48 protein-coding genes, 1 other RNA gene and 2 pseudogenes (1 of these 51 running past the window's edge) are annotated in these 57671 nt (G+C 67.5%); 30 read left to right on the top strand and 21 right to left on the bottom strand.

The annotated features are described in order from the left end of the window. On the top strand, positions 1 to 1135 hold the 3' portion of the coding sequence (gene radA, locus SAOR_RS04550; RefSeq protein WP_123630403.1) for a DNA repair protein RadA. The gene continues 233 nt to the left of window position 1, outside the view; 1135 of the gene's 1368 nt are visible here — the last part of the coding sequence; its start codon lies off the left edge, out of view; its stop codon occupies positions 1133 to 1135. A gap of 159 nt (positions 1136 to 1294) precedes the next feature. Here the strand turns inward: radA and SAOR_RS04545 are convergent, their stop codons facing one another. Next, positions 1295 to 2611, bottom strand: a complete 1317-nt coding sequence (locus SAOR_RS04545; RefSeq protein ID WP_123630402.1) for an HlyC/CorC family transporter — start codon at positions 2609 to 2611, stop codon at positions 1295 to 1297. Between the two features lie 64 nt (positions 2612 to 2675). Then, on the bottom strand, positions 2676 to 3479 hold the full coding sequence (locus tag SAOR_RS04540; RefSeq protein WP_123630401.1) for a cytochrome C assembly family protein: 804 nt from the start codon (positions 3477 to 3479) through the stop codon (positions 2676 to 2678). A 143-nt stretch (positions 3480 to 3622) separates the two neighbouring features. Between SAOR_RS04540 and ffh the strand changes: the two genes are divergently transcribed. The 5 genes and pseudogenes from ffh to rplS all read left to right on the top strand — a co-directional run bounded on the left by ffh (position 3623) and on the right by rplS (position 7611). Further along, the gene (gene ffh, locus SAOR_RS04535; RefSeq protein ID WP_123589601.1) at positions 3623 to 5038 is read left to right on the top strand and encodes a signal recognition particle protein; all 1416 of its coding nucleotides are present in this window, start codon (positions 3623 to 3625) and stop codon (positions 5036 to 5038) included. Between the two features lie 144 nt (positions 5039 to 5182). After that, positions 5183 to 5410 (top strand): annotated as a pseudogene (gene rpsP / locus SAOR_RS17060) (30S ribosomal protein S16); the annotation flags it as partial. Positions 5411 to 5637: 227 nt separating this feature from the next. Next, complete coding sequence (gene rimM / locus SAOR_RS04525) at positions 5638 to 6159, top strand: ribosome maturation factor RimM (RefSeq protein ID WP_123630399.1); 522 nt, start codon at positions 5638 to 5640, stop codon at positions 6157 to 6159. Positions 6160 to 6372: 213 nt separating this feature from the next. Beyond that, on the top strand, positions 6373 to 7116 hold the full coding sequence (gene trmD / locus SAOR_RS04520) for a tRNA (guanosine(37)-N1)-methyltransferase TrmD (RefSeq protein WP_123630398.1): 744 nt from the start codon (positions 6373 to 6375) through the stop codon (positions 7114 to 7116). Positions 7117 to 7260: 144 nt separating this feature from the next. Next, positions 7261 to 7611: a 50S ribosomal protein L19 gene (rplS, locus tag SAOR_RS04515; RefSeq protein WP_123589696.1), complete on the top strand. Its 351-nt coding sequence runs from the start codon at positions 7261 to 7263 to the stop codon at positions 7609 to 7611. A gap of 392 nt (positions 7612 to 8003) precedes the next feature. Here the strand turns inward: rplS and SAOR_RS04510 are convergent, their stop codons facing one another. Together SAOR_RS04510 and trxB are read right to left on the bottom strand one after the other, a co-directional pair. Beyond that, positions 8004 to 8522 (bottom strand): C40 family peptidase, encoded by a 519-nt coding sequence (locus tag SAOR_RS04510; protein ID WP_185015548.1) that lies wholly within the window; start codon positions 8520 to 8522, stop codon positions 8004 to 8006. A gap of 49 nt (positions 8523 to 8571) precedes the next feature. After that, a complete protein-coding gene (trxB, locus tag SAOR_RS04505) occupies positions 8572 to 9588 on the bottom strand; it encodes a thioredoxin-disulfide reductase (RefSeq protein WP_123630396.1) in 1017 nt (338 codons plus the stop codon). A 188-nt stretch (positions 9589 to 9776) separates the two neighbouring features. On the opposite strand from trxB, the gene sppA reads away from it, so the two are divergent. Both sppA and SAOR_RS04495 read left to right on the top strand, forming a co-directional pair. Further along, positions 9777 to 11648, top strand: a complete 1872-nt coding sequence (gene sppA, locus SAOR_RS04500; protein WP_185015547.1) for a signal peptide peptidase SppA — start codon at positions 9777 to 9779, stop codon at positions 11646 to 11648. Between the two features lie 4 nt (positions 11649 to 11652). Then, positions 11653 to 12627 carry a glutathione S-transferase family protein gene (locus tag SAOR_RS04495; RefSeq protein WP_123630394.1) on the top strand — a complete coding sequence of 325 codons (975 nt, stop codon included), beginning with the start codon at positions 11653 to 11655 and terminating at the stop codon, positions 12625 to 12627. Positions 12628 to 12892: 265 nt separating this feature from the next. Here SAOR_RS04495 and SAOR_RS04490 read toward each other — a convergent pair whose 3' ends face one another. Further along, complete coding sequence (locus tag SAOR_RS04490) at positions 12893 to 13669, bottom strand: glycerophosphodiester phosphodiesterase (protein ID WP_185015546.1); 777 nt, start codon at positions 13667 to 13669, stop codon at positions 12893 to 12895. A gap of 110 nt (positions 13670 to 13779) precedes the next feature. Here SAOR_RS04490 and metC point away from each other — a divergent pair, with 110 nt between their 5' ends. Then, the gene (gene metC, locus SAOR_RS04485; protein ID WP_245965394.1) at positions 13780 to 14982 is read left to right on the top strand and encodes a cystathionine beta-lyase; all 1203 of its coding nucleotides are present in this window, start codon (positions 13780 to 13782) and stop codon (positions 14980 to 14982) included. A 491-nt stretch (positions 14983 to 15473) separates the two neighbouring features. On the opposite strand, the gene nadC is transcribed toward metC, so the two are convergent. Next, complete coding sequence (gene nadC, locus SAOR_RS04480; RefSeq protein ID WP_123630392.1) at positions 15474 to 16385, bottom strand: carboxylating nicotinate-nucleotide diphosphorylase; 912 nt, start codon at positions 16383 to 16385, stop codon at positions 15474 to 15476. Positions 16386 to 16890: 505 nt separating this feature from the next. Here nadC and SAOR_RS04475 point away from each other — a divergent pair. After that, a pseudogene (locus SAOR_RS04475) lies at positions 16891 to 17874 on the top strand (IS110 family RNA-guided transposase). 31 nt (positions 17875 to 17905) lie between these two features. Here SAOR_RS04475 and SAOR_RS04470 read toward each other — a convergent pair. Continuing rightward, on the bottom strand, positions 17906 to 19039 hold the full coding sequence (locus SAOR_RS04470) for an SUMF1/EgtB/PvdO family nonheme iron enzyme (protein ID WP_185015545.1): 1134 nt from the start codon (positions 19037 to 19039) through the stop codon (positions 17906 to 17908). Beyond that, entirely contained in the window at positions 19036 to 19803 is a 768-nt protein-coding gene (gene egtC / locus SAOR_RS04465) for an ergothioneine biosynthesis protein EgtC (RefSeq protein WP_123630390.1), read from the bottom strand. The genes SAOR_RS04470 and egtC overlap by 4 nt, the downstream gene beginning before the upstream one ends. Before the next feature lie 72 nt (positions 19804 to 19875). On the opposite strand from egtC, the gene egtD reads away from it, so the two are divergent. After that, positions 19876 to 20880, top strand: coding sequence for an L-histidine N(alpha)-methyltransferase (egtD, locus tag SAOR_RS04460; protein ID WP_123630389.1), 1005 nt, complete (start codon positions 19876 to 19878; stop codon positions 20878 to 20880). 12 nt (positions 20881 to 20892) lie between these two features. Here the strand turns inward: egtD and argF are convergent, their stop codons facing one another. The 3 genes from argF to SAOR_RS04445 all read right to left on the bottom strand — a co-directional run bounded on the left by argF (position 20893) and on the right by SAOR_RS04445 (position 23663). Beyond that, a complete protein-coding gene (argF, locus tag SAOR_RS04455; protein WP_123630388.1) occupies positions 20893 to 21789 on the bottom strand; it encodes an ornithine carbamoyltransferase in 897 nt (298 codons plus the stop codon). Beyond that, positions 21786 to 22979: an acetylornithine transaminase gene (locus SAOR_RS04450; RefSeq protein ID WP_123630387.1), complete on the bottom strand. Its 1194-nt coding sequence runs from the start codon at positions 22977 to 22979 to the stop codon at positions 21786 to 21788. The genes argF and SAOR_RS04450 overlap by 4 nt, the downstream gene beginning before the upstream one ends. 75 nt (positions 22980 to 23054) lie before the next feature. After that, the gene (locus tag SAOR_RS04445) at positions 23055 to 23663 is read right to left on the bottom strand and encodes a superoxide dismutase (RefSeq protein ID WP_123590417.1); all 609 of its coding nucleotides are present in this window, start codon (positions 23661 to 23663) and stop codon (positions 23055 to 23057) included. A 161-nt stretch (positions 23664 to 23824) separates the two neighbouring features. Here SAOR_RS04445 and SAOR_RS04440 point away from each other — a divergent pair, with 161 nt between their 5' ends. From SAOR_RS04440 to SAOR_RS04420, 5 genes are all read left to right on the top strand, one after another. Beyond that, positions 23825 to 25393, top strand: coding sequence for a hydantoinase B/oxoprolinase family protein (locus SAOR_RS04440; protein WP_123630386.1), 1569 nt, complete (start codon positions 23825 to 23827; stop codon positions 25391 to 25393). 66 nt (positions 25394 to 25459) lie between these two features. Beyond that, positions 25460 to 25801, top strand: a complete 342-nt coding sequence (gene grxD, locus SAOR_RS04435) for a Grx4 family monothiol glutaredoxin (RefSeq protein ID WP_123590415.1) — start codon at positions 25460 to 25462, stop codon at positions 25799 to 25801. A gap of 73 nt (positions 25802 to 25874) precedes the next feature. After that, on the top strand, positions 25875 to 27644 hold the full coding sequence (icd, locus tag SAOR_RS04430; protein WP_123630385.1) for an isocitrate dehydrogenase (NADP(+)): 1770 nt from the start codon (positions 25875 to 25877) through the stop codon (positions 27642 to 27644). Between the two features lie 64 nt (positions 27645 to 27708). Further along, entirely contained in the window at positions 27709 to 28470 is a 762-nt protein-coding gene (locus SAOR_RS04425; RefSeq protein ID WP_123630384.1) for a competence/damage-inducible protein A, read from the top strand. 132 nt (positions 28471 to 28602) lie between these two features. Further along, positions 28603 to 30255, top strand: coding sequence for a putative bifunctional diguanylate cyclase/phosphodiesterase (locus tag SAOR_RS04420; RefSeq protein ID WP_185015544.1), 1653 nt, complete (start codon positions 28603 to 28605; stop codon positions 30253 to 30255). Positions 30256 to 30265: 10 nt separating this feature from the next. Here the strand turns inward: SAOR_RS04420 and SAOR_RS04415 are convergent, their stop codons facing one another. From SAOR_RS04415 to ppsA, 4 genes are read right to left on the bottom strand one after another with little or no spacing between them, the layout of a single operon-like run. Further along, positions 30266 to 31261 (bottom strand): MBL fold metallo-hydrolase, encoded by a 996-nt coding sequence (locus SAOR_RS04415; protein ID WP_123630382.1) that lies wholly within the window; start codon positions 31259 to 31261, stop codon positions 30266 to 30268. After that, the gene (locus SAOR_RS04410) at positions 31261 to 32133 is read right to left on the bottom strand and encodes a DMT family transporter (RefSeq protein ID WP_123590410.1); all 873 of its coding nucleotides are present in this window, start codon (positions 32131 to 32133) and stop codon (positions 31261 to 31263) included. Before SAOR_RS04410 ends, SAOR_RS04415 begins: the two co-directional genes overlap by 1 nt. Beyond that, complete coding sequence (locus SAOR_RS04405; protein WP_123630381.1) at positions 32133 to 32957, bottom strand: sulfurtransferase; 825 nt, start codon at positions 32955 to 32957, stop codon at positions 32133 to 32135. The genes SAOR_RS04410 and SAOR_RS04405 overlap by 1 nt, the downstream gene beginning before the upstream one ends. A 31-nt stretch (positions 32958 to 32988) precedes the next feature. Further along, on the bottom strand, positions 32989 to 35361 hold the full coding sequence (gene ppsA, locus SAOR_RS04400) for a phosphoenolpyruvate synthase (protein WP_123630380.1): 2373 nt from the start codon (positions 35359 to 35361) through the stop codon (positions 32989 to 32991). Between the two features lie 145 nt (positions 35362 to 35506). Between ppsA and ppsR the strand changes: the two genes are divergently transcribed. Then, positions 35507 to 36343 carry a posphoenolpyruvate synthetase regulatory kinase/phosphorylase PpsR gene (gene ppsR, locus SAOR_RS04395; protein ID WP_123630379.1) on the top strand — a complete coding sequence of 279 codons (837 nt, stop codon included), beginning with the start codon at positions 35507 to 35509 and terminating at the stop codon, positions 36341 to 36343. 50 nt (positions 36344 to 36393) lie between these two features. Next, positions 36394 to 36873, top strand: a complete 480-nt coding sequence (locus SAOR_RS04390; RefSeq protein ID WP_123590407.1) for a DUF1249 domain-containing protein — start codon at positions 36394 to 36396, stop codon at positions 36871 to 36873. Between the two features lie 12 nt (positions 36874 to 36885). Here the strand turns inward: SAOR_RS04390 and SAOR_RS04385 are convergent, their stop codons facing one another. The 3 genes from SAOR_RS04385 to smpB form a co-directional block, all read right to left on the bottom strand. Beyond that, positions 36886 to 38649, bottom strand: coding sequence for a potassium/proton antiporter (locus SAOR_RS04385; protein WP_123630378.1), 1764 nt, complete (start codon positions 38647 to 38649; stop codon positions 36886 to 36888). 187 nt (positions 38650 to 38836) lie between these two features. Beyond that, positions 38837 to 39195: a transfer-messenger RNA gene (ssrA, locus tag SAOR_RS04380) on the bottom strand. A gap of 76 nt (positions 39196 to 39271) precedes the next feature. Next, the gene (gene smpB / locus SAOR_RS04375; RefSeq protein ID WP_123590439.1) at positions 39272 to 39751 is read right to left on the bottom strand and encodes an SsrA-binding protein SmpB; all 480 of its coding nucleotides are present in this window, start codon (positions 39749 to 39751) and stop codon (positions 39272 to 39274) included. 37 nt (positions 39752 to 39788) lie between these two features. Between smpB and SAOR_RS04370 the strand changes: the two genes are divergently transcribed. Both SAOR_RS04370 and SAOR_RS04365 read left to right on the top strand, forming a co-directional pair. Next, complete coding sequence (locus SAOR_RS04370; RefSeq protein ID WP_123630377.1) at positions 39789 to 41168, top strand: sodium-dependent transporter; 1380 nt, start codon at positions 39789 to 39791, stop codon at positions 41166 to 41168. Then, positions 41168 to 41488 (top strand): RnfH family protein, encoded by a 321-nt coding sequence (locus tag SAOR_RS04365; protein ID WP_123630376.1) that lies wholly within the window; start codon positions 41168 to 41170, stop codon positions 41486 to 41488. The genes SAOR_RS04370 and SAOR_RS04365 overlap by 1 nt, the downstream gene beginning before the upstream one ends. Here the strand turns inward: SAOR_RS04365 and SAOR_RS04360 are convergent. The 3 genes from SAOR_RS04360 to SAOR_RS04350 form a co-directional block, all read right to left on the bottom strand. Further along, positions 41474 to 41974 (bottom strand): outer membrane protein assembly factor BamE, encoded by a 501-nt coding sequence (locus SAOR_RS04360; protein ID WP_185015543.1) that lies wholly within the window; start codon positions 41972 to 41974, stop codon positions 41474 to 41476. The genes SAOR_RS04365 and SAOR_RS04360 overlap by 15 nt on opposite strands. 73 nt (positions 41975 to 42047) lie before the next feature. After that, positions 42048 to 43724, bottom strand: coding sequence for a DNA repair protein RecN (gene recN / locus SAOR_RS04355; protein ID WP_123630374.1), 1677 nt, complete (start codon positions 43722 to 43724; stop codon positions 42048 to 42050). A 10-nt stretch (positions 43725 to 43734) separates the two neighbouring features. Next, on the bottom strand, positions 43735 to 44628 hold the full coding sequence (locus SAOR_RS04350) for an NAD(+) kinase (RefSeq protein WP_123630373.1): 894 nt from the start codon (positions 44626 to 44628) through the stop codon (positions 43735 to 43737). A gap of 175 nt (positions 44629 to 44803) precedes the next feature. Between SAOR_RS04350 and grpE the strand changes: the two genes are divergently transcribed. From grpE to SAOR_RS04300, 10 genes are all read left to right on the top strand, one after another. Then, positions 44804 to 45448, top strand: a complete 645-nt coding sequence (gene grpE / locus SAOR_RS04345; protein ID WP_123630372.1) for a nucleotide exchange factor GrpE — start codon at positions 44804 to 44806, stop codon at positions 45446 to 45448. 111 nt (positions 45449 to 45559) lie between these two features. After that, positions 45560 to 47512: a molecular chaperone DnaK gene (gene dnaK / locus SAOR_RS04340; protein WP_123630371.1), complete on the top strand. Its 1953-nt coding sequence runs from the start codon at positions 45560 to 45562 to the stop codon at positions 47510 to 47512. 82 nt (positions 47513 to 47594) lie between these two features. Beyond that, the gene (gene dnaJ / locus SAOR_RS04335; protein WP_123590399.1) at positions 47595 to 48731 is read left to right on the top strand and encodes a molecular chaperone DnaJ; all 1137 of its coding nucleotides are present in this window, start codon (positions 47595 to 47597) and stop codon (positions 48729 to 48731) included. A 15-nt stretch (positions 48732 to 48746) separates the two neighbouring features. Next, entirely contained in the window at positions 48747 to 49571 is an 825-nt protein-coding gene (gene dapB / locus SAOR_RS04330; protein ID WP_123630370.1) for a 4-hydroxy-tetrahydrodipicolinate reductase, read from the top strand. Between the two features lie 109 nt (positions 49572 to 49680). Then, the gene (gene carA / locus SAOR_RS04325) at positions 49681 to 50817 is read left to right on the top strand and encodes a glutamine-hydrolyzing carbamoyl-phosphate synthase small subunit (RefSeq protein ID WP_123630369.1); all 1137 of its coding nucleotides are present in this window, start codon (positions 49681 to 49683) and stop codon (positions 50815 to 50817) included. Positions 50818 to 50923: 106 nt separating this feature from the next. Then, positions 50924 to 54148 carry a carbamoyl-phosphate synthase large subunit gene (gene carB / locus SAOR_RS04320; protein WP_123630368.1) on the top strand — a complete coding sequence of 1075 codons (3225 nt, stop codon included), beginning with the start codon at positions 50924 to 50926 and terminating at the stop codon, positions 54146 to 54148. Positions 54149 to 54208: 60 nt separating this feature from the next. Next, on the top strand, positions 54209 to 54772 hold the full coding sequence (gene ectA, locus SAOR_RS04315; protein ID WP_221177852.1) for a diaminobutyrate acetyltransferase: 564 nt from the start codon (positions 54209 to 54211) through the stop codon (positions 54770 to 54772). A 34-nt stretch (positions 54773 to 54806) separates the two neighbouring features. Next, positions 54807 to 56084: a diaminobutyrate--2-oxoglutarate transaminase gene (ectB, locus tag SAOR_RS04310; RefSeq protein ID WP_123630367.1), complete on the top strand. Its 1278-nt coding sequence runs from the start codon at positions 54807 to 54809 to the stop codon at positions 56082 to 56084. 80 nt (positions 56085 to 56164) lie between these two features. After that, positions 56165 to 56557, top strand: a complete 393-nt coding sequence (locus SAOR_RS04305) for an ectoine synthase (protein WP_123590393.1) — start codon at positions 56165 to 56167, stop codon at positions 56555 to 56557. Positions 56558 to 56672: 115 nt separating this feature from the next. Continuing rightward, positions 56673 to 57671, top strand: a 999-nt coding sequence (locus SAOR_RS04300; RefSeq protein ID WP_148077369.1) for an AI-2E family transporter, incomplete at its 3' end; no start/stop codon positions are given.

Raw genomic sequence — 57671 nt, 5'->3', positions numbered from 1 at the left:
CGAGCTCGATCGCGTGCTCGGCGGCGGCCTGGTGCCCGGGTCGGTGATCCTGATCGGCGGCGATCCGGGCATCGGCAAGTCAACGCTGCTGCTCCAGGTGCTCACGCAGCTTTCGTCGGCGATTCCGGCGCTCTATGTTACCGGCGAGGAATCGCTCGAACAGGTGCATCTGCGCGCCCAGCGCCTGGGGGTGGATCGGGCCGAGCTCGCGGTGCTGGCCGAGACCTGCGTGGAGCGGGTGCTGGCACTGGCCAAGCCGCAGGCACCTCGGCTGGTGGTCATCGACTCGGTCCAGACCGTGTTCTCGCAGGCGCTCAGCTCGGCGCCCGGCACCGTCTCGCAGGTGCGCGAGTCGGCCGGCATGCTGGTGCGCTTCGCCAAGGCCACCGGCACCGCGCTGATTCTGGTGGGGCACGTCACCAAGGAGGGCACCATCGCCGGGCCGCGCGTGCTGGAGCACATGGTCGACACGGTGCTCTACTTCGAGGCCGAGGCCTCCAGCCGTTTCCGCGTGATCCGTGCGGTGAAGAACCGCTTCGGCGCGGTCAACGAGCTCGGCGTTTTCGCGATGTCGAACAGCGGCCTCAAGCAGGTGACCAATCCCTCGGCCATCTTCCTGTCGCGCCATGACCAGGCCGTGCCCGGCAGCGCGGTGATGGTGACCCGTGAAGGTTCGCGGCCGATGCTCGTGGAGGTGCAAGCGCTTGTGGACGGCTCGCAGTTGCACAATCCGCGCCGAGTCGCGCTCGGGCCGGATTCGCAGCGCCTGGCGATGCTGCTGGCGGTGCTGCACCGACACGGCGGGATCGGGCTCGGCGATCAGGACGTGTTCGTGAACGTGGTCGGCGGCATGCGCGTCAGCGAGACCGCCGCCGATCTGCCCGTGGTGCTGGCTGCGCTGTCGAGCTTTCGCGACCGGCCGCTGGGCGAACGGCTGGTCGTGTTCGGCGAGCTCGGCCTGGCCGGCGAAATCCGGCCCGTGCCGGGCGGCGAGGATCGCCTGGCCGAGGCCGCCAAGCATGGCTTCACCCGGGCGATCGTGCCCAGGGCGAACGCGCCGAAATCGGGGCGCGTCGGCGAGCTCGAGGTCGTCGGCGTGTCGCGTCTGGCCGATGCGATCGATGCCATGGGCTAGCGCGCGCCTCGATGCGGTCGGCCGAGGCGCGCGGCCGTATAGGCTTTTAGGAGCGACAGCGCCGGCCATCGCCGCGCATTAGTCCCGGCGCCCGGCAGTGACGCCGGCCGTGGTTGGCCCGCCATCAGCGCGGCACACTCGCGGCGGCTGATCGCCGGCCTAGTCGCGCGGGTCGGCCGGCTCGTTGTCGCTGTGCCCGGCACCGGCGCGTCGGAGTCGGCCTCGTGGCGGGCGCACGCGCACGGTCTCGACCAAATTCGCACGGGTGCGCGCGATCTCCAGCACGTAGGAACCCACGTCGAGCTTCGTGCCGGGCTGCGGGATCGTCTCCAGGTGTTCGGTGATGAGCCCGTTCATCGTGCGCGGGCCGTCCACGGGCAGCTGCCAGCCCATCGCCCGGTTGAGCGAGCGCAGCGAGGCGGTGCCGTCGACCAGGTAGCTGTCGTCGGCGTCCATGTAGACGTTCTTCACCCGGGTGGCCGGGTCAGTGGTGAACTCGCCGACGATCTCCTCGAGGATGTCCTCGAGCGTGACCAGGCCCTGGATGTCGCCGTATTCGTCGACCACGAAGCCGATCCGCCGCTTCTGGTTCTGGAAGTTGAGCAGCTGCTGATTCAGCGGCGTGTTCTCGGGCACGAAATAGGGCTCGCGCGCGAGGCGGAGCAGGGCGTCCCGATCGAGCTCGTCGTTGGAGATCAGTGCGAGCACACGGCGCATGTGGACGATGCCGTGCAGCTCGTCGATGGAGCCGTCGAACAGCGGCAGCCGCGTGTGCTGGTTGTCGACCAGCTGCTGCAGGACCTCGGGCCAGGGCTTGTCGATATCGATGCCCACGATCTCGTTGCGCGGGACCATGATGTCCTCGACCGTGGCTTTCTCCATGTCGAGGATCGACAGCAGCATCTGCTGGTGTCGGCGCGGAATCATGGCGCCGGCCTCGGCGACCACCGTTCGCAGTTCCTCGCTGGACAGCGAATGCGCCGCGGCGTCCTCCGGCGAGACCCCGAACAGCCGCAGGATGCCGTTGCCGGCCATGTTCACGATCATCACCACCGGCCAGAGCACGCGCAGCAGCGGCGTGTAGACATAGGCCGCGGGATAGGCGATGCGCTCGGGGTGCAGCGCGGCCAGCGTCTTGGGCGTGACCTCGGAAAAGATCAGCACCACGATCGTGAGCGCCACGGTGGCCACCAGCACGCCGACATCGCCGAACAGGCGGATGCCGATCATGGTGGCGACCGCCGAGGCGGCGATGTTGACCAGATTGTTGCCGAGCAGGATCAGTCCGATCAGGCGATCGGGGCGATCGAGCAGCTTGGCCGCGCGGCTCGCGCCGCCGTGCCCGGCCTGGGACAGATGCTTCATGCGATAACGATTGAGCGTCATCAGCCCGGTCTCGGAACCCGAGAAGGCCGCGGACAGCACGAGCATGAGCAGCAGGATGCCGAACAGCACCGGCAGGGATATGGCGTCCAAGAGCTAGTCCGTGATCAAGTGGGCGCGCGCCGGGCAGGGTGATGGTGCGCCTCGCGGCGCGCGTTCACCAATGTTCTCCCAGAATGAGCTCCAGCACCAATTTGCTGCCGAAGTACGCCAGCATGAGCAGTCCGTAGCCGGCCAGCGCGCCGCGGACCGCCAGCCGGCCGCGCCAGCCATAGCGCCAGCGCCCGAACAGCAGCACCGCGAAGCACAGCCAGGCGACCAGCGACAGGATGGTCTTGTGCGCCAGGTGCTGGGCGAACAGATTGTCGATGAACAGCGCGCCCGTGGCGATCGCCATGCTCAGGAGGAAAAAGCCCGCGCCGATCAGCCGGAACAACAGTGTTTCCATCGTCTCCAGCGGCGGCAGCGACGTGAACATGCCCGCCGGGGGTCTACGGCGCAGCTGGCGGTGCTGGAGCGCGAGCACCACCGCCTGAACCGCGCCGAGCGTGAGCAGGCCGTAGGCCAGCACCGACAGGAGAATGTGGAGCTGCAGCGGCCAGGCCAGGGACTCGGTGGCGCTGTGGGCGTCGGGCACCAGCAGGCCGGCGATCGCGCACAGGCCGGCCACCGGGTAGATCACCAGCCCGAGCGCGCCGACGGATTCGCGCAGCGAGAACAGCCACAGCAGCAGCGCGGCCTGCCAGGCGAACATCGACAGGGCCGTGCCCAGGCCGATCACCACCATGCCGGAGTGCAGGCTCAGGTGGATCAGTGCGACGATCTGCGCGAGCAGGCCGACCGCCGCAAAGGCGGTCACCCGCCAGTAGTCGCGTCCGTCGGCCAGATGCCGCCACACCGCGTGCGTGGCGCCCGCGTAGGCGAGCGCCGCGATCAGCACTTCCAGCACGACTAGCGCCATGGACTCGACATAAGGGCGTCAGGCATAGGCCTCCATTGTGCCGCATTTGTCATCCGTGGCGGGACGGGCGTGGGTGCGCGTGCCCGCACCGGCGGGCGCAGCCGTTATACTGGGCATCGGCACTCAGCGAACGCCTCCACACGATGTTCGACAGTCTCAGCGATCGGCTCAACCGCAGCTTCCAGACCATCCGCGGTCGCGGGCGGCTGACCGAGGACAACATCAAGGCCACCCTGCGCGAAGTGCGCATGGCGCTGCTCGAGGCGGACGTCGCGCTGCCGGTGGTCAAGCAGTTCGTCGACGATATCCGCGAGCGAGCGGTCGGTTCGGAGGTGATGACGAGCCTCACGCCGGGCCAGGCGCTGATCAAGATCGTGCGCGATGAGCTCACCGCGCTCCTCGGCGAATCCAACGAAAGCCTTGATCTGCGCGCCAAGCCGCCGGCCGTGGTGCTCATGGCGGGCCTGCAGGGCTCCGGCAAGACCACCTCGACCGGCAAGCTCGCGCGCTATCTCAAGCAGCGCGAGAAGAAGAACGTGCTGGTGGTGTCCACTGACGTCTATCGGCCCGCGGCCATCGATCAGCTCGAGCGCGTGGCCAGCGACGTGGGCGCGGATTTCCATCCGAGCGCGTCCACCGACAAGCCGCAGGCGATCGCCAAATCCGCGCTCGAGGCCGCCCGGCGCGGCTTCTACGACGTGCTCATCGTCGACACCGCGGGCCGACTCGGCATCGACGAGGCCATGATGGCCGAGATCAGCGGCCTCAACGAGACGCTCAAGCCGGCCGAGACGCTGTTCGTGGTCGACGCCATGACCGGCCAGGACGCGGCCAACACCGCCAAGGCCTTCGGCGACGCGCTGCCGCTGACCGGCGTCGTGTTGACCAAGGTCGACGGCGACGCCCGCGGCGGCGCGGCGCTGTCCGTGCGCCAGATCACCGGCCGGCCGATCAAGTTCCTGGGTACCGGCGAGAAGCTGGAGGCCCTGGAGCCGTTCCATCCCGATCGCGTGGCCTCGCGCATTCTCGGCATGGGCGACGTGCTGTCGCTGGTCGAGGAGGCCGAACAGAAGGTCGATCAGGACAAGGCCGAGAAGCTCGCCAAGAAGCTCAAGAAGGGCAAGGGCTTCGACCTCAACGATCTGGCCGATCAGCTGCGGCAGATGCAGGAGATGGGCGGCCTCGGCGCGCTGATGGAGAAGATGCCCGGCGGCGGCCAGATGCCCAAGGGCATGGCCGGGGCCGCGGACGAGACCCAGGTCAAGCGCATGCTGGCGATCGTGGATTCCATGACGCCGCAGGAGCGCGCCTTCCCGGACGTCATCAAGTCGTCGCGCAAGCGGCGTATCGCCGGTGGCTCGGGCACCCAGGTCCAAGACGTCAACCGCCTGCTCAAGCAGCACGTCCAGATGCGCAAGATGATGAAAAAGCTCAAGGGGGGCGGCATGAAGAAGATGATGCGCGCCATGCAGGGCATGGGCGGTCAGGGCGGCCAGGGTGGCCTGCCGCCCGGCATGGGCGGTGGCGGCGGCAGTCTGCCGCCGGGCATGGGCCGCTGATCGGGCGCAATGCCAATACAAAATATCGTCCCGACCGCGGTGCTTCCAATTTGCGTGCATCCGCGTACAATGTGCGATCTTCCACGGCGGCGTGCACGGCGCGCGGCCTGTCGCGAACCCAATTCCAAACGGCACACAACGGCTATGGTCAAAATCCGGCTGCAGCGCGGCGGCGCGAAGAAGCGTCCCTTCTATCACATCGTCGTAACCGACATGCGCAACGGGCGTGACGGGCGCTATATCGAACGTCTCGGATTCTTCAATCCGGTGGCGATCGGCGGCGAGGTGCCGCTGCGTCTGGACGTCGAGCGCATCGAATACTGGAAGGGCCACGGTGCGCAGCTCTCCGAGCGCGTCAACAACCTGGTCAAGCACTTCAACCGTCACGGCGAAGGTGAGGCTCCGGCCCGCGCGGCGCCGCCGGTCTCGAAGGCCAAGGAAGCCGGCGGCCAGACCGTGCCGGCCGGTGCCACGGGCGACGCCGCGGCGGAGTCGGGCAAGCCCGACGACACCGTCGAGACGAGCGCACCGGAAGCCCAGGACGCGGCCGGTGAGGACGCGCCTAAGGCGTAGGCACCGGTCTGGCGGGAGTTGATGCCGTGGCTGAGCGCGCACCGGTGGTGCTTGGTCGGATCAATGGACTGTTCGGCGTCAGTGGCTGGGTCAAGGTCTATTCCTACACCCGGCCGGCCCGCAACCTGATCGAGCACGACCAGTGGCTGATAGGCCGCCAGGGCGACTGGCGGCCTTTTCGCGTTCTGGCGGCCCGCAATCAGGCCAAGACGCTGATCGCGCAGCTGGCGGATCCATCGGATCGGCCGGTGGCCGACCGCGACGGCGCCGCCGCGTTGCTGGAGTGCGATATCGCCGTGCCGCGGGCGGTGTTGCCCGAACCCGAGCCCGGGCGCTACTACTGGTTCGATCTCATGGGCCTCGACGTGGTCACCCGCGAAGGCACTTCGCTCGGCCGCGTGGCCTCGATGATGGAGACCGGCGCCAACGACGTCCTGGTCGTGGACGGCGAACGCGAGCGCCTGATTCCCTTCGTGATGGACGAGTTCGTCGATGCGGTCGACCTCGAGGCCGGTCGGATCGTGGTCGACTGGGATCCGGATTTCTAGCGCGTGCCCTGTGTCACGTCGTTAGTGAAGCGCGAAGCGCTCCGCGGCGTGTCGGTGCGTCGTGCCGATCGCCGCCCGCCGGCCGCGAGCTCGGCCGAGGCGCCGGGTCGTTGCTTCAGGCGAGACCGTCGACGCTGGGCCGCGCCTCGCACTGATGACGCCGCGGTGGGGCTTGAGTGATGAGAACCGGACGACACAGGGACTAGCCGCCGCATGCGTATTGACGTCGTTTCGCTGTTCCCGGAATGGATCGCCGGACTTCGGGAATACGGCGTCGTGGGGCGAGGTCTGCGCGAATTCCGCCCGGCGCTGCATATCTGGAACCCGCGTGACCGGGCCGACAACGCCAGCGGCCGGGTCGACGATCGGCCCTACGGCGGCGGCCCAGGCATGGTCATGGACGCGCCGACGCTTGCGCGCACGCTGGATGCCGTGGCGGCCGCGCGCGGCGACGACCGGGCGCCGGTCATCCTGTTGTCGCCCCAGGGGCATCGCTTCGATCAGGCCTGGGCCGAGCGGCTGGCCACCGGCCCCGGCTTCGTGCTCTGCTGCGGCCGCTACGAGGGCGTCGACCAGCGCTTCATCGACGCGCGTGTCGACGTCCAGCTGTCGATCGGCGACGTGGTGCTCTCCGGCGGCGAGTTGCCGGCGATGATGATCATCGACGCGGTGGCCCGGCTGCTCGACGGCGTGCTCGGCGATGCGCGCTCGGCGGTGCAGGATTCGTTCTCGACCGGGCTGCTGGATCATCCGCACTATACGCGTCCGGACGCCGCGCTCGGACGCGCCGTGCCCGAGGTCCTGTTGTCCGGCGATCACGCCCGGATCGCGCGCTGGCGCGAAAAGCAGGCGCTCGGGGCCACCTGGCTGCATCGTCCGGACCTGCTCGATCGGTTGACGCTGAGCGCCGAGCAGGAGCGGCTGCTGGCCGAATTCATCAGCGAGCGGGGCGAGTGATCGCATGATGCGCGAATCGCCGGCCGCAGAGGGCACGAAGACGAAAAATTTTCCGTCAAGGGTGGCGAAAAAGGCCGGCAGTTCCGGTATACTCCCGCGTCTTCAATAGCCCCCGCGGCTTTCGAGAACGCAAAGAGGCAGGCCATGAGCAACATCATCGACGAACTGGAAGCCGAGCAGAAAGGCGGCAAGCAGATTCCGGAATTCTCCGCCGGCGATACCGTGGTCGTGCAGGTCCGCGTGAAGGAAGGCGAGCGCGAGCGTCTCCAGGCGTTCGAGGGCGTGGTCATCGCCAAGCGCAATCGCGGTCTGAACTCCGCGTTCACGGTGCGCAAGGTCTCCTACGGCGAGGGCGTCGAACGCGTCTTCCAGACCTTCTCCCCGAACCTGGCCGAGATCAAGGTGCTGCGCCGCGGTGACGTGCGCCGCGCCAAGCTGTATTACCTGCGCGAGCGCTCCGGCAAGTCCGCGCGCATCAAGGAAAAGCTGTCGTAGTACAGCGCCTCGCGGTCCGACCGCGATCTGCCCGGAAACGGCGCCCTCGAGGCGCCGTTTCTCGTTGGGCGCCCGCACGACATCGCAGAAACGCGACTCCGGCCTGCTGACGCGCGACGGCAGCGCCGTGTTGGAGATCACGGATCGTATTCTGACAAGGGTGGGTGATCGATCGTGGCGCGCCAGCATCCGGACGCGCAACGCCCCGGGGCGCCCTTGACGCGCGTCGTTGACGGGCGGCCCGACCCGAAGGGCCGGCGCCCGATGAACTTCACAAGGCGCGGCAATCCGGTACTGCGGTAGGCCTGCGCAGCGTCACGGCGCGCACTACGCCTCTCTCCGCCTCCGCTCGACGGCGCTCGGCGCGGGCGAGCATGACGCGTCGACAGCCGTTAGCGCGGCGGCAGAATGCGGATGACCCCGACCAGACGCTGGTGCCAGTACTCGTCGAGCGCCAGCCGACGCACGCCGGCGTCCTCGCGAATACCGGGCGTGGCCATCAGCATCGTTTCGTCGCCGAGATAGAGCCCGACCAGCAGTCGCGCCCGATCGTTGTCGCCCTCCAGTCGAAAGAAGACGAGATCGGCCGGCCGGGCATCGGCGAGGTCGATCGGCGTGCCGGCCTCGAGCTGGGCGCGCACGGCCTCCGGCAGCGGCTCGGGCGCGTCGCGATAGACGAAGGCGATGAAACCGTCGTTGTCGAACGCCGACGGCCCGCTCGCCTCGCGGCGATAAGGCTTGTCGAGCTGCGCGAGCGCGTGCGAGATGGCCGCTTCGCGCTCGGCGCTGCCGGCCGGCACTCGGTTTTCGACCGGCGGTGTGCTGCTGCAGCCGGCCAGCAGCGCCGCCCCCAGGACGAGGGCCGCGGCGATCGCGCGCGGCAGACGCGGGTGGCGTGGCGGTGTCTTCATTACGGCATCATGCCGCAGAGGTGATGCGTCCGACCAGCGGCCGGCCCCATCACACTTCGCGATGCGCCTCCTGGGCCTCGACGTGCGCCTCGCGGGCGCTGTCGTCCGCGGTAAGCGCATCGAGGTACTTCTCGGCGTCGAGCGCGGCCATGCAGCCGCTGCCGGCCGAGGTGATCGCCTGGCGGTAGACGTGGTCCATCACGTCGCCCGCGGCGAACACGCCGGGCTTGCTGGTGGCCGTGGCGTTGCCCTGGGTGCCGCTCTGCACCTTGATATAGCCGCCTTCCATATCGAGCTGGCCGGCGAAGATGTCGGTGTTGGGCTTGTGGCCGATGGCGATGAAGATGCCGTCCACATCGAGTGCCTGCGTCTCGCCGGAGCGGGTGTGCTTGATGCGCCCGCCGGTCACGCCCATCTCGTCGCCCAGCACCTCGTCGAGCTCGTGATCCCAGATGATCGACACGTTGCCGTTGGCCTGCTTGTCGAAGAGCTTGTCGGCCAGGATCTTCTCGCCGCGGAACTTGTCGCGCCGATGCACCACGGTGACGTGCGCGGCCAGGTTCGACAGATACAACGCTTCCTCGAGGGCGGTGTTGCCGCCGCCGATCACGGCCACGTTCTTGCCCTTGTAGAAGAAGCCGTCGCAGGTCGCGCAGGCGGAGATACCCTTGCCCATGAAGGTCGTCTCGGATTCGAGGCCGAGATAGCGCGCGGTCGCACCGGTGGCGATGATCAGCGCATCGCAGGTGTAGACGCCGCGATCGCCCTCCAGCCGGTAGGGCGGCTTCGACAGATCGGTCGTATGGATGTGATCGAACAGGATCTCGGTGTCGAAGCGCTTGGCGTGCTCTTCCATGCGCTGCATCAGGCCCGGGCCCTGCAGGCCCTCGACGTCGCCCGGCCAGTTGTCGACATCGGTGGTGGTCATGAGCTGGCCGCCCTGTTCCATGCCGGTGATCAGCACCGGCTTGAGATTGGCGCGCGCGGCATAGACCGCGGCGGTATAGCCGGCCGGGCCGGAGCCGAGAATGATCAGCTTCTGATGCCGGATCTCGTCTTTGCTCATAGTCTGTCCTGGGCGAGAATGAAGCGGTTCGCAGCCGCCTGACGATGCGGCGCGTGTGCCCGTGATTCAAGTCGCGAACGCGTGTGCAAGCGGCTACACTGCCACGCGTCGCGCGGGCTTGCATCCGCGGGACGGCCATTCCGGCCGCACCCGTGATACTGGGGGCGGTTCTTGAATCTGGAGTTACCGTGGCGCAAAAGCCGTCCTTCCTCCGCCGCCTGTTCGGCGGCATCTGGCGCACGATCGCGCTGTTGTACGCGCTCGTGCTGCTGGTGTTGCTGCTGATCGTGCCTGCGGGGATCTATCTGGCGTTCTTCAGCGGGCCGCAGGTGTCGGTACCGCAGGGCAGCGCCCTGGTCTGGGCCCCCGTCGGCGACCTGGTCGAGCAGGACAGCCGGGGTGTGGGCAACGTGCTCGGCGCGGTGTTCTCCGAGCCGCAGCGTCAGTCGGTGGTGCGCGATCTCGTCGAATCACTCGATCGCGCGCGAGACGACGATCGCATCGAGCTGGCTTTCCTCAAGCTCGACGAGCTCGGTGCCGCGCAGCCGGGCCAGGTGCAGGATCTGATCGCCGCGATCGATCGCTTCAAGCAGTCCGGCAAACCGGTGGTCGCCTGGTCGCCGTCCTACGATCAGTCGCAGTACGCACTCGCCAGCCATGCCGACACGATCTATCTGGATCCCCTCGGCTTCGTGTTCATGCCGGGCTACGGGGTCTACCGCAACTACTACAAGGAAGCGCTGGACAAGCTCGGGGTCACGATCAACGTGTTTCGCGTGGGCGAGTACAAGTCCTATGTGGAGCCGTTCATTCGCAACGACATGTCGCCCGAGGCCCGGGCGGCCAATCAGGCGTGGATGAGTTCGCTCTGGCGCACCTATCGCGAGTCGATCAGCGCCACGCGCGACTACAGCGCCGAGGACGTTTCAGCCTATATCGAGGATTTTGCCGACACGCTCGAGGCCATGGACGGCAACGCCGCCCGCATGGCGCTCGAGGCCGGCCTGGTGGATACCGTCGCCGCGCTGCCCGATGTCCGTGAGGCGATGCGCGAGCGCGTGGGCAGCGACGACGCGCATGGCAGTTTCAGCCAGATCAACCAGGCCGACTATCTCGCGGCGACCGATACGGAACAGACCGCGCCGCGCACCGACAACCGCGTGGCACTCGTGGTGATCGAGGGCGCCATCGTGGACGGCGAGAGCGTGGCCGATTCGGCCGGCGGCGAGACCATCGCGCGTCTGATCGCCGATGCCCGCCGCGACGAGCACGTCGCTTCGCTGCTGCTGCGGGTGAATTCGCCGGGCGGCTCGGTCACGGCCTCGGAAAGGATCCGGCGCGAGATCGCCCGCACGCGGGCGGCCGGCAAGCCCGTGGTCGTGTCGATGGCCGGCGTGGCCGCCTCGGGCGGCTACTGGGTGTCGATGAACGCCGACCAGATCTGGGCGCAGCCGTCGACCATCACCGGCTCGATCGGCATCTTCGGCATCGTGCCCACGATCGACGAGCCGTTGAACGAGCTCGGCATTCACACTGACGGCGTCGGCACCACGCCGCTGTCGGGCCTGATGCGCATCGACCGGCCACTGTCGGAGACCGCGCGCACGATCTTCCAGACCGGGGTCGAGCGGGGCTACGACACGTTCGTCGGCCATGTCGCCGACGCCCGCAACATGGAGGAGTCGGCGGTGCGGCGCATCGCCGGAGGCCGGGTCTGGAGCGGTGCCGACGCCGAGCGGCTGGGGTTGATCGACAGCCTCGGCGGGTTCGTCGACGCGCGTGACGCCGCCGCCAAGCTCGCCGACCTGGAGCCCGGCGACTACGCGCTGCAGCCGATGCAGCCGCCGGCCGACTGGCGCACGCTCGTGCGTCAGTTCCTGTCCGCGCACACCGAAGCGGCGTGGATGCCGGCCTGGCTGTCCGGCCTCGTCGACGACGAAGCGCTGGCCTGGCTGCGTACCGGGCTCACCGACCCGCATCATCGCTACGCCCATTGTTTCTGCCGCGTGAGCAGTGCCGATGCCGGTATCGCTGCGCTCTCGCGGCAGCGTTCGGAGTAATCGCATGGGACTGCTCGTCGAAGGTCAGTGGCAGGATCAGTGGTATGACACCGCCTCGCACGGCGGCCGGTTCGTGCGCGAGTCGGCCGGTTTTCGCGACTGGGTCGAGCCGTCGGCCGACGCGCGTTTTCCCGCCGCGGCGGGCCGCTACCAGCTCTATGTCTCGCTGGCGTGCCCCTGGGCCCATCGCACCCTGATCCTGCGCAAGCTCAAGGGGCTGGAAACGGCGATCGGTGTGGCCATCGTCGATCCGTACATGGGCGAGTGGGGCTGGAGCTTCTCCGACGCGCCCGGGGCGATACCGGATCCGCTCTACGGGCTCGATCATCTGTTCGAGCTCTACCAGAAGGCCGCGCCGAACTACACCGGACGGGTCACCACGCCCACGCTCTGGGACACCCATCACGAGACCATCGTCTCCAACGAATCCGCAGACATCGTGCGCATGTTCAACAGCGCCTTCGACGAGGTGGCCGCGCATCCGGAGCGCGACTACTACCCGGCGGAACTGCGCGACGAGATCGATGCCGTCAACGAGCGCGTCTATCGCGACGTCAACAACGGCGTGTACAAGGCCGGCTTCGCGACCACGCAGAGCGCCTACGAGGATGCGTTCGAGACCCTGTTCGCCACGCTGGATGCGCTCGACGCGCGGCTGGCGGAGCGGCGCTATCTGGCCGGCAGTCGCGTCACCGAGGCCGACTGGCGGCTGCTCGTGACCCTGGTGCGCTTCGACGTGGTGTATGTCGGCCACTTCAAGTGCAACCTGCGGCGCATCGCCGACTATCCGCATCTGTCGGGCTATCTGCGCGAGCTCTACCAGATGCCCGGCATCGCCGAGACCACGAACTTCGATCACATCAAGCAGCACTACTACCGCAGCCACGGCACCATCAACCCGACCGGCATCGTGCCGGCCGGGCCGGCGCTGGATCTGTATGCGCCGCATGGGCGCGAGGTGCTCGGCCCGGCGGTCTAGGATCCAGGCCCGGTCGGGACGTCCGGCGCGGTTCGTGCGACCCGGGTGACGATCGATCGCGGGCGGTCGGCCATCGTCCGGCGCCGGCTGCGGGGATGGCCGTCGCCCGGCCGCGCAGCTATCGAGCGGCGGGCGAGCCGAGTCCCGGATCGGTGGCGCGCCGCCTGGCGTTGCGGCCGGTCGTAGCGCCGGCTCGTACGGCGCTCGCACTCGTCGTCCTGTCCATGCACGGCTACCGGCGCGGCCCGCGCGATCAGGGTCCCACCTAGGCGGTGGCAAGCCGCGCGCGCGCAGCGTCCAGTCCGCGTTGCAGGCGCGCGGCATGGTTGGTGAATATCCATTCCACGCCGCGCCCGATCTCGCGCAGACACATCGCCGGCGTGCTCACGAAGCCGCTGCCGATCAGCGCGCGGCGCGCGTGCAGCGTTTCGATGTGACTGCCGCGCAGCAGGGCGAAGGGCCCGGCCAGACCGGCGCAGTCGTGGGTCCGCGCCCAGTCGAACAGGGCCGGCAAGTTGAGTTTGGCTACCGGCAGGTGACAGCGCTGCGGCAGTGTGGTGGCACCCTCGAACAGCGTCGTGTCGAGCGACAGCAGGTGGAAGTCGCGCACCGGGACCAGCGGTGCCAGCAGCTCGGCCAGTCGCGTTTCGGCGCGCTCGCTGCCGCGGGTCTTGAGTTCGATCATCAAATGCGCGCGGCCGGCATAGCGCTCCAGCACGCTCGCCAGATGCGGCAGGCGGGGCTCGGCCGCCCGCAGGGCGGACCAGGGGCTGTCGGCCACCACGTCCGAACGCCCGAACACGCGTTTCAGATCGGCGTCGTGGACCACCACGGGTTCGTCGTCGCGGGTGTAGCGCACGTCGAACTCGATCGCGGGGACGCCGGCGGCGACGGCCGGGTCGAAGGCCGCGATGGTGTTCTCGCAGACGTGGCGACCGTCGCGTTCGCCGCGGTGGGACACGATCCGCGCCCGCGCGAGCGCGGCGGCGTCGGGCCGCCGGTAGGGCAGCCCGGTCAGCACGCGCTCGAGCGTGTGGGACAATAGATTTTCCAGATGTCGGTTCACGGTGAACGACGGGCCTGCAGGCTGATGCGGCCCAGTATAGTCTTTCCGTCGTGGCCGGCCGGTGAAATCGACAGCACGGGGATTCGATGACAAGCCAGCGCCGCATGAAGACCGCCACCCGCCTCGTCCATGCCGGCCGCGATCCGGCCGCCCAGCACGGCATGGTCAATCCACCCGTTTACCACGCCTCGACGGTGTTGTTCGAATCGCTGGACGCACTCGAGAACGCCGCCGCGAATCCGTTTCGCGGCATCTACTACGGCCGCAACGGCACGCCCGTGCAGTTTGCCTTCGAGGACGCCGTGGCGGAGCTGGAGGGTGCCCACGGCGCGGTCACGACCTGCTCCGGGCTGGCCGCGATCACGGTGGCGCTGATGAGCGTGGCCGAATCCGGCACCCACCTGCTGGTCACGGACAATGTCTACGGGCCGACGCGCAAGCTCTGCGACGGCCTGCTCGCCGGCTTCGGCGTCGAGACCGAGTATTTCGACCCGACGCTGTCGGCCGAGGCGCTCGAAGCGCTGATTCGTCCCGAAACCCGGGCGCTGTTCCTCGAGGCCCCGGGGTCGCTGACCTTCGAGATTGCCGATGTGCCGGCGCTTTCCGCGGTCGCGCGACGCCACGGTGTGGCCGTGCTCGCCGACAACACCTGGGCCACGCCGCTGTATTTCGATGCCATCGGCCACGGCGTCGATATCTCCATCCATGCCGCGACCAAATACTTCGTGGGCCACGCAGACGCCATGCTCGGCGTGATCAACTGCCGCGAGGCGCACTACCCGCGCGTGAAGAAGACCGCCGCCGCGATGGGCTACTGCGCCGGCCCGGACGACATCTACCTCGGCCTGCGCGGGCTGCGCACGATGGGCCAGCGCCTGACCCAGCACGACGCCAGCGCGCGCCGGCTGGCGGACTGGCTGGCGGACCGGCCGGAAGTCGCGCGGGTGATCCATCCGGCGCGTGCCGACCATCCCCAGCACGCGTTGTTCATGCGCGATTTCAGCGGCGCCAGCGGCCTGTTCGCCTTCGTGCTGGAACCGGTCGAGCGGGCCCGGCTGGCGGCGATGGTCGACGGTCTGGCGCTGTTCGGCATGGGTTTTTCATGGGGCGGCTACGAAAGCCTGATCCTGCCGATCAACCCCGAGCGCATGCGCTCGGCGACCGTCTGGGAGGCGTCCGGGCCGACGCTGCGGGTGCACGTCGGCCTCGAGGATGTCGATGATCTCATCGCCGATCTCGAGGCCGGGTTCGAGCGCCTGGCCGGCCGGGCCTCGCAGACGGCGCGCTGACCGGCCCGCGCGGCGCCGCGCCAGCGCGTTTCTACGCGCGGGCCGGCCGGTGCTACGGCGAACGCAGGGCCATCGCTGAACGCGGCGGCGCGCCGCCGCGGCCAGGGCGCGCGACGCGGGCGTCGGGTGTCGCGGTTTTGCCGTGCGATCCCGAATCCCGAGCGCTGGTCGTGTCGACCGACCGCAGGCCGTGACCGCCGTTGGCGCAGCCCGCGCGGGGCGGTCGCTAGGGCGGCCGGCCGCGCCTGCGTTGGCCGCCCGTGTCTGCCCGACGCACCGGCCATGCGACAGCCCGGCGCGGAATGGAGTCGACGTCGCGACAAGCCGGGCGCGGCGCAAACGCCTCGTCATTCTCGGCGCGTTGCGAAGCCCGGCGCTCGGCGCGGCGGCGGTTCAGCCAGGGCGCGTGTCGGCCGAGGCGTTGATCGCCGTGTTCGAACGCAGCGTGCCGCCACGTCCCATCGATGCGCCCCGTGTCGGCTTCGTCCGGTCTAGGTCTGAGCGCCGCCCGCGGCCGGATCGCCCGTTGCGGGTGCGTCGACCTGCATGCGCATCGAGAAGTCGGTGGCCCGGATATGCTTGGTCAGCCCGCCGATGGAGATGCGATCCACGCCGGTATCGGCGATCTCGCGGACGTTGGTCAGCGTGATGTCGCCGGAGGCCTCGATGACGATCTGACGCCGGAAACGTCGCCGATGGGCGTCGGCCATGTGCACCGCGCGTGCCAAAACATGGGTGGCGAAATTGTCCAGCAGCACCGCGTCCACGCCGGCTTCCAGCGCGGCGTCGAGTTCCTCGAGCGTTTCAACCTCGACCTGCAGGAACAGGTCCGGCGACTGCGCGCGCGCGCCGGCCACGGCCGACTCGATGCCGCCCGCGGCCATGATGTGGTTCTCCTTGATGAGGATGGCGTCGAAAAGACCGAAACGGTGGTTCACGCCGCCGCCGCAGCGCACGGCGTAGCGCTGGGCGCTGCGCAGTCCCGGCAGCGTCTTGCGCGTGTCCACGATGCCGGTATTCGTGCCCTTCACCCGTTCCACGTAGTCGTGCGTGGTGCTCGCGACACCGGAGAGCAGCTGCAGGAAATTCAGCGCCGTGCGTTCGCCGCTGAGCACCGCGCGCGCCGGGCCGTGCAGTTCGCAGACCGGCGTCTCCGAGCGCATGCGCTCGCCGTCGGCATAGCGCCAGTGGATGCGGACGTCGGCGTCCAGTGCCGCGAAAACGGCGTCGAACCAGGGCCGGCCCGACAGGATTGCGTTCTCGCGCGCGACGACGACGGCATGCGCGGGTGCGGCGGCATCGGCCAGCAGGGCGTTGCGGTCGCCGTCGCCGATGTCCTCGGCGAGTGCGCGCGCGACGGTGTCGGCGACATCGGCCGGCGGATTGAAGTCGATCGTCGGCACAGGCCTTGCTCCGGATCTCTCGAGGGCCGGCAGTATACTTCAGCGGTGCGGTAGGGCCTGTAAACACTTCATGCGAACGCCGCGTTGGAGACCTCAAATCGTGTTCTGCAAGGCGCGAGTCGCCGATCGTGGCGCGCCACGATCAAGGCTGGCAACGCCGCAGAGCGCGATTTGAGGTCCAACCCTTCGGGACAAGCGCTGTTGTGCGGCAATCCAGCGTTGTAGCACGCTGATGCAGAATAACTGCACGGCGCGTACTACGCCTCGTCTTGCCGCACAACAGCGCTTGGCGCGGGCTCGCATGAAGTGTTAACAGGCCCTTGTGTCTTGCCAGCGGGGTTGCTTAGCTAGCAGCCCAGTGCCCGGCCGGGTGAGCATCCACAGGCCCTGAGGCTTCGAGCCCGAGCGTTAGATTATGCCCCCGGCCGGTTATATCTCTGCAACTTGAATGGTATCCAAGCCCCTGCAGAGCAGTGAGGCTGTACGGACAAGGAGAAGTGGCGAGATGTCGGCTTTTATTGGCATTGATGTCAGCAAACACAAGCTCGATTGCGCCTGGCTACGTGAGCCTGCCGCCGGCAAGGTCAAGACCAAGGTCCTATCCAACGATGCGCGCGGTTATGCACAGCTACAGCGCTGGCTTGAACAGCACACGGGCCAGCCGATCGCCACGTGCCATATCGTGCTCGAGGCCACGGGCATCTATCATGAAGCACTGGCCTATGCGCTGCACGACGCCGGGGCAGGCGTATCGGTGATCAACCCGGCCCAGATTCGCGACTTCGGCAAAGGGCTGGGCGTGCGCGGCAAGACCGATGCCAAGGATAGTGTCGTATTGGCGCGCTACGCGGCGACCCAGCGTCCGGCGTTCTGGCAGCCCGAACCGGCCGCGATCCGCGAGCTCAAGGCGCGCGTGGCGCGCCTTGAGGCACTGGACAGCGATATCCAGCGCGAATGCAATCGACGCGAAAAATCTGAAGTGACCGGCGACACCGAGATCATCGCCTCGATCGAAACGGTTCTGTCGGCGCTGCGCGCCGAACGGGCCCGGCTGGCGCGTGATATCGATGCTCATATCGACGGTCATCCCGAGCTCAAGCACGATCAGGCGCTGTTACAGAGTATTCCCGGCATCGGGCCCGCGGTCTCGCTGCGTCTGATGACTACGCTACGCAGTTGATCGTTTGCGAGTGCGCGACAGGCGGCCGCGTTTGCGGGCCTGGTGCCGGTGCCATGGGAATCGGGCCGCTCGGTATACAGGGCACCGCGGCTATCGAAAGCCGGCTCGGCACGATTACGGCGCCTGCTCTATATGGCGGCCGTGGTCAGCCTGCGATACAACCCGGATATTGCCGCGCAATATGCGCGGCTGACAGGCCGTGGCAAGACCTCGATGAGCGCATTGGGTGCGGCTATGCGAAAGCTCATGCATATCGCCTACGGCGTGCTGAAAACACAAATACCGTATCAAGCTCAAGTGGCTCAATGAGACGCTTGGTGTTCGATTGGCAAGATGGTATCTAGAACGCCAGCCGCAGGCCGGCGCGCACGTGGCGATGGGCTGGCGGATAGAAGTTGCGAAAGCCCGGACGCAGCACGTCGGGCTCGGTATGGCGGCTGCCGCCGCGGGCCACGAAATGGTCGCCGTCGAACCACGATTGCGAATAGGCTTCGTAGGGGAAGGCGGTGAAGCCGGGATAGGGATGGAAGGCGTCCGCACACCATTCCCAGACCCGGTGCAGGTCACGCAGGCAGTCCGCCCGGCGCGCGGCTTCCCATTCGATTTCCGCGGGCAGCCGCGCGTTCGCGTAGCGGGCGAAGGCGCGCGCTTCGTACCAGCCGATGCCGTGGACCGGGGCGTCGGCGATCGTATGTTCGCCGTCGCCGGGCACGTGCCAGCCGTGGCCCTCCGCCGGTCGCCAGTGCTGGGGGTGGGTGACGCCGGCGGCCTCGCGCCAGGCCCAGCCGGCCGCGTCCCAGAGCTCAGGCCGGTAATAGCCGCCAGCCTCCATGAAGCCGAGCCACTGTGCATTGGTCACCGGACCATCGGCGATGTCGAAGGCGGCGACGCGGGTCTCGAACGCCGGCTTTTCGTTGTCGTAGGCCGCCACGTCGTCCGTGCCGATGGTCGCGGTATGGGCCGGCACGTGGGTGGTTGCGCACTCGGGAGAGGCGGGCGCCAGGGCGGTGGCGGCCGGCCGCGTCGCATGTCCGAGTGCGAGCTGGTCGCAGGCCAGACGCATGGTCTCCAGATGCTGGGCGTAGTGCTGGCGCACGAACGCCTCCAGATAGCCGTCGGTCAGCAGGGCATGATCCATCTCCGCGGTGGCGGCCCAGTAGGCGTCGCTGCGCGCCGCCACGGCGCGGGTCCAGTCGCGCATCGCGTCCGGGTCGGGCAGACGGGCGCTGCGCTCGCCCTTGGCGCAGAGTTCGGGAAAATACAGCGTGCGCCAGTGGTCGGTGATGTCATGGTCGCCGAACACGCATTCCGCCAGCCAGTAGTGCTCGACGAAAAAGACATGCCCGACGTGCCAGAGCAGCGGGCTGAGCTCGGCATGGCTCTGGCGTGTGAGATCGTGCTCGGGCACGGCGTCGAGCATGCCGCGGCTCGCCGCACGCAGACCGGCCAGGCGGTGAGGAAACGGTGGGTTCATAGTGTTTCGACAACGGGGACTGAACTCTGCCTGTCTACTACGACCAGTGTGTCGGTTTCGATCCGTGTCCATCCGGAGTCGGTGTCGAAGGGTTCGGAGGCGATCATCGTGCCGGCCCGCCAATCGGCGTGATAATACAGCGACGGCGCGCGCGCATTGATGGCGGTGCGCACCGCGACCAGCCGCTCGCCGTCGGTCAGCACGAAGGCGAGCAGCGCGCGCACATCCGGCGTCTCGGCGAGCCATCCGCGCAGCAGGGCGATGGCCGTGCGCACACGGGTCACCGGGTCGCCGGCCTGCTGGCGGAGCAGGGCGAACAGATACTCGGAATCGGTGTTGCCGACGATCGAGGTCTCCACGGCGGGTGCGAGCTCGGCCCGCAGTCTCGCCCGCAGCGTGGTCGCGAAGCGATCGACGAAGCCGTTGTGGGTGAACATCAGGTGCTCGTCGCAGAACGGCTGCGTGTTGGCGTGATCGGTGCCCAGCCCCGGCGTGGCGCTGCGCACGTTGCCCAGCCACAGCCGCGATCGCAGGCTGCGGGCCAGCGGCTCGACGTTGACGTCCGCCCAGATCGGCAGGATGTTGCGATAGACCGCGGGGCGGTCGTCGTCGTCCAGCCAGGCCGCGCCCCAGCCGTCGGCGTTGACCGTGGCGCTTTCCATCTCGCGCGCGTCCCAGGCCTGTCGGCTCAACCCGTGTTCGGGCGCGAGCAGGATATCGTTCAGGAAACCGGGCGCGCCCATGTAGGCGGCGATGCGACACATCCGTAGTCGACCGGGTATCGGGATTATCGGCGCATGATAACCTCCGACGCCATCACGCCAAATCGCTGATTCATGCGCGTTTCAGAACAGACCGACCGGCTTGCCAGTTCCGTGGTCACCCCGGATCGTGCGGTGGCCACGCTCACCGACGATGTCCGGGCCGGGCTGCTGTCGCGGCCGCGCTGGCTGCCGGCGAAGTACTTCTACGACGACCACGGCTCCGAGCTGTTCGAGGCCATCTGCGCGACCCCGGCGTACTATCCGTCACGCGCCGAGGAGGCCTTGCTCGCCGCCCATGCCGGCTCGATCGTGGAGGCGGCATCGCCCGACCACATGCTGGAGCTGGGCAGCGGCAGCTCGCGCAAGACCCGCCATCTCCTGGCGGCCTGCGACCGGCTCGGCCGGCATCCGGTCTACTGGCCCTTCGACGTCAGCGCGCAGATGATGCTCGACGCCGGCGCGGATCTGGTGGGCCGCTATCCGTGGCTGTCCGTGCATGCGCTGATCGGCGACTACACCGGCGGTCTGGGCCGGCTGCCGCTGCCGCATAGCGGCCGTCGACTGATCGTCTTTCTCGGCGGCACGCTGGGCAATTTCGAGCCCGCCGCGGCCATTGCGATGCTGCGCGAGATCGCCGCGCTGATGCGCGCCGACGATCGCCTGCTGCTGGGCCTGGATCGCGTCAAGGACCGCGGCCGCCTGGAGGCGGCCTACGACGACGCCGAGGGGGTGACCGCAGCCTTCAACCGCAACGTGCTCACGGTCCTCAATCGCGAGTTGGATGCGGATTTCCCGGTCGCCGACTATCGCCACCGGGCGGTGTTCGACACCGAACACGAACGCATCGAGATGCGGCTGGCCGCCGGGCACGACCACAGCGTGCGCCTGGGTGCGCTGGACACCGTCATCGACATGGCGGCTGGCGAGGAGATCGTCACCGAGTTCAGCCACAAGTTCACGCCGGCCTCCATCGAGCGTCTTCTGGCCGCCGCGGGCCTCGCCGCGACCGCCCATCACGAGGCCGAGGGCGGCGACTACTCGCTGGTTCTGGCCGGGCGCGCCGACGGCGACGGCTGAGTCAGGGCGCCGTCAGGCGTCCAGCAGATCGAGCAGCAGCGCCTTCTGCGCGTGGAGTCGATTCTCGGCCTCATCCCAGACGACGCTGCTCGGCCCGTCGATCACCTCGGCGCTGACCTCTTCGCCCCGGTGCGCGGGCAGGCAATGCATGAACAGGGCATCGTCGGCGGTCCAGCTCATCAGCGCGCGGTTGACCTGGAAGTTGGCGAAATCCGCCAGTCGCGCCTCGCGGTCGTCCTCGTCGCCCATGCTGGCCCAGACGTCGGTGACCACCAGGTCCGCGCCGTCGGCGGCGCCGGGGGCGTCCTCGCAGATCACGGCATGCGCGCCGGCGGCCTCGACGATCCGCGCCTCCGGCTGATACCCGGGCGGTGCCGCCACGCGCAGCGTGAAATCGAGCAGGCGCGCCGCGTGCAGCCAGGAGTTGCACATATTGTTGCCGTCACCGATCCAGGCCACCGTCCGGCCGGCGATGTCGCCGCGGTGCTCGGTGTAGGTCTGGAGATCGGCCAGCAGCTGGCAGGGATGCAGGCGGTCGGTCAGCCCGTTGATGACCGGGGCCCGCGAATAGGCAGCGAAACGCTCGAGCGTGTCGTGCGAGTGGTTGCGGATCATGATCGCGTCGGCCATGCGCGAGAGCACGCGTGCGGTGTCCTCGACCGGCTCGCCGCGCCCGATCTGGGTGTCGGCCGGCGACAGGAAGATGGCATGGCCGCCGAGCTGGGTCATGCCCGCCTCGAAGGAAACCCGGGTGCGCGTCGAGGCTTTCTCGAACAGCATCGCCAGCGTCCGGCCGGCTAGCGGCGGCTTGCGCGGCGGCCTGGCCTTCAGCGCGATGGCGCTGTCGATCACGCGGCGGATGCCGTCGGCGCCGAGGTCGTCGAGGCTGAGGAAATGGCGGACTGTCATGCGTTGGCTCGTGTGTCGTTGTCGGAAGCCGCCGCGTTCTCGATCAGCTCGCAGACGGTGTCCACGAGCCGCTCGACTTCGGGCGGCGCGATGATCAGCGGTGGCAGCAGGCGGATGACCGAGCCGGCGGTCACGTTGAGCAGGACGCCGCGTTCGCGGGCGGCCTCGACGAGCTCCGGGCAGGGCCGGGCCAGTTCGATGCCGATCATCAGCCCGGCGCCGCGGATGTCCCGCACCACGTCGAGACCGCCGACCCGCGCTTCGATCTGGCCGCGGATGGATTCGCCCATCGCCTGGGCATGGGTGAGCAGGCCGTCGTCGGTGATCGTGTCGAGTACCGCCAGCGCGGCCCGGCAGGCCAGCGGATTGCCGCCGAAGGTCGAGCCGTGGCTGCCGGGGCCGAACAGTTCGCGTGCCGGCCCGGCCACCAGCGTCGCGCCGATGGGCACGCCGCCGCCGAGTCCTTTCGCCAGACACATGACGTCCGGCGTGATCCCGCTCGCCTGGTGGGCGAACCAGTCGCCGGTGCGCCCCACGCCGGTCTGGACCTCGTCGACCATCAGCAGCCAGCCGCGCGTATCGCACAGCGCGCGAAGACCGGGAAGAAACGACGCCGGCGGCACACGCACGCCGCCTTCGCCCTGGATGGGCTCGACCAGCACTGCCGCGATGTCGCCGTCCAGCGCGCGGATGGCCTCGAGGTCGCCGTAGGGCACGCGCACGAAGCCCTCGGGCAGCGGCTCGAACCCCTGCTGTGCCGACGGATTGCCGGTGGCGGCCAGGGCGGCCAGCGTGCGGCCGTGGAAGGCGCTCTCCATCACCACGACGCGCGGTGTGTCGATGCCGCGACCGTGGCCGTGCAGGCGCGCGAGCTTGATGGCGGCCTCGTTGGCTTCGCTGCCACTGTTGCCGAAGAACACGGCGTCCATGCCGGCGAGCTCGCAGAGGCGGTCCGCCAGTCTTGACTGGACCTCGATCTCGTAGAGGTTGGAGGTATGCAGCAGACGGTCGGCCTGTTCGCCGATCGCGGCGGTCAGAGCCGGATGGGCGTGCCCCAGCGCATTCACCGCGATGCCCGAGAGGGCGTCCAGGTAGCGCCGGCCGGCGGTGTCGAACAGCCAGGCGCCTTCGCCGCGCTCGAAGGCCACGGGCTGGCGCTTGTAGGTCGGAATCAGATGGGAATGCGTCATGGCTGCGGCGTATCAATGAAAACAGCCCCGCCGCAGAGCGACGGGGCTGCATTCTAGCGCAACCGGAGCGGGTGTTTAGCCCTTGGCGTCCTCGTAGCGCTTGGCGATGCCGTCCCAGTTGACGACGTTCCACCAGGCTTCGACGTATTCCGGCTTGCGGTTCTGATACTTCAGATAGAAGGCGTGCTCCCAGACGTCCAGCCCCATCACCGGTTTGCCGTCCTCGGAGACGACATCCATGATCGGGTTGTCCTGGTTCTGGGTGGACACGATCCGCAGCTGATTGCCCTGCGGCACGAGCCAGACGAAGCCGGAGCCGAACAGGCCGGTGGCCGCATTCGTGAACTGCTCCTTGAACTCGTCGAAGGAGCCGAAGCTCGAATCGATCGCCTTGGCGAGATCACCGGTCGGCTTGCCGCCGCCCGAGGGCGACATGCACTGCCAGAAGATGTTGTGGTTGTAGAAGCCACCGCCCTGGTTGCGCACGCCGGGGCCGTGCTGGCCGGCCTTCGAGAGAATGGTCTCGAGATCCTGGTCCTCGAGCTCCGTGCCCTCGATCGCCTTCTTGAACTTGGTCAGATACGCGTTGTGATGCTTCTCGTAGTGAATCTCCATCGTACGACCGTCGATGTACGGTTCGAGTGCATCGTAGTCGTACGGTAGATCGGGCAGTTCAAATGCCATGACGTATCCCTTCTTCTGAGATGAGTGAATCAACGCCTCGACTTTATATAGGGGTTTCGAGTCGATTTTCAAAGCATCACGGTGATTCTGCGGGTTTCTACTGAGGCCGCATCGCCGGCATGGCGCCTGACGGCGGCCGTTGCGATTGCTATGCTCGCGCAATGACTTGCCCCGCCGATACCCGCGGTCACGACGCGATCGAACTGGCCGTGTTCGCCAGTCGCATCACCGCCGTCTGCGAGGAGATGGGCGCACGCCTGGCCCAGGCCGCCTTCTCGCCCAACATCCGCGACCGGCTCGACTATTCCTGTGCCGTGTTCGACGCCGCGGGCCGGCTCTGCGCCCAAGCCGCGCACATCCCCGTGCATCTGGGCAGCATGGCTTATGCGATGGCCGACATCGTGGCGGCGCGCGAGTGGCGGCCCGGTGAGATGGTCGCGCTCAACGACCCGTATCTGGGCGGCACCCATCTGCCGGACGTGACCCTGATCGCGCCCCTGTTCGTCGGCGACCGGATCGCGGCCTTCGTGGTCAACCGGGCCCACCACGCCGACATCGGCGCGGACTCGCCGGGCTCCATGCCCCTGTCCACGGATCTGGCGGAGGAAGGCCTCGTGATCGCGCCGGTGGCGCTGGTCCGCGAGGACGCGATCGACGAGTCGGTCCTGGGCGGCTGGCTGACACGGTTGCGCAACCCCGATATCGCCCGCGGCGATTTCTCCGCGCAGATCGCGGCCAACCGGGTCGGCATGGCCCGGCTCGCCGCACTCGTCGATGAGTATCCGGATGTCGATGCCTTCGAAGGTCGGCTCGCGGATTACAACGGCTATGCACGCCAGCTCGCGGCCGGCGCACTCGCGGCACTGCCGGACGGACGCTACCGCTTCACCGACTATCTCGACGACGACGGCCAGGGCAGCACCGACCTGGCCATCGCCTGCTGCATCGACGTCGAAGGCTCTCGCGTGCACGTGGACTTCGCCGGCAGCAGCCCGATGGTCGCGGGCAACGTGAACTGCCCGCTCTCGGTGACCGCTGCCGGGGTGCTGTATGCGCTGCGCTGCCTGATGCCGGCGCAGCTGCCGGCCTGCGCCGGCGCCTTCGACGACATCAGCCTCAGCGTGCCGGAACGCTCGCTGCTCAATGCCCGCGCGCCGCACGCGGTGGCGGCCGGCAATGTCGAGACCAGCCAGCGCGTGGTCGACGCGGTGCTCGGCGCGATCGCCGATGCCGTGCCCGAGCGCGTGCCGGCGGCCAGTCACGGCAGCATGAACAACGTGGCGCTGGGATCGCACGCCGACGAATCGCCCTGGGACTACTACGAGACGATGGGCGGCGGGCTCGGCGCCGGGCCCCAGCGGCCCGGGGCTTCGGCGGTCCAGGCGCACATGACCAACACGCTGAACACCCCGGTGGAAGTGCTCGAACGCCATTTTCCGATGCGGGTGACGCGCTACGCGGTACGCCGCGGCAGCGGCGGCGCGGGCGCGCGTGCGGGCGGCGACGGCATCGAGCGCGAACTGATGTTCCTCGCGGCGACCGACTACACGCTGCTCACCGAACGCCGCCGGCGCGCGCCCTGGGGACGCGCCGGCGGCGGCGACGGCGCCCGCGGCGAGAACCGGCTCGACGAGCGTTCGCTGCCCGGCAAGTGCACGGGCACGGCGCAGCCGCGACAGCGGCTGCGGATCACCTCCGCCGGCGGCGGCGGTCACGGGCCGCCCTCCTGAACGGCCGCTCGACAGCCGCGTTATAATTTGGCAGGTGAAACCGATTTCGAAGCAAAGGACAGCGCCATGAGTGCGAAGGCAATGGAAATCATCAAGCAGGAAGTCGAAGGCAATCCGGTCGTCCTGTACATGAAGGGCACCCCGGATTTCCCCCAGTGCGGCTTTTCCGCGCGCAGCGCCGAGGCGCTCAAGGCCTGCGGCGTGCCGTTCATGGCGGTCAACGTCTTCGATGACGAGGAGATCTATCGCCAGGGCGTCAAGCTGTATTCCAACTGGCCGACGATCCCCCAGCTCTACGTCAACGGCGAACTGATCGGCGGTTCGGACATCGTCATCGATCTGTTCCAGTCCGGCGAGCTCAAGCCGATGCTGGAAAACGCCGTCGCCGAGAACGAAGGCGCCAAATAAGCGCGTAACGCGCGCAACCGGCCGCGGGCGCCGCGGCCGGAACCGAACACGTCGATTCAAGGAGTAGAGGCGAATGGCCTACAAGCATGTGCGTCTGCCGGAGGACGGGCAGAAGATCACGGTCGAGAACGACACCATGCACGTTCCCGACAACCCCATCCTCGGCTTCGTCGAGGGTGACGGTATCGGCCCGGACATCAGCAAGGCCTGCCTGCGCATCTGGGATGCGGCGGTGGAGAAGGCCTATGGCGGCAAGCGCAAGATTCACTGGGCCGAGCTCTACATGGGCGAAAAGGCCGCCGGCATCTACAACGGCGACTATTTCCCGGACGAGACCCTCGAGGCGATCAAGGACCTGTGGGTCGCGATCAAGGGCCCGCTGACCACGCCGGTGGGCGAGGGCTTTCGTTCGCTGAACGTGGCTCTGCGCCAGTCGCTGGATCTCTACGCCTGCGTGCGCCCGGTGCGCCACTACGCCGGCGTGCCGTCCCCGCTCAAGGATCCGGGCAAGGTCGACGTGGTGATCTTTCGCGAGAACACCGAGGACGTCTACGCCGGCCTCGAGTGGCAGTCGGGCAGCGACGATAACAAGAAACTCGCCAAGTTCCTGCGCGAGGAGATGGGCGCGGAGTTCTTCGAGGACGCCGGCCTGGGCGTCAAGCCGATCTCCGAGTTCGGCTCCAAACGCCTGGTGCGCAAGGCCATCCAGTACGCGATCGACAACGGCCGCGAATCGGTGACCCTGGTGCACAAGGGCAACATCATGAAGTTCACCGAGGGCGCTTTCCGTGCCTGGGGTTATGAAGTCGCGCGGGAGGAATTCGGCCACTGCACGATCACCGAGGACCAGCTGTACTCCGAGTACAACGGTCGTCAGCCGGAAGGCAAGATCGTGATCAAGGACCGCATCGCCGACATCATCTTCCAGCTCATGCTGCTGCGTCCGGACGATTTCGACGTCCTGGCCACGATGAATCTCAACGGCGACTATCTCTCGGACGCGGCGGCGGCCGAGGTCGGCGGTATCGGCATCGCGCCGGGTGCCAACATGTCCGACAACATCGCCGTGTTCGAGGCCACCCACGGGACCGCGCCCAAGTACGCCGACAAGAACAAGGTCAATCCCGGTTCGCTGCTGTTCTCGGGCGTGAACATGCTCGAATACCTCGGCTGGCAGGAAGCCGCCGATCTGATCAGCCTCGCGTATCCGGAAGTGCTGGCTGACGGCATCGTGACCTACGACTTCGCCCGCAACATGGAAGGCGCCACAGAAGTCGGCACCAGCCAGTTCGCGGATGCGCTGATCGAGCAGATCCAAGGCGGCATCGATCTCGAGACCAAGCGCCAGCAGCGCTCGGACAAGCTCGCCCGCGAGCGCAAGCAGCGCGAGATCCGGCGTCTGCTCCAGCCGATGGAGGAGATGATCGCCAGCGGCCGTACGCCGACGTCGGTCTCGGATGTGATGACGCGTTCGCTGATCACGGTCACCGACGAGACGTCCGTGCACGACGCCATGCACGAGATGCGCAAGAACGAGGTCTCGTCGCTGGTCGTCGAGCCCAACGACTCGGGCGAGTGGGGCATCATGACCCGGCGCGACATCGTCACCAAGATCGTGCGCGACAACAAGTCGCCGACCGACATCAACGTCGGCCAGATCGCGACGCGGCCGGTGGTCACGGTGGCGCCCGAGACGCACCTGCACGAGGCGGCCAACGTCATCGCCGAGAAGAACATCAGTCGCCTGCTGGTGGCCAACAAGGACGGCGAGCTGCTCGGCATCACCACCGAGACCGATATCTTCGGTGCCATCGAGCAGTCGGGTTGGTTGCCGGAAGCCTGATCGCGACCATGACGGCGTCGCCCAGGGGCCACGTGCGGACGTGGCCCCTGGGCGTGCGCGCGCTATGAGTCCGCAGTCCACGCGGGTGGGCCTCGTGCTCATCGGCGACGAGCTGTTGTCCGGCAAGCGCACGGACAAGCACATGCCCAAGGCGATCGAGCTGCTCGCTGCGCGCGGGATGGAATTGTCGTGGGCCCGCATGGTCGGCGACGACGCCCAAGTGCTCGAACAGACCCTGCGGGAGACGCTGGCCGGGCCGGATATCGTGTTCAGTTTCGGCGGTATCGGTGCGACGCCGGACGATCGGACACGCCAGTGTGCGGCCGCGGCGGCGGGGGTCGAGCTCGAGTTCAACGCCGAAGGGCGCCGCATTCTGGAGGAGCGCTTCGGCGAGGACGCCTACCCGAAGCGCATCCACATGGTTGAGTGGCCGGTTGGCGCGCGCGTGATACCCAACCCGGTCAATCGCGTGCCGGGCTTTTCGTTCGGCGATCATCATTTCGTGCCGGGGTTTCCGAACATGGCCTGGCCGATGATCGAATGGGTGCTGGACACGCACTACCGGCATCTGCATCGGCTCGAGCGCGACGTGGAGTTGCTGGTCGAAGTGCTGGATACACCGGAGAGCGCGCTGATCGATCCCATGCAGACGTTGATGGACGCCCACCCGAGCGTGCGTATCGCCTGTCTGCCCAACGCCGGTGGCGCGCGCGTCATCGAGTTCGGGGTGCGCGGCGCCCCGGCGGCGGCCCGGGCCGCGTTCGAGGATCTGAAGAACACTTTCCGGGACGCCGGTGTGCCGCTCGGGCGGGAGTCGACGCCGTGACGAACGTGAACGTCTAGATTTCTGATTGTTCAAAAGAAACTGCGCAAGCCATCCGGTCGGTGCTAGAGTCAGGGTGACCGGTCTTGGGGGGAAGATAACGTGCAGCGACACCATGCCGCATGTTTGCCGGACGTGGCCCGCACACTGCGCAGCCAGCTGACGCGCTACGCCTGTTATGGCGTGCTCATCGCGTTGGCGGTGATCGTTGTGGCCACACTGGCGACCGTGCTGCTGGCCGGCGAGGCGTTGACGGCGGCCAATCTCCTCGACGCGCATCGTGACAACGTGGGGCTGCTGGTTCTCGATCTGCTGCTGCCCCTGGTCTTCGCGCTCTGGGGCCAGTACGTGGGGGTGCTGCTGTCGGATCGCGCGATCGCGTTCGCGCGGGACGATACGCGGCGACTGCAAGCCGACAGGGCGCTTCTCGAGGCGCGCGCGCGGCGCGCCGACGATCTCGACGCGCTGACGGGCCTCGCCAATCGCGCCTATTTCGTGGAGCGCCTCGAGTCCGCCGTGGCGGCCGCCAATCTGAGCCGCTCCCGCGTCGCCGTAATGATCATCGACCTCGACGGCTTCTCGGAAGTCAACGACCAATTCGGTTCGTCCAACGGCGATCGCGTGCTCAAGAGCGTGGCCCGACGCCTCGATGCCGCGCTGTCCGAGCAGGCGTTGGTCGCGCGATTCGGCGGCGACAGCTTCGCCGTGCTGCTGGATCCGCTGCGCTCGGCCGAGGTGCTCGATACGGTCGCGCGCCGCATCGAGCACGAGCTCGAGCCGCCCTGCGCGCTGGACAGCCTGTCGCTGAACTTGGCCGGCAGCATCGGTGGTGCGATCTATCCCGAGAACGGGCGTGACAGTCACAGCCTGCTTGCCGCCGCCGAGGGCGCCATGCACCGCGCCAAGACCCAGGGCGGCGGCTTCGCGCTCGTTACCGCGCGCGAGTCGCTGCACGACGCCGAAATGCACAGTCTGAGCTCGGAGCTGCGCGCGGCCATCGAGGAGGATCAGCTGGTCCTGCATCTCCAGCCGATCGTCGACATCGCGGCCGATCGCGTGCAAGGCGTCGAGGCGCTCGTGCGCTGGCAGCATCCGCGGCGCGGACTGATCATGCCGGGCGACTTCATTCCGCGGGCCGAGCGCAGCGGCCTGATCAGCGAGTTGTCCAACTGGGTGCTCAAACGGGCACTGTCCAGTGCCGCCGATCTGCATGCCGCGGGCTGGCCGCTGGGCATTTCGGTGAATCTGTCCGCCCGGACCCTGCTAGACCCGCATTTTCCGGATGCGCTGGCCGAGCTGTTGGCGGCGGTGGATCTGCCGAGCCGGTATCTCACCGTCGAGATCACGGAGGATACGCTCATGGCCGACCAGCAGCGCACGCTCGATGTCGTCACCCGCGTGGCCAACATGGGCGTGCACATCTCGATCGACGATTTCGGCACCGGTTACTCGCAGCTCGCCTATCTCAAGCGTCTGCCGGCGAGCGAGATCAAGATCGACCGGTCGTTCGTGGAGGACATGCTCGTCTCGCGGACCGATCTGTCCATCGTGCAGGCGACGATCGGGCTGGCCCATGCCCTGGAACTGCGAGCGGTCGCCGAGGGCATCGAGACGGAATCACAGGCCGAGCGCCTGCGGCAGCTGGGCTGTGATTATATGCAGGGCTATTACATCGGACGGCCGATGCCCGAGGACAAGTTCAGGGACTGGCTCGGCGCCTGGGACCTATATCATGCCTCCGCCGGCGGGCCCGCCGGGCCGGAGACGCGCTCGAATCACAGCGCATAGCGCCAAGTCTTCAGTCGTCGATGAAGACCACGCGCTGGCCGAAGGCAGGGGCCTGAAAGTTCGCCTCGGGCAGGCCCGCGGCCGCGCGGGCCCGGGAGAGCGCCGCTACGGGCGCCCACTGTTCCTCGTCACTGAGCTTGAAGGTCGCAAAGTGGATGCCGAGGCTGTGTCCGGCCCCCAGTTCCCGGTGCGCCTGCACGGCGTCCTGCGGGTTCATGTGCTGGGGCGCCATGAACCAGCGCGGCGCGTAGGCGCCGATCGGCAGCAGCGCGACGGCGGGCGCGCCGAGCCGGTGACGGATCTCGCTAAAATGCGGCCCGAAGCCGGTGTCGCCGGCGAAGAACAGGCTGGCGCCCGCGGTTTCGATCCAGTAGCCCACCCAGAGCGCGCGGTTGCGATCGGTCAGCCCCCGTCGGGACCAGTGCCGCGCCGGTGTCGCGGTCACGGTCATCGCGTCGCCGACACGGGTGTTCTGCCACCAGTCCAGCGTGACGATGCGCCGCGCGCCGGCCGCCACGAGCCAGTCCGAGAGGCCGGCGGCGGCCACGAAAAGCGGATTGAAGTGCGCGATCAGTCGTCGGATCGTCGGCCGGTCGAGATGGTCGTAGTGCGCGTGGCTGATGAGCACCGTGTCGATCGCCGGGAGGTCGTCGAACGCGAGGCCGGGCGGATGGTAGCGCCGCGGCCCGAGGCCCGGAACGGGCCCGACGTGCTCGGAGAAGACCGGGTCGGTCAGGACGTTGTGACCGGCGGCCTGGATCAGTGTGGTGGCGTGCCCGATCCACGTCACGGCGAGCCCGTCCGCGCGCGCCGGCGGCGGCGCGGGCCGCGCGAAGTCGGTCATACGACTCCACGGGTTGCGTTCGCGCTCGCGATACCATCGCCACAGCGCGCCCGGGCCGCGCGACACGGGGTCCGGATTGTGGAAACGACGGCCGTCGAAGTGGTCGGAGCGCTCCGCCGGCTCCGGCGTGCGCCCGCGTATGAAGCGTGCAAGCCGACGCATCACGTCGCCCGACCCGGCGATGCGCGGCGCGCGAACACCACGATCACCGCGGCCAGTATCACGGCCGCGCCGCCGGCGAGGCTGAGCGCGTCCGGCGTTTCATGCCAGACCAGCCAGCCGATGAGGGCCGCGAACAGGACGGTGGTGTAGATCAGTGCGCCGATATGCGCCGCAGGCGCGAGCGTATAGGCCTGTGTCAGCAGCAGCTGACCGGCGGTCGCGACCACGCCCGCCGCGGCCAGGGCCAGCCAGGCGGTCGTGTCGGGGGTCTGCCAGAACGCGGCGGCGGGCAGTGCCGAGAACAGTGTGGCCAGGACACTGAAATAGAGCACGATCCGCAGCGTCGGCTCGGTGGTGGACATGCGCCGGATCGAGGCCATCGAGGTGGCGGCCAGGATGCCGGCGCCGAGCCCGGCCAGGCCAGCCGGGCCGGCCCAGTCCAGGCCGGGCTTGAGGATCAGGATGACGCCGACGAACCCCACGAGCACGGCGGGATAGATGCGTGTCGGCGGGCGCTCGCCGACCCACGCCCAGGCGATGAAGGGCAGGAACAGCGGCTGGCTATAGTTCAGCAGCACCGCGCTGGCCAGTGGCATCTGGGAAATCGCGTAGAAGAAACAGTACATCGCGCCCAGCCCGGTGGCCGTGCGCAGCAGATGCATGCCCGGCCGGGCCGTTCGCATCGACGGCCGCGAACGCCCGGTGGCTGCGAGCCACGGCAGCAGTGCGACAAGCGCGAACAGGTTGCGGAAGAAGACGATGACCGGATTCGGCAGGTCGCTGCCGGCGAGCTTGATCAGCGCGCTCATGCACGCGAACGCCGCGGCGCCGCCGATCGCGAATGCGGCGCCGCGGCCGAGTTCCTGGCGCATCAGGCCGGGTCGGACGGGGTCCGCACCGGCGTGTCGTCGACGTTGCCCCACTCGGACCAGGCGCCGGGATAGCCGCGTACCTGCGGATAGCCGAGATACTTGAGCACCAGGTAGGCATAGGACGAACGCACGTGGCTCTGGCAGTACGCCGTGATGTCGCACTGCGAATCCACGCCGTGCTGGGACAGGATCTCCAGCAGCTCGGCGCGCGGGCGTAGCCGACCCCGCGCGTCCTTGAAGTGCAGCCAGTCGAGGCTGATGGCGCCCGGAATGTGGCCGCCGCGCGCGCTGCGCACATCGGCACCGGCGTATTCCGCGGCACTGCGCACATCCAGAAAGCTGACGTGATTGTCGTCCAGATGCTGCTCGATCCACGCCCGGTCGGCGATGCCGTCGGGCTGGCGGGTGACCTCGAACGCGCTGCGGCCGGCCTGGGGTTGGCCGTCCTCGAGCTCGAAGCCGGCCTCGTGCCAGGCCGCCAGCCCGCCGTCCAGCAGCGACAGATCCGAATGGCCCATCACGTCCAGCGTATACAGCAGGCGTGCGGCCTGGCCGTCGCCGACGCGGTCGTAGGCCACGATATGGGCGTCGTTGCGCAGCCCGGCGTCCGACAGCGCCTCGGCGAGCGTGGCCTCGTCCGGCAGCAGCCCGGCAACCGGCGGCGCGCTGGCGGTGAAGTCGGGCATGTCGATCTGCAGGGCGCCGGGTATGTGCGCGCGGGCGTAGTCGCCGGCCGGATCGACGGCCACGATCTGCACGTGGGGCAGGCCGAGGACGTCGTGAAGCTGTTCGGGGTCGACGAAAAGCGGCAGTTTGCGGGCCATCGGGGTTCTCCGGTCGCGTTGCGGCGTGGGTTCAGACCGTCTTGCCGGCGAGATAGAGCCAGGTGCTGACGACCGTGTCCGGATTGAGCGACATGCTCTCGATCTCCTGATCGAGTAGCCATTTCGCCAGATCCGGATAGTCGGACGGGCCCTGGCCGCAGATGCCGACGTACTTGTCGTTGCGCTTGCAGGCGCTGATGGCCTTCTCGAGCATGATCTTGACCGCCGGATCGCGCTCGTCGAACAGATGCGAGATCAGGCCGGAGTCGCGATCCAGACCGAGCGAGAGCTGGGTCATGTCGTTGGAGCCGATGGAGAAGCCGTCGAAGTATTCGAGGAACTCGTCGGCGAGCACGGCGTTCGAGGGCAGTTCGCACATCATGATGATGCGCAGCCCGTCCTGCCCACGTTTCAGGCCATGCTCGGCCAGCAGGTCGGTGACGCCCTTCGCTTCGGCCAGCGTGCGCACGAACGGGATCATGATCTGGACGTTGGTCAGGCCCATGTCGTCGCGCACGCGCTTGACCGCTGCCAGCTCCAGCTCGAAACAGGCGCGGAAGTCGTCGGCGAGGTAGCGCGAGGCGCCGCGCCAGCCGATCATCGGGTTCTCCTCGTCGGGCTCGTAGGCCTCGCCGCCGATGAGATTGGCGTATTCGTTGGACTTGAAGTCCGACAGCCGCACGATCACGGGTTTGGGCGAGAACGCCGCGGCGATGGTCGAGATGCCCTCGACCAGCCGGTCGATGTAGAAACCGACCGGGTCGTCGTAGCCGGCGATGTGTGCGTCGATGGTCTTCTGCAGCGCCGGCGACTGCTGCTCGTATTCGAGCAGGGCACGCGGGTGCACGCCGATCTGGCGGTTGATGATGAACTCGAGCCGCGCCAGGCCGACACCCTCGTTGGGCATCATGGCGAAGTCGAAGGCGCGGTCCGGATTGCCCACGTTCATCATGATCTTGGTGCCGATGTCCGGCATGCTCTCGAGCGAGACCTCGTCGACGTTGAACGCGATCTCGCCGTCGTAGACGTAGCCGGTGTCGCCCTCCGCGCAGGACACGGTCACGGGCGTGCCGTCGACCAGCCGTTCGGTGCCGTCGCCGGTGCCGACCACCGCCGGTATGCCGAGCTCGCGTGCGATGATCGCGGCGTGGCAGGTACGACCGCCGCGATTGGTGACGATCGCCGAGGCGCGCTTCATCACCGGCTCCCAGTCGGGGTCGGTCATGTCGGTGACCAGAATATCGCCGTCCTCGACCTTGTTCATCTCCTTGACCGAGGCGACGTTGCGTACGCGGCCCGCGCCCACGCGCTGGCCGATGGAACGGCCCTCGACCAGTACGGTATAGCCGTGGGAGTCGAGCTTATAGCGTTCCAGGCGGCCGCCGCTGTTGGATTTCACCGTCTCCGGGCGTGCCTGCAGGATATAGAGTTCGCCGGTCTCGCCGTCCTTGCCCCATTCGATGTCCATGGGCCGGCCGTAGTGGCGCTCGATGATCAGCGCCTGGGCGGCCAGCGCTTCGGCGTCGGCATCCGATAGAGAGAAACGCGACTGATCGGCGGCCTCGACGTCGACGAATTCGGTGGTCTTGCCGTGGCTGCGATCGGCCGTATAGACCATCTTCACGGCTTTGCCGCCGTTCACGCGCCGCAGGATCGCCGGGCGCTTGGCGTCCACGTTCGGCTTGTAGACATAGAACTCGTCGGGATTGACCGCGCCCTGGACCACGGCTTCGCCCAGGCCCCAGGAACTGGTGATGAACACCACCTGATCGAAACCGGACTCGGTGTCGATCGTGAACATCACACCCGAGGCGCCCGTGTCCGAGCGCACCATGCGCTGGATGCCCGCCGACAGGGCGACCTGGCTGTGCTCGAAGCCGCGGTGCACGCGATACGAGATCGCGCGGTCGTTGAACAGCGAGGCGAACACGTCCTTGATCGCGAGCATGACGTTGTCGAGCCCGCGCACGTTGAGAAAGGTCTCCTGCTGTCCGGCGAAGGAGGCGTCGGGCAGGTCCTCGGCGGTGGCCGAGGAGCGCACGGCCACCGAGATGTCGGCGTTGTCGCCGGCCAGGGTGGTGAAGGAATCGCGGATCGCGGTTTCCAGATCGGGCGGGAAGGGGTGTTCGAGCACCCAGCCACGGATCTTTTCGCCGGTCTCGACCAGCGCGTCGACGTCGTTCACGTCCAGCGCGTCGAGTGCGGCGTTGATGCGTGCGTCCAGGCCGTCGTGGGCCAGAAACTCACGGTAGGCCGAGGCGGTGGTGGCGAAGCCGTCCGGCACGTTGACGCCGGCATCGGCGAGATGGCTGATCATTTCGCCGAGCGAGGCGTTCTTGCCGCCGACGCGCTCGACATCGTCCATACCCAGCTGGCTGAACCACACTACGTGCTCGTTTTGCACCAATACCGTCCTCGGAAACCAAGCGATGGGCGCTCATTTTACACGCGCTCGCGCGGGCTGTGCGCGCCGTATACGGTTGCCATGGCGCGATCGCGGCCCGGACCCGGCCTAGGCGGAACGGCCGCGCTCGGGCAGGATGTCGCGCATGAGCGACGCCGACACCCCCCAACGTTCGATCTTCTTTCTGTCCGATCGCACGGGCATCACCGCCGAGACACTGGGCGCGACGCTGCTCACCCAGTTCGACGAGCGCAGTTTCCGACAATCCACGCTGCCGTTCATCAACACGCCGGAGAAGGCGCGCTCGGCGCTCGAGTACATCGAGCACACCGGGCGCGCGAGCGGACTCCAGCCGATTGTGTTCTCCACCACCGTCAGCGAGGACGTGCGCGAGATACTGCGCGACAGCAGCGCGCTGTTTCTCGATCTGTTCGACACGTTCGTGCCCAAGCTCGAGCGCGCGCTCGAGACCAAGTCCGAACATCGCGAGGGGCGGGCGCACGGCATCGCCGACGAAGCGACCTACCGCTCGCGCATCGATGCCATGAACTACGCGCTGACCCACGACGACGGCGTCGGCGAAAGCGGTTACGACCAGGCGCAGGTCATATTGGTGGCGCCGTCGCGCTGCGGCAAGACGCCGGTGTGCATCTATCTCGCCATGCAGCACGGCGTGTACGCCGCCAACTACCCGCTCACCGACGAGGATCTCGAGGGCACCGGCCTGCCGCGGGCGCTCAAGCCCTATCGCGACAAGCTCTATGGGCTGTGGATCGACCCGGAGCGTCTGCATCATATCCGCAGCGAGCGGCGTCGCGGCAGCAGCTACGCCGCCCTGCCGCAGGTCAGCTACGAGCTGCGCCAGGCGGAGGGGCTGTACAAGCGACACGGGCTGCCTTATGCCGAGACCACCAACAAATCGATCGAGGAGATCGCGACGCTGATCATGCAGGACAAGGACATCCGCAGGCGCTCGTTCTAGCCGCCGGCGGGCGCGTTTGAAAAGCCGCAGGCGTGCCGTATAGTCCCGGGATGCCCAGACTCAAACGCAATCACTGGCTGGCCGCGGCACAGCCGCGCAGCTTCACCGGCCTGATGGGGCTCTACGAGAGCAACTACCGTCGGTTCGAGCGGCTCGTGCCCGAGATCGATCTGCCGTTCGACCAGGCCCGTTCGCCCGGCGAACACGCGACACTGCATCTGCGCGTGCTCGAGCGCTGCCGCTATACCGTCACGCTCAATCTCACCTACTGGTTCGGCGAAGGCGACGACGCCCGACCGGACCCCGACCTGCGTCTGCGGGTGTATCGCGACGCCCAGCTCGCCGAGGCGATCTACTGCGACGCGCGTTCGCGCTATGCCGCGCTCGCGGGCCTGCCCGAGATCGACGAGGACGTGCTCGGAAACCAGTGGCCCCGCAATCTGCTGCTCAACAAGTGGCTGGCCTACTGTCTGGCGCAGGGCCACAGCTTCGGCGGCGCCCATCGGCCCCGCCGCGTCGACGCCGAATAGCCGCTCGCCGGATTATCGCCCGCCCCGGGGCCGCGGTTTCTTGCCGCCCTCGGGGCGCTCGGGTTCGCGCAGCCGCAGGCCCACCGTTTCGATGACGCCAGCGTCGAGCGTGCGCACGGTCAGGCGCAGGCCGTCGACGTCGACCACGTCGCCCTCCACGGGCCGACGCCGGAGCCGGCGACGCATGTAGTCGGCGATCTCGAGTTCGCCCTGGCGCGCTTCGAGCGTTACGCCGTAGACCGTGGCCAGCTCCGCCATCGTGGCGTTGCCGTGCAGGATGAAACTGCCGAAGAAGGCGCGCGCGGCGGGCTCGCTGTCGCGGTTCTTGCCGCGAAACAGCAACGACAGTTCCTCGGCGTGGCGTTCCGGCGTGATCAGATACAGCAGGTCGTTGGCGGCATAGACGAAGCCGCGCTTGGGGAACAGCAGACGCGGCCCGCGGGTGACCGCAATGCAGCGCAGCTTGTCGAAACGCGCCAGCGCGTCGCCCTGCGTGGCGGCCAGGCTCGAGGCCGGCTGGATGCGAAAAGCGAGCAGGATGTAGGGGTCCGGCCGCGTGCCCTCGAAGTCGAACCGGGCCACGGCGCCGGGCTCGCGCGGGAGCTGAAGCTTGAGCAGGCGGGCCATCCAGGCCAGTGACGTGCCCTGTATCAGCAGCGAGACCAGTACGACCGCGAAGGTGATGTCGAACAGGAACTGACCGCCTTCGAGATCCGCCATCAACGGAAACAGTGAAAGCACGATGGGCACGGCGCCGCGCAGGCCGACCCAGGCGATGAAGCCCTGTTCACGCGAGGGAAAATGGAAGGGCAGCAGGCTCATCCATACCGCCACCGGGCGGGCGACGAAGATCAGAAACAATGCGATGAGCGCCGCCGAGCCGGCGTGGTCCCAGAGCTGATTCGGGTTGACCAGCAGCCCCAGCACCAGAAACATGCCCGCCTGCGCGAGCCAGGCGAGGCCGTCCATCACCCGGAAGACATGCTCGGAGGCGTGGTTGCGTCGATTGCCGACGACCAGGCCCACGACGTAGATGCCGAGAAAACCGCTCCCACCGAGCTGGTTGATGGCGGTGAATGCCATCAGGCCACCGGAGACGATCAGCAGGGCGTAGAGCCCCTCGACCAGCCGCAGGCGCGAGATCAGAAACGACAGCACATAGCCGAGCACGATGCCGCCGGCGATGCCGATGCCGAACTGATGCGCGATCTCCGAGAGAATCGTCGACGGCGTGAAGCCCTTGTCCGACTCGATGGCGCCGAGCAGAAAGGTGACCAGGAAGATCGCCATCGGGTCGTTCGTGCCCGATTCGATCTCGAGCGTGGCGGAAACGCGCTGGTTGAGCGTCACGCCTGAATTGCGCAGCTGGGAGAACACCGCCGCGGCGTCGGTGCTCGCCACGATCGAGCCCAGCAGCAGGCCGTATCGCCAGTCCACATTCAGCCACACGGCGATGAAGGCGCCCGCCAGCGTCGCCGAAATGAGCACGCCGAACGTCGCCAGCGACAGCGCGGGCCGCAACGCCACGCGAAAGGTCTGGAAGTGCGTTCGCAGCCCGCCGTCCAGAAGGATGACCGCCAGCGCCAGATTGGCGACGAAATAGGCGACGGGCACGTTGTTGAAGTTGATCTGTCCGGGCCCGTCCTCGCCCGCGAGCATGCCGACGATGAGAAAGATCAGCAGCAGCGGCGGCCCGAAACGGGCCAACGAACTCGCGAGCACGCTCAGAAAGAGCAGCAGGCCGACGAAGAACAGTATGACGTTGGTGTCGATCATGGGCGCGTCATCGATACACGACGAGTCGTCGTGGCACACGGGATGGCGAACTGCCGCGGCCCCCGACGTCACTCATCCTGACAGAGCTCGGCAGGCCATCGCCACGTCGTGCGTGCCGCGCGAACGGAACGTCGCAGGCGTCCGGACATTAAAAAGCCCCTGCCGATCATCGACAGGGGCCTCGGTCTGGTGGAGGCGGCGGGAATCGAACCCGCGTCCGCGGATTCTCCACCCTCGGGTCTACATGCTTATACCGTCTTTGATTGTCGGCGTACGTTACCCGACGGGCAGGGAAAACGTACGCGTATCTTCGTTTGCTCTTAACGGATCAGCCCGAAGCGGGGCCTTACCGCGAGTCTGTGAGTGTCGACGCCCGGATCCGGAAGCACAGACACTTGCCGGGCGGACGCTAGCGGGTTTTAGGCCGCCAGAGCGTAGTTGTCGTCGTTCGCAACTAGCTTAGGTTGCAAATTGATTAACGAGGTGATTTGCGACCTCGGCATGCACCTTGGGTTTTGACATCCGCGTCGAAGCCATGTCGCCCCCGTAAAAGGCCGTTCATTGTAACAGTGTTCGATATGCGGCGGGATGGGCCGATTTCAAGCCCGGGTGCGGTCCGCCATCAGCCGTCGCTGCGCAGCAGCTGGGCCTTGCGGCGCTGCCAGTCGTGTTCCTTTTTCGACTGGCGCTTGTCGTATTTGGCCTTGCCCTTGGCGAGCGCGATCTCAAGCTTGGCCTTGCCGCGCTTCCAGTACATCGCCAGCGGCACGACGGTATAGCCTTTTTGTTCGGTCGCGCCGATGAGTGTGGCCAGTTCGCGTTCGTGCAGCAACAGCTTGCGCGTGCGCGTCGGATCGGCGCTGATATGGGTCGAGGCCGACTCCAGCGGATGGATGTGGCTGCCCAGCAGGAACGCCTCGCCGTCCTTGATCAGCACGTAGGCTTCGGTGATCCGGCCCTTGCCCGCGCGCAGGGATTTGACCTCCCAGCCGGTGAGCACGAGGCCGGCTTCGAGCCGGTCCTCGAGGAAGAAATCGTGACGCGCGCGTTTGTTCAGCGCGATGGTCGCGCTCGGCGTCTTGCTGTTTTTTTGCTTGGCCATACGCGTAGTATAGCGGGCCGACGCAAGCGGATGATCCATGATTCCCACCGATACTGCGCGGTCCTCGTGGTCCTCGTCGATACTGTTCGTCGTGGTCGTCGCGGCGGCCGTGGTGAGTCTGAGCAATCTGTGGCGCCTGCCGTACCTGCTGTCGGAATACGGCGGCGGGGCGTTTCTGCTGATCTACATCGGCGCGCTGCTGACGATGGGGCTGCCCCTGTTCAGCGGGCAGCTGCTCATGGCACGCGGCACGCGTTCGGATCTGCCCGGCGTGATCGCGGGCTGGACGCGCGATGCGCCGCATTCCCGTGTGTGGGTCTGGAGCGGTTATCTGGCGGTGTTCGGCGCGGCGCTGCTGCTCGCCGCCTACAGCGTGATCGCGGGCTGGAGTCTGGCCTACAGCGTACGCGGCGTGACCGGCGCGCTCGCGGTGGACTCGATCGCCGACTCGAGCGCGCGCTTCGTGACCTTCGCGGTGGATTCGGAGCGCGGCTTCGGCTGGCTGCTGCTGTTCATGTGTCTGATCACCGCCACCGCGGCCCGCGGGCTGCGCCGCGGCGTCCAACCCGTGATGCGCACCCTCGCACTGTGCATGCTGCTCGCCTTTCTCGCGCTGCTGGCCTCTGCGGTACTGGATGTCCGCGCCGCCGCGGCTCTGCACCGTCTGTTCGCGGTCGACTTCGCCGAAATGAACTGGCGCGGCCTGTTCGAAGCCCTCCATCAGGCGTTCTTCACACTCAGTCTGGGCACCGGTGTGGTCGTCGCGTTCGGCAGCTATCTGCCGCCCGATGCCCGTATCATCCGGCTGTCGCTGGCCGTGATCGCGATCGATCTGGCGGCGGCGCTCGCGGCCGCATTCATGCTGGCCGTGTTCGTCGGCGGCCGCGATGTGGCGCTGAGCGCGGGCCTGCAGAGCCTGTTCGAGGTGCTGCCGGTGGCGCTGGCCGGCGGTTGGCAGACGCCGATCATGTTCGTGCTGGTTGCACTGGTCAGCGTGAGCACCGCGGTGGCGCTGTTCGAACCGGTCGTGCAGCTGGTCGAGCACCGGACCGGATCGACGCGGCTGCGCGCCAGCGTCTACTCGGGCGTGGCGGTCGGCTGCCTGGGATTGCTCGCGCTGCTGTCGTTCGGCGCGCTGTCCTCGCTGCGACTGCTGGGTTTCGATCTGTTCGGCTGGATCATGCTCGCGGCCACGCGGGTCATCGGTCCATTGACGGGATTGCTGCTGTGCGTGCTGCTGGGCCGGGTGCTGGCGCGACGGCGGCTGCTGGCCGCCTGGAACGGGCACGAGCGCGATGGCCGGGCTGTCGGCTTCGCGCTGTGGCACATCCTGCTGCGCTACCCAACGCGCATCGCGCTGGTCGTGGTGCTGGCCTATGCGCTGGGTGCGCTCACGCTGATCGAGTGGATCTGGTGATGACGGACACGACCGACGACCCCACGATCGAGGTGGTGCTCGCCCTGCCGCAACGCTGCTGGCGGGTACGGGTGACGGCCCCGGAATCGACGACGGCGGCGGAGATCGTGCGCCGCTCCGGGCTGGATACGGTCTGCGAGCGCGAAAGCGGCGAGCGGCCGGTCATCGGGGTGTTCGGCCGCAAGGTCGGTCCGGATTACGTACCCCGGGCGGGGGAGCGCCTCGAGCTCTACCGCTCGCTGGTCGCGAACCCGCGCGAACGGCGGCGAAGCCGGGCGGGTGTCCGCCGCCGCGACGACGGTGGTTCAGGCGCCCGGTAGCGGCGTCGACAAGGGGCCGCGGCCCGGCGTGTCGTTCGGGCCGGGTGGGCCGATGGGCCCGCTCGGTGCGGCCGGCTGATCGTCATTATCCGGCTCGTAGGGCTCGTCCGAGCCGCCGTTCGGGCCCGGTGTCGTCCCGGCCGGCATCGGGGTGTCGCCCTTCAGGGCCGCCCGTGTGTAGGCTTCGTCACCGTCGATCTCGGCGAGTTTGCCGTCCGTGAAGTACAGGTTGAGCTCGCTCTTGCGCACGTCGGCGCGCGGGTCACGGTAATAGAACACGTAGTCCCAGCGATCGTTCTCGAAGCTGCTGTCGACCAGCGCCGTGCCCATCACGTATTCGACCTGGCGCTTGGTCATGCCGAGTTCGAGCTGGCTGACGTTCTCTTCGGTGACCACGTTGCCCTGAACCACCGGAACACGGAAAAAGACCGGCAGGCTGCACGCGGAAAGCGTGAGCAGCAGGACGAGCGCAGTGATTGACTTCATATGTAACAGGCCCCTGTTGGCGATCCGCATGATACGGCAGCCCTTTCAGTGCTGCCAAACGGCAGGCGATGGATCAGGCGCGCGCGGCCCGTTCGATCATGTCGGTGGCGTGCGCGCGCGTCTGGGCGGTGAGTTCGACGCCGCCCAGCATGCGCGCGATCTCCTCGATGCGCGCGTCGGGGTCGAGCGTCGAAATGCGAGTGGCGGTCTGGCCGGCGTCCACCTGCTTGGCCACATGCAGGTGATGTTCGGCCTGCGCGGCCACCTGCGGCAGATGGGTGACGCACAGGGACTGGCCGGCATCACCGAGGGCGCGCAGCTGCCGGCCGACGATCTCGGCCACGCCGCCGCCGATGCCGGTGTCCACCTCGTCGAACACGAGCGTGGGCACGCGCGTGCGGCTGGCGGCGACGACTTCGATCGCCAGGCTCACCCGCGAGAGTTCGCCGCCCGAGGCGACGCGCTCCAGCGGACGCGCGCTCTGGCCCGGATTGGCGGCGATGAGAAAATCGATCTCGTCCGTGCCGGTGGCGGCGGGGCGGTCCATTGCGTCGGGGGTAACCCGGACCTCGAACGTGCCTTCGGGCATGCCGAGCGTCCGGATGATGTCGGTGATCGCCGTACCCAGGCGCCCGGCAGCCTCGCGGCGCGCGGCGCTCAGCTCGGCCGCCGCCTCGGCGTAGGCCGCGGCCTGTCGCTCGGCGGTGGCCTTGAGTTCGGCCAGGCGCTCACCGGCGCCTTCGAGTTCGGCGAGCTCGGCGCCCAAACGCTGCGTGATCCCGGGTAGTTCCGCGGCATTGCAGTGATGCTTGCGCGCCAGATCCTGAATGCTGGCCAGCCGCTGTTCGACTTCGTGAAAACGCTGCGGGTCGATATCGAGCGTGTCGATGTGCTGGCGCAGCGTCTCGGCGGCCTCCTGGGTCTGGATACGGGCCGAGGTCGTGAGTTCGGCGATCGGCTCGAAGCCGGCGTCGATGGCGGCCAGCTCGTGGAGCAACCGTTCCGCGCCGCCGAGCTGGTCGGTGGCGGCGCCTTCCTCGGCCTCGAACAACAGCGCCAGCGCCCGCTGACCCTCGCCGATCAGACGTTCGGCGCTGGCCAGGCGTTTGTGCTCGGCCTCCAGCGCCTCGATCTCGTGCTCGCCCAGATCCAGCGCGGCCAGTTCGTCGACCTGATAGCGCAGCAGGTCGACGCGCATGTCGCCGGCATCGTCGACCTGTTCGATGCGCGCGATCTCGGCGCGCGTGGCCCGCAGCGCTTCGTAGGCGTCGCGCACGGCGACCCGGGCGGTCTCGTGCTCGCCGTACTCGTCGAGCAGGCGGCGCTGGTGCGCGCGCTTGAGCAACGACTGATGCGCGTGCTGGCCGTGGATGTCGACCAGCGTCTCCCCCAGTGCGCGCAGTTCGCGCACCGGCATGGGCGTGCCGTTGACCCAGCTTCGGCTGCGGCCCTCGCGGGCGACGACGCGCCGGATCACGCATTCGTCGTCCTCGTCGAGTTCGTGCGCCGCGAGCCATTCGCGGGCCGCCGGGGCGTCGTCGAGCCCGAAGCGGGCGCTGATGTCGGCGCGGTCGGCGCCCTCGCGCACGGCATCGGCGTCGGCGCGATCGCCGAGGATGAGGTTGAGCGCGTCCACGAGAATCGATTTGCCGGCGCCGGTCTCGCCGGATAGCACGGTCATGCCGCGATCGAACTCGACCTCGAGCTCGTCGATGATGGCGAAGTTGCGGATGGTGATCGCGGCGAGCATGAGGTCGCGCTCAGGCCCGCGGCAGCTGCTGGCCGCGGCCCCACTGCAGCTTGTTGCGCAGGATGTTGAAGTAGTCGTAGCCGGGCGGATGGATCAGCCGAAGATCGTGATCGCCACGCTCGATCAGCACCCGGTCCCCGGGCTCCAGCGGCTGGGTCACCTGGCCGTCGCTGGTGAACAGCGCAGCGCCGTCGTGGCCGTCGGCCACGCGCACCTCGACACGGTGGGCGGCGTCCACGATCAGCGGCCGGTCGGACAGGGTGTGCGGGCAGATCGGAACCATCGCCAGGGCGGCCATGTCCGGATGCAGCACCGGGCCGCCGCCGGACAGCGCGTAGGCCGTGGAGCCCGTCGGGGTGGCCACGACCATGCCGTCGGCGCGGTGATGGCTGATGAAGTCGCCGTTCATGTAGGTATCGAAATCGAGCACCCGGGCGAAGGCCTGATTGCGGACTACGCATTCGTTGAGTGCGGGAAAGACCTCGGGCTCGATATGGCCGTCCGCGCGCTGGATGCGCGCGCCCAGCATGAGCCGCGATTCGGCGATGTAGTGGCCGGCGAACACGTCGTCCAGGGTGGCGGCCATGTCGGCCGGAAGCACGTCCACCATGAAGCCCAGCCGGCCGAGGTTGACCCCGAGCAGCGGGGTGGCGTGGGCGGCCACGGTGCGCCCGGCATCCAGCAGGGTGCCGTCGCCGCCGACCACCACGATCAGATCGCAGGCCGCGCCCAGCGCGTCCCGCGGACAGGCCTCGACGTCGTCGCGCCCGTCGGCCTGCTCGGCGTCGGCGAGTACGCGCCGGCCGTGACGCGCCAGAACCGCGACGAGCGTATCCAGCGTGTCGCGCACGGTCTCGTCGTGGCGCTTGGCGAAGATGCCGATGGTTGCGAACTCGTGCGCCATGCGCAGCCGTTGGCCGACGGGTGAATGGCGTAAGCATTCACGCCTTGGGTCATATTTTCAACGTGCGCGTGTCGCCGATGTGCTTGAAAAGCCGGGAGCGAGCCCAATGGTGGAGCGCATCGAGGTCGCGCAGGGCGCTTCGCGCGACGATGTCATCAATCAGCGGGGATTTGTCATGACCCAGAACGATAGACCAGGCCAGGTCGATCCGGAACGCACACCCCACGGCGAACAGGATGCCGCTGCGGAGAACGCGCCGCAGCCGGATATCGAGAACGCCCAGACCGGCGCCGAGGACTACGTCGATACCGGCGAAGCGAGCGCCGACAGCCTCGCCGAGACCGACGAGCTGCAGGCCGAACTGGATCAGGCGCGGGCCGAGGCCGAGCAGTATCGCGATCAGGCGGTGCGGGCGGCCGCCGAGATGGAGAACGTGCGCAAGCGCGCACAGCGCGACGCCGAATCGGCGCGCAAATTCGCGATCGAGAAGTTCGCCGCCGATCTGCTCGGCGTGCGCGACAGTCTCGAACTGGGCCTCCAGGCGGCCGAGGAAGGCAACGGCGATTTCGACAAGCTCAAGGAAGGCATGGACATGACCAATCGCATGCTGGCCTCGAGCATGGAGAAGGCCGGCATCGAGGTGATCAACCCCGAGGGCGAGACCTTCGACCCCGAATACCACGAGGCCGTGTCGACCCAGCCCAGCGACGAGCTGCCCCCGAACAGCGTGGCCAGCGTCATGCAGAAGGGGTACACGCTCAACGGCCGCGTGCTGCGCGCCGCGATGGTGACCGTGGCCAAGCCGACCGGCGACAAATAGGCCGTGCCGGGCGCCCGGCGCTTGAAAAGCAGGCCGCGGCGCCCCAGATCGAAGTGCAAGTTGAGTTGAAAAAGACGCTGCCAATGCAGCGCGAATCAGAGGGAATCAGACATGGGTAAGATTATCGGTATCGATCTCGGCACCACGAACTCGTGCGTGGCCGTGCTCGAAGGCGATCAGCCGAAGGTGATCGAGAACGCGGAAGGCGAGCGCACGACCCCCAGCGTCGTCGCCTTCACCGATGACGACCAGACGCTCGTCGGCCGTCCGGCCAAGCGCCAGGCGGTGACCAATCCGAACGACACGCTGTACGCGATCAAGCGTCTGATCGGTCGCACCTTCGACGATCCGACCACGCAGAAAGACATCGACACGGTGCCCTACAAGATCGTCAAGGCGGACAACGGCGACGCCTGGGTCGAGGCCGCCGGCAAGAAGATGGCGCCGCCGGAAATCTCGGCGAAAGTGCTGCAGAAGATGAAGGCCACCGCCGAGGACTATCTCGGCGAGAAGGTCACCGAAGCGGTGATCACGGTGCCGGCCTACTTCAACGACAGCCAGCGCCAGGCGACCAAGGACGCCGGCCGCATCGCGGGTCTCGACGTCAAGCGCATCATCAACGAGCCGACCGCGGCCGCGCTGGCCTATGGCCTGGACAAGAAGGGCGGCGACAAGAAGATCGCGGTCTATGACCTGGGCGGCGGTACCTTCGACATCTCGATCATCGAGGTGGCCGAGGTCGACGGCGAGCACCAGTTCGAAGTGCACGCCACCAACGGCGACACCTTCCTCGGCGGCGAGGACTTCGACAACAAGATCATCGATCACATCGCCGACGAGTTCGAGAAGGAGCAGGGCGTCGACCTGCGCAAGGACAAGCTGGCCCTGCAGCGGCTCAAGGAAGCCGCAGAGAAGGCGAAGATCGAGCTCTCCTCGACGCAGCAAACCGAGGTCAACCTGCCGTACGTGACGGCCGATCAGTCGGGTCCGAAGCACCTGAACATGAAGATCACCCGGGCCAAGCTCGAGAGCCTGGTCGAGGATCTGGTCGCCCGTACGATCGACCCGTGCCGGACCGCGCTCAAGGATTCGGGCATGAAGGCCTCGGACATCGACGACGTGATTCTCGTCGGCGGCCAGACCCGCATGCCGGCCGTGCAGGAAGCGGTCAAGAGCTTCTTCGGCAAGGACGCCCGCAAGGACGTCAACCCGGACGAGGCCGTGGCCGTGGGCGCCGCCATTCAGGGGTCGGTCCTGTCGGGCGACACCAAGGACGTGCTGCTGCTGGACGTGACGCCGCTGAGCCTCGGCATCGAGACCCTGGGCGGCAAGATGACCAAGCTCATCGACAAGAACACGACCATTCCGACCCGCAAGTCGGAGACGTTCTCGACCGCCGAGGACAACCAGCCGGCCGTGACCGTGCACGTGCTCCAGGGCGAGCGCGAGCAGGCTTCGGCTAACAAGTCGCTGGGCCGCTTCGATCTGTCGGATATCCCGCCGGCACCGCGCGGCACGCCGCAGATCGAGGTCACCTTCGACCTCGACGCCAACGGCATCCTTAACGTCTCGGCCAAGGACAAGGCCACCGGCAAGGAGCAGTCGATCCAGATTCGCGCCTCCTCCGGTCTGTCCGACGAAGAGGTCGAGCAGATGGTCAAGGACGCCGAGGCGCACGCCGAGGAAGACGCCAAGTTCAACGAGCTGATCGAGGCGCGCAACCAGGCGGATGGTCTGATCCACGGCATCGAAAAGTCCATGCGTGATCTCGGCGACAAGGTCACCGAGGACGAGAAGAAGCCGATCGACGACGCCATCGCCGAACTGCGCGAGGCGCTCGAGGGCGACGACAAGGACGACATCGAGGCCAAGACGCAGAAGCTGTCCGAAGCCTCCGCGCCGGTCATGGAAAAGGCCTACAGCCAGAGTGGCGAGGCCGAAGGCGGCGCCGAGGACGGCGAGCAGACCAAGCAGAGCTCGCAGGACGATTCGGACGACGTGGTCGACGCGGACTTCGAGGAAGTCAAGGACGACGACAAGAAGTCGGGCACCAACAACTCGTAGGTCCCCGACGCGTCGAGGCTTGAAGCGCCGGGGCAGCGCCATGCGTTGCCCCGGTATTTTTTGATACCGGGCTTTCTCCATTATGGCGAAACGCGATTATTACGACGTGCTGGGTGTGTCCAAGGGCGCATCCAAGGACGACATCAAGAAGGCTTATCGTCGGCTGGCGATGAAGAACCATCCGGACCGCAATCCGGATGACACCGAGGCGGAGGCGCGCTTCAAGGAGGCTTCGGAAGCCTATGAAGTGCTCTCCGACGACCAGAAGCGTCAGGCCTACGACCAGTTCGGCCATGCCGGGCTGGGCGGCGCCAGCGGTGGCGGCGGCGGTCCCGGCGCCGGGGCCGGCGGCTTCGGCGACATCTTCGGCGATATCTTCTCCGATATCTTCGGCGGTGGCATGGGCGGCGGTCGCTCGCGCGCTTCCCGCGGGGCCGATCTGCGCTATGACCTGGATCTCGATCTGGAGACCGCCATCGAGGGCGATACCGTCGAGATCCGCATCCCCACGCTGGAGCAGTGCGAGGGCTGCGGCGGCGACGGCGCGGAACCCGGATCGCCCGTGGACACCTGCGGCACCTGCCAGGGCATGGGTCAAGTCCGGATCCAGCAGGGCTTCCTGTCGATCCAGCAGACCTGCCCGGATTGCCACGGGTCCGGCAACAAGGTGCGCAATCCCTGCCGCAAATGCGGGGGCGAAGGGCGCCGCCAGTCCTCGAAGACGCTGTCGGTCAAGGTGCCGCCGGGCGTGGACAACGGCGACCGGATCCGGCTGTCCGGCGAGGGCGAGGCCGGCGAGATGGGCGGCCCCACGGGCGATCTGTACGTACAGATCAACGTCAAGCCGCACGAGTTCTTCGTCCGCGACGGCAACAACCTGCGCGCGAATGTGCCGGTCGACATGATCACCGCCGCGCTCGGCGGCGATATCGACGTGCCCACGCTCAAGGGCAAGGTGTCGTTGCGGGTGCCGGCCGAGACCCAGTCCGGCAAGACCTTCCGCCTGCGCGGCAAGGGCGTGCAGTCGGTGCGGACCTCGTCGCCGGGCGATCTGCTGGTCAAGGTCAGCGTGGAAACGCCGGTCAATCTCAACGCCAAGCAGAAGAAGATGCTCGAGGAGCTGCAGGAATCGCTCGAGGCGAGCGGCCGCAGCCACAGTCCGGCGACGACCTCTTGGCTGGACAAGGCCAAGCGCTTCTTTGGCGAGCATCTGGGCTAGAGCGAGGAGTTCGACATGGCGAAACCGGTGAAGGTCGCGATCAACGGGGCGGCCGGTCGGATGGGGCGTGAACTCGTCATCGCCTGTCTGCGCAACGAGGCGCTCGCGCTCGCCGCCGCCTTCGAGGCCCCGGGCAGCGAGGCCATCGGCCGGGACGCCGGCCGGCTGGCCGGCGCGGACGATGCGGGCGTGGCGGTGGATTCGGCCGCCGACCGCGGCGATCGTGACTTCGACGTGCTGGTGGATTTCACCCGCCCCGCGCCGTGTGTCGAAGCGCTCGGCGACTGCGTGGCGGCCGGTGCGGCCATCGTCATCGGTACGACGGGTTTCGACGACACGCAGCTCGAACGCATCGATGCGGCCGCCGAACGCATCGCCGTGGTGATGGCGCCGAACTTCAGTGCCGGCGTCAACTTGTCGCTTAAACTGCTTGAAATGGCAGCGAAAGCACTCGGGGATTCGTTCGACATCGAAGTGCTCGAGGCGCACCACCGACACAAGGTCGACGCCCCCTCCGGCACGGCGTTGCGCATGGGCGAGGTGCTGGCCGAGGCGACCGGGCGCGAGCTGTCCGACTGCGCCGTCTATGCCCGCCAGGGCCATACCGGAGAGCGCGAGCGCGGCACCATCGGTTTCCAGACCCTGCGCGGCGGCGACATCGTCGGCGAGCATACGGTACTGTTCGCGGGCGACGGCGAACGGCTGGAGATCACGCACAAGGCCTCGTCACGGCAGACCTTTGCCGGCGGGGCCATGCGCGCGGCCGGCTGGGCCGCGTCGCGTCCGCCGGGCCGCTACGACATGAACGACGTGCTGGGTATCGCCGAACGGGCGGACTGAAGCCCGCGATTGCACCGCACCGGCTGGCGAGAGCGCCGGCGAGCGGCTATACTCTCGCCGCCTGCGGCCATGCCGGCACTGCCCAGAACACAGCGTCACGGAGTCATTGTTGCGCCCGACAGCCCTGCTTGCGCTTGAAGACGGTAGCCTCTTTCATGGACGCGCCATCGGTGCCACCGGCACCACCGTCGGCGAGGTCGTCTTCAACACCGCGATGACCGGTTATCAGGAGATCCTGACCGACCCGTCCTACCGTCAGCAGATGGTCACGCTGACCTATCCGCATATCGGCAATACCGGCGCCAACGCCGAGGACGTCGAATCGGATCGCGTCCAGGCCGCCGGCTTGATCGTTCGCGAGGTGCCGCGTGCGCCCAGCAACTGGCGTACCGACGGCGGCCTGATGGCCTATCTCGAGTCCAACGGCGTGGTCGGCATCGGCGACATCGATACCCGTCGCCTCACGCGCCTGCTGCGCGAAAAAGGGGCGCAGAACGGCTGCATCATGGCGGGCGAGGGCGTCGACGAGGCGGCGGCACTGGCCGCGGCGCGCGATTTCCCGGGCCTGAAGGGCGCGGACCTCGCGGCCGAGGCCGGCACCCGCGAACGCTACGACTGGGACCAGCCCAGCTGGGTCGGGCCGAACGACACGCACGTGCCGGCGACGCCGACCCATCACGTCGCCGTCTACGACTACGGCGTGAAGTACAACATCCTGCGCCGTCTGGTCGACTGCGGCGCGCGCGTCACCGTGGTGCCGCCGCGCACGCCGCTGGCGGACGTGATGGCGCTGGGTGTGGACGGCGTGCTGCTGGCCAACGGGCCGGGCGATCCGGAGCCCTGCGATTACGCGATCGCCACCTGCCGTGAGCTGATCGAACGCGGCGTGCCGACGCTCGGCATCTGTCTCGGCCACCAGATACTCGGGCTCGCCGCGGGTGGCCGCAGCCTGAAGATGAAGTTCGGTCATCACGGGGCCAACCATCCGGTGATGGACGTGAACACCGGCGAGGTGCTCATCACGAGCCAGAACCACGGCTTCGCCGTGGACGAGGCCAGCCTGCCGGACACTGTTCGCGTGACTCACCGTTCGTTGTTCGACCAGACGCTGCAGGGCATCGAGATCATCGACAAACCGGTGTTCTCGTTCCAGGGCCACCCGGAGGCCAGCCCGGGCCCGCACGACGTGTCGCCGCTGTTCGCGCGCTTCATGCGCACGATGGAGTCGCATCGACCCGCCGGCTGAATGCTGTGGAATCAGCATCAGAAACATGACGCAACCGATTGAACCGAAAGCGTAGTCGACAGGGCGTGCCCGAGGCGCGCCCGCGCTGAAAACGAGCACCCAAGCCATGCCGAAACGCGAAGACATCCGGACCATCCTGATCATCGGCGCCGGGCCGATCGTCATCGGCCAGGCCTGCGAGTTCGACTACTCCGGCATGCAGGCCTGCAAGGCGCTCAAGGACGAGGGCTTCCGGGTCGTGCTGGTGAATTCGAATCCGGCCACGATCATGACCGACCCGGAGACGGCCGACGCGGTCTACGTCGAACCCATCACCTGGCGCACCGTCGAGCGCGTCATCGAAGCCGAGAAGCCCGATGCGCTGCTGCCGACCATGGGCGGTCAGACCGCGCTGAACTGCGCGCTCGATCTGTTCAACAACGGCGTGCTCGCCAAGCACGGCGTGGAGATGATCGGCGCCTCGCGCGATGCCATCGACATGGCCGAGGATCGCAACGCCTTCCGCGAGGCAATGACCGAGATCGGCCTCGCGACCCCCGAATCCGCGGTGGTGCACTCGGCGGCCGAAGCCGAGGCGGTACAGGCGCGGATCGGCTTCCCGCTGATCATGCGGCCGTCGTTCACGCTGGGCGGCACCGGCGGCGGGATCGCCTACAACCGCGAGGAATTCGACGATCTGCTCGCGCGCGGCCTGGAGCTGTCGCCGACCAACGAAGTGCTGCTCGAACAGAGCGTGCTCGGCTGGAAGGAATATGAGATGGAGGTCGTGCGTGACCACGCCGACAACTGCATCATCATCTGTGCGATCGAGAACGTCGACGCCATGGGCGTGCATACCGGCGACTCGATCACGGTCGCACCGGCTCAGACGCTGACGGACAAGGAATATCAGGTCATGCGCGACGCCTCGCTGGCCTGCCTGCGCAAGATCGGTGTGGATACCGGCGGCTCGAACGTGCAGTTCGCCATCAACCCCGCCGACGGCAAGATGATCATCATCGAGATGAACCCGCGCGTGTCGCGCTCCTCGGCGCTGGCCTCGAAGGCGACCGGCTTTCCGATCGCCAAGGTCGCGGCCAAGCTGGCCGTCGGCTACACGCTGGACGAGCTCAACAACGAGATCACGGGCGGCGCGATGCCGGCCTCGTTCGAGCCGTCCATCGACTATGTCGTCACGAAGATGCCGCGGTTCACCTTCGAGAAGTTTCCGGCCGCGGACAATCGCCTGACCACGCAGATGAAATCGGTCGGCGAGGCGATGGCGATCGGGCGCAACTTCCAGGAGTCGCTGCACAAGGCGATGCGCAGTCTCGAGATCGGTTCGGACGGTTTCGAGCCGAAGTTCGATGATGTGACGACGAGCGCCGTGCAGGACACGCTGCGCAGCGAGCTCTCCACCCCGCGTGCCGAGCGGCTGTGGTACGTGGGTGACGCCTTCCGCGCGGGCTTGTCGCTGGCCGAGGTGCATCGACTCACGCACATCGACCCGTGGTTTCTGGATCAGATCGCCGAGATCATCGAGATGGAGATGGCCCTGTCCACCTCCACGCTCGCGGATCTCGATGCGCAGACGCTGCGGGCCTACAAGCGCAAGGGCTTCTCCGACCTGCGTCTGGCCGACCTGCTCGGCTGTGACGAATTCGCCGTGCGTCGGATGCGCCTGCAGCACGACATCGTGCCGGTCTACAAGCGCGTCGATTCCTGCGCGGCCGAGTTCCCGACCGCGACCGCCTATCAGTACTCCTCCTATGACGAGGAAAGCGAGGCCAATCCCTCGAATCGCGACAAGATCATGGTGCTGGGCGGCGGGCCCAACCGCATCGGCCAGGGCATCGAGTTTGACTACTGCTGCGTCCATGCCGCGCTCGCCATGCGCGACGACGGCTACGAAACGATCATGGTCAACTGCAATCCGGAGACCGTGTCGACCGACTACGACACCTCGGACCGGCTCTACTTCGAGCCGCTGACCTTCGAGGACGTCATGTCGATCATCGACGTGGAAAAGCCCAAGGGCGTGATCGTGCAGTACGGCGGCCAGACGCCGCTCAAGCTCGCTCGCCGTCTGGAGGCCGCCGGCGCGCCCATCATCGGCACCGCACCGGATTCGATCGACCTGGCCGAGGATCGCGACCGCTTCCTCAATCTGGTCAACAAGCTCGGCCTCAAGCAGCCGGCCAACCGTTCCGCGCGCTCCGAGGCCGAGGCCATGCGCCTGGCCGAGGAGGTCGGCTTTCCCATGGTCGTGCGGCCGTCCTACGTGTTGGGCGGCCGCGCCATGGAGATCGTCTACGAGCCGGAGGATCTGCAGCAGTACATGACCGCGGCGGTGAAGGTCTCGCCGGATTCGCCGGTGCTGCTGGACCGTTTCCTCGAGGATGCGATCGAGCTGGACGTGGACGCGATCTGCGACGGCAGCGACGTGTTCATCGGCGGCATCATGGAACACATCGAGCAGGCCGGCGTGCATTCGGGCGATTCGGCCTGCAGCCTGCCGCCGTACAGCCTGGGCGCCGAGGTCCTCGACGAGGTACGGCGCCAGACCGCGGCGCTGGCGCGCGGGCTGTCGGTGGTCGGCCTGATGAACGTGCAGTTCGCGATCCGTGGCGGCGACGTCTACCTGCTGGAGGTCAATCCGCGCGCCTCGCGCACCGTGCCGTTCGTGTCCAAGGCCACCGGCGTGCCGCTGGCCAAGATCGCGGCTCGCTGCATGGCCGGCAAGACGCTGGCCGAGCAGAACGTCGGTGCCGAGCGCGTGATCGAGCATTTCGCGGTCAAGGAGGCGGTGTTCCCGTTTTCCAAGTTTCCGACCGTCGATCCGCTGCTGGGCCCCGAAATGAAGTCCACCGGCGAGGTCATGGGCGTGGGCCGGACCTTCGGCGAGGCGTTCGCCAAGTCGCAGCTGGCCAGCGGCGTCGGACTTCCGGAGGGCGGCACCGCGCTGATCACCGTGCGCGACGCCGACAAGCCCCATGCGGTACGTCTCGCGCGCGAGCTGGTGGCGGCCGGCTTCGATCTGGTGGCCACCCGTGGCACGGCGGCCGTGATCGAGGCCGAGGGCATCGCGGTGGCGCGCGTGAACAAGGTCAAGGAAGGGCGCCCGCACATCGTGGACATGATCAAGAACGGCGAGATCCAGCTCGTGGTCAACACCACCGAAGGCAAGCGCGCGATCGAGGAGTCGCGTTCGATCCGCATCACGGCGCTGCGCTACAAGGTGGCCTACTTCACGACGATCGCGGGCGCCCAGGCCACCTGCACCGCGCTCACCGACGATCGCCACGGCCGCGTCTACGCCCTGCAGGCATTGCAGGATGCGATCGCGGTCTGAGTCGGGGCGGTGAGAAAATCTGCGGCGAAGCCGCTATAATGTGGGCAAACGAAAACCGAACTGAACGTTATTTCCGACACGATTGACCCGGCCTCGAAAGAGGTCCGCTTCCGCTCTCCGTTCAAGGAAGACGGCGCCGACATTCTCCAGCTCGTTCGCGATACGGGCGTGCTCGACGTCAATTCCGTCTATGCCTATCTGCTCGTGGGCGAGCACTACTCGCAGACGAGCGTGGTCGCCGAGGTCGGCGACCAGCTGGCCGGTTTCATATCGGCCTACTGCCCGCCGAGCAAACCGGACACGGTGTTCGTGTGGCAGGTGGGCGTCGCCGAGGCCGGCCGCGGCCGCGGCCTGGCCACGCGCATGCTCTACGAGATCCTCAAGCGACCGGCCTGTTCGCACGTGCGCTATCTCGACACCACCGTGGGGCCGACCAACGAGGCGTCCATGGCGCTCTTCCGCGGCTTCGCCGCCAAGCTCGACACCCGGTGCGAAGAGGAGGAGCTGTTCGCCAGCGAACTGTTCGGCGATCACGAAAGCGTCGACGGCGAACCCCACGAGCCCGAAATTCTCTTCCGTATCGGCCCCTTCGATACCGCGGCGATCCGCGAGTCGGCCGAATAGGACATTCATCCGAGCAGTCGCTCAGGAGCAAGTTATGGAAACCATCAATCGTCTCGAATCCGAAGTGCGCGGGTACGTGCGTGGCTTCCCGACGGTCTTCACGACCGCCAAGGGCAACCGCATGACCGACGAGAACGGCGACGTCTATCTCGATTTCTTCGGCGGCGCCGGCGCGCTCAACTACGGCCACAACGACGAAGTGATGAAGAAAGCCCTGCTGGATTACATCCAGGGCGACAACATCTGCCACGGTCTGGACATGGCGACCGCGGAGAAAGTCAATTTCCTCGAGACTTTCGAGGAAGTGATCATGAAACCGCGGGGCATGGACTACAAGATCCAGTTTCCGGGGCCGACCGGCACCAACGCCGTGGAAGCCGCACTCAAGCTGGCCCGCAAGGTCAAGGGCCGCAGCGGCGTGCTGTGCTTCACCGACGGCTATCACGGCATGACGCTGGGGGCGCTCGCGGTGACCGGCAATTCCGCCAAGCGCGGCGGCGCCGGGGTCGATCTGCAGGACACGCACTCGCTGCCGTTCTGCGACTATTTCCGCGATGGCCGCGACACCGCCGCCGATCTCGAGTACATGCTCAAGGACGGCTCCAGCGGGCTTGAAAAGCCGGCCGCCGTGATCCTCGAGACCGTACAGGGCGAGGGCGGCATCAACGTGGCGAGTGACGAGTGGCTGCGCGAGATCGAGCGCATCTGCCGCGAGCACGACATGCTGCTGATCGTCGATGACATCCAGGCCGGCGTCGGCCGTACCGGCCCGTTCTTCTCGTTCGAGCCCTCGGGCATCAAGCCGGACATCATCACCGTGTCCAAGTCGCTGTCCGGCTTCGGCCTGCCGCTGGCGATCACCATGATCCGCCCGGATCTGGATATCTGGGAGCCCGGCGAGCACAACGGCACGTTCCGTGGCAACAACCACGCCTTCGTGACGGCCGTCGCCGCGATCAATCACTACTGGCGCGACGACGCCTTCGAGAAGGAGATCCTGCGCAAGGGCGAGCACATGCGCGAACGCCTGAACGAGATCGTGGATCGCCATCCCGGCTTCAACGCCGAGGTGCGTGGCCGCGGCATGTTCATCGGTGTCGACTGCGAGATCGCCGAGATCGCCGACGAGATCGCGGCCGAGTGCTTCAATCGCAAGCTGCTTTTGGAGACCGCCGGCCCCCGTGACAGCGTGATCAAGTTCATGCAGGCCGTGAACACCAGCGACGCCGATATCGACGAAGGTCTGGATATCGTCGCCGACGCGGTTCAAGCGGTCCTCGACAAGCACGGGCTGACACAGGGTGCGGCCTGAGATCTCGAGGCGCGTCGCAGCCTGAGGCGCGTGCTGTAGGATACATTGGTGTCGATCACCTCAAGACGCTAGGAGTCCCGATGAAGATTGTGCGTACCGAAGACCTGCGCGGCACCGACCGCGAGGTCGTCAGCCCGGACGGCTGGACCAGCGTGCGTTGGCTGCTGGCCAGCGACGGCATGGGTTTTTCGTTTCACGAGACCACGTTCCCGCCCGGACTCGAGTTCGACATGTGGTACAAGTACCACTACGAAGCCGTGTTCTGTTATCAGGGCGAGGGCACGCTCGTGAACCGCGATACCGGCGAAGAGCACAAGATCGAGCCGGGTACGGTGTATGCGCTCGACAACCACGATCGGCATACGCTCAAGGCCAAGACCGAGCTCAAGCTGGTCTGCGCCTTCAACCCGCCGGTCACCGGTCGCGAGATCCACGACGAGGACGGCGCCTACGTTCCGCCGCAGGATCAGTAGGCGGCGCGCGCCGATGCGCTGACACGCGTCACGACCCCGGTCCGCGGACCGGGGTTTTTTTTGCCGCGAGCCGGCCGGTCCTCGGCCGCGGCGTCCATCGGCAGGGAGCCCGAACATGCGTTCGACGCCAACCCCGCTGCTCGTCGCCGGACTCGTGCTGGCGACGCTGTTTGCACTGAATTCGTTCCCTCAGCTGACGTCCGTTCTGCTGCTCGTGTTCTCGGGCGTCATTCTCGCCGTGCTCCTGGATGCGGCGACCCAGGCGATGCAGCGCGTTCTGCCGGGCGGTCGCGTGCCGGCCTATGCGGCGACCCTGGCAGCGATCACACTCATGTTCGTGTTGATCGCGCTGTGGATCGGGCCCCGGATCGATCAGGAGATTCCGCGACTGATCGAGCGCATGCCGGAAGCCTGGGACAGCCTGCGCGCGCGCGTGAACAACTTCGAGATGCTGCGCGGCGCGCTCGATGACACGGCCCAGCCGATCGAGTGGTTCGCGCGCGGCACCCATGTCTTCAGCGTCGTGTCGTCCACGTTCGGCGGCATCTTCAACCTGTTCGTGGTGATCTTCGTCGGCATCTACGCCGCCGCGTCACCGCGGCGTTACCTGTCGCTCGGCCGCGATCTGATGTCGCGCGAGAGCCGGGACAAGCTGGGCGTCGTGGCGCGGGAGCTCGCCCACGAGCTTCGGCTGTGGCTGCTCGGTCGCGGCCTGTCGATGGCGATTGTTGGCATCGCGACCGGTATCGGCCTGTTCGTGATGGACGTCTCGCTCGCGTTCACGCTCGGTCTCTGGGCCGGGCTGGTCTCGTTCGTGCCCTATATCGGGCCCCTGATCGGCGTGGTGCCTGCGCTGCTGATCGCGGCGGTCGAGTCGCTCGGACTGGCCGGCTGGGTGCTGTCGCTCTATATCGTGATCCAGGCCTTCGAAAGCACGGTGCTCACGCCGCTCATCCAACAGCGTGCGATCGCGCTGCCGCCGGTGGTTCTGATCTCGGCCCAGCTCGTTGGCGGCGTGCTCATGGGCCCGCTCGGCGTGCTGCTGGCCGCACCCATGGTGCTGACCGGCGCGGTCACCACGCGCGTACTGCGCGCGGCCGATCGATCAGACGGT

It is taken from the genome of Salinisphaera orenii subsp. orenii MK-B5, assembly GCF_003788635.1.
GTDB lineage: Bacteria > Pseudomonadota > Gammaproteobacteria > Nevskiales > Salinisphaeraceae > Salinisphaera > Salinisphaera orenii.
Note: the sequence above shows the minus strand (reverse complement) of the source record. Positions and strands in the feature narration are given on the sequence as shown.

Excerpts from the sequence above, each read along its gene's own strand:
- SAOR_RS04415 (WP_123630382.1), bottom strand. The coding sequence starts at position 31,261 with ATGCGTCGGCTTGCACGCTTCATACGCGGGCGCACGCCGGAGCCGGCG.
- SAOR_RS04495 (WP_123630394.1), top strand. The coding sequence starts at position 11,653 with ATGGGACTGCTCGTCGAAGGTCAGTGGCAGGATCAGTGGTATGACACC.
- smpB (WP_123590439.1), bottom strand. The coding sequence starts at position 39,751 with ATGGCCAAGCAAAAAAACAGCAAGACGCCGAGCGCGACCATCGCGCTG.
- SAOR_RS04305 (WP_123590393.1), top strand. The coding sequence starts at position 56,165 with ATGAAGATTGTGCGTACCGAAGACCTGCGCGGCACCGACCGCGAGGTC.
- SAOR_RS04385 (WP_123630378.1), bottom strand. The coding sequence starts at position 38,649 with ATGATCGACACCAACGTCATACTGTTCTTCGTCGGCCTGCTGCTCTTT.
- dapB (WP_123630370.1), top strand. The coding sequence starts at position 48,747 with ATGGCGAAACCGGTGAAGGTCGCGATCAACGGGGCGGCCGGTCGGATG.
- SAOR_RS04470 (WP_185015545.1), bottom strand. The coding sequence starts at position 19,039 with ATGAACCCACCGTTTCCTCACCGCCTGGCCGGTCTGCGTGCGGCGAGC.
- ffh (WP_123589601.1), top strand. The coding sequence starts at position 3,623 with ATGTTCGACAGTCTCAGCGATCGGCTCAACCGCAGCTTCCAGACCATC.
- carB (WP_123630368.1), top strand. The coding sequence starts at position 50,924 with ATGCCGAAACGCGAAGACATCCGGACCATCCTGATCATCGGCGCCGGG.
- SAOR_RS04370 (WP_123630377.1), top strand. The coding sequence starts at position 39,789 with ATGATTCCCACCGATACTGCGCGGTCCTCGTGGTCCTCGTCGATACTG.
- SAOR_RS04405 (WP_123630381.1), bottom strand. The coding sequence starts at position 32,957 with ATGGCCCGCAAACTGCCGCTTTTCGTCGACCCCGAACAGCTTCACGAC.
- grxD (WP_123590415.1), top strand. The coding sequence starts at position 25,460 with ATGAGTGCGAAGGCAATGGAAATCATCAAGCAGGAAGTCGAAGGCAAT.
- trxB (WP_123630396.1), bottom strand. The coding sequence starts at position 9,588 with ATGAGCAAAGACGAGATCCGGCATCAGAAGCTGATCATTCTCGGCTCC.
- metC (WP_245965394.1), top strand. The coding sequence starts at position 13,780 with ATGACAAGCCAGCGCCGCATGAAGACCGCCACCCGCCTCGTCCATGCC.
- SAOR_RS04390 (WP_123590407.1), top strand. The coding sequence starts at position 36,394 with ATGCCCAGACTCAAACGCAATCACTGGCTGGCCGCGGCACAGCCGCGC.
- rplS (WP_123589696.1), top strand. The coding sequence starts at position 7,261 with ATGAGCAACATCATCGACGAACTGGAAGCCGAGCAGAAAGGCGGCAAG.
- SAOR_RS04350 (WP_123630373.1), bottom strand. The coding sequence starts at position 44,628 with ATGGCGCACGAGTTCGCAACCATCGGCATCTTCGCCAAGCGCCACGAC.
- SAOR_RS04540 (WP_123630401.1), bottom strand. The coding sequence starts at position 3,479 with ATGGCGCTAGTCGTGCTGGAAGTGCTGATCGCGGCGCTCGCCTACGCG.
- SAOR_RS04410 (WP_123590410.1), bottom strand. The coding sequence starts at position 32,133 with ATGCGCCAGGAACTCGGCCGCGGCGCCGCATTCGCGATCGGCGGCGCC.
- SAOR_RS04445 (WP_123590417.1), bottom strand. The coding sequence starts at position 23,663 with ATGGCATTTGAACTGCCCGATCTACCGTACGACTACGATGCACTCGAA.
- SAOR_RS04440 (WP_123630386.1), top strand. The coding sequence starts at position 23,825 with ATGACTTGCCCCGCCGATACCCGCGGTCACGACGCGATCGAACTGGCC.
- SAOR_RS04365 (WP_123630376.1), top strand. The coding sequence starts at position 41,168 with ATGACGGACACGACCGACGACCCCACGATCGAGGTGGTGCTCGCCCTG.
- icd (WP_123630385.1), top strand. The coding sequence starts at position 25,875 with ATGGCCTACAAGCATGTGCGTCTGCCGGAGGACGGGCAGAAGATCACG.
- ppsR (WP_123630379.1), top strand. The coding sequence starts at position 35,507 with ATGAGCGACGCCGACACCCCCCAACGTTCGATCTTCTTTCTGTCCGAT.
- dnaK (WP_123630371.1), top strand. The coding sequence starts at position 45,560 with ATGGGTAAGATTATCGGTATCGATCTCGGCACCACGAACTCGTGCGTG.
- recN (WP_123630374.1), bottom strand. The coding sequence starts at position 43,724 with ATGCTCGCCGCGATCACCATCCGCAACTTCGCCATCATCGACGAGCTC.
- SAOR_RS04510 (WP_185015548.1), bottom strand. The coding sequence starts at position 8,522 with ATGAAGACACCGCCACGCCACCCGCGTCTGCCGCGCGCGATCGCCGCG.
- SAOR_RS04425 (WP_123630384.1), top strand. The coding sequence starts at position 27,709 with ATGAGTCCGCAGTCCACGCGGGTGGGCCTCGTGCTCATCGGCGACGAG.
- ectB (WP_123630367.1), top strand. The coding sequence starts at position 54,807 with ATGGAAACCATCAATCGTCTCGAATCCGAAGTGCGCGGGTACGTGCGT.
- egtC (WP_123630390.1), bottom strand. The coding sequence starts at position 19,803 with ATGTGTCGCATCGCCGCCTACATGGGCGCGCCCGGTTTCCTGAACGAT.
- SAOR_RS04450 (WP_123630387.1), bottom strand. The coding sequence starts at position 22,979 with ATGACGCATTCCCATCTGATTCCGACCTACAAGCGCCAGCCCGTGGCC.
- argF (WP_123630388.1), bottom strand. The coding sequence starts at position 21,789 with ATGACAGTCCGCCATTTCCTCAGCCTCGACGACCTCGGCGCCGACGGC.
- trmD (WP_123630398.1), top strand. The coding sequence starts at position 6,373 with ATGCGTATTGACGTCGTTTCGCTGTTCCCGGAATGGATCGCCGGACTT.
- grpE (WP_123630372.1), top strand. The coding sequence starts at position 44,804 with ATGACCCAGAACGATAGACCAGGCCAGGTCGATCCGGAACGCACACCC.
- dnaJ (WP_123590399.1), top strand. The coding sequence starts at position 47,595 with ATGGCGAAACGCGATTATTACGACGTGCTGGGTGTGTCCAAGGGCGCA.
- SAOR_RS04360 (WP_185015543.1), bottom strand. The coding sequence starts at position 41,974 with ATGAAGTCAATCACTGCGCTCGTCCTGCTGCTCACGCTTTCCGCGTGC.
- egtD (WP_123630389.1), top strand. The coding sequence starts at position 19,876 with ATGCGCGTTTCAGAACAGACCGACCGGCTTGCCAGTTCCGTGGTCACC.